The 57105-nt window shown below is 69.8% G+C and carries 55 protein-coding genes, 2 tRNA genes and 1 pseudogene (2 of these 58 only partly in view); 36 read left to right on the top strand and 22 right to left on the bottom strand.

The genetic code is table 11. The features are described 5' to 3' along the window. Positions 1-892, bottom strand: the 5' portion of a protein-coding gene (dnaB, locus tag IF02_RS0101870) for a replicative DNA helicase (protein WP_030153218.1). The gene continues 572 nt to the left of window position 1, outside the view; the window shows 892 of its 1464 coding nt (coding positions 1-892); its start codon is at positions 890-892; its stop codon lies off the left edge, out of view. Between the two features lie 453 nt (positions 893-1345). On the opposite strand from dnaB, the gene IF02_RS0101865 reads away from it, so the two are divergent. Further along, positions 1346-2683, top strand: coding sequence for an MATE family efflux transporter (locus tag IF02_RS0101865; protein WP_030153216.1), 1338 nt, complete (start codon positions 1346-1348; stop codon positions 2681-2683). A gap of 122 nt (positions 2684-2805) precedes the next feature. On the opposite strand, the gene rplI is transcribed toward IF02_RS0101865, so the two are convergent. The 4 genes from rplI to rpsF form a co-directional block, all read right to left on the bottom strand. Continuing rightward, complete coding sequence (gene rplI, locus IF02_RS0101860) at positions 2806-3252, bottom strand: 50S ribosomal protein L9 (RefSeq protein WP_030153214.1); 447 nt, start codon at positions 3250-3252, stop codon at positions 2806-2808. A gap of 18 nt (positions 3253-3270) precedes the next feature. After that, positions 3271-3507 (bottom strand): 30S ribosomal protein S18, encoded by a 237-nt coding sequence (gene rpsR / locus IF02_RS0101855; protein ID WP_005315025.1) that lies wholly within the window; start codon positions 3505-3507, stop codon positions 3271-3273. 43 nt (positions 3508-3550) lie between these two features. Beyond that, entirely contained in the window at positions 3551-4147 is a 597-nt protein-coding gene (locus IF02_RS0101850; RefSeq protein WP_030153211.1) for a single-stranded DNA-binding protein, read from the bottom strand. A 72-nt stretch (positions 4148-4219) separates the two neighbouring features. Beyond that, positions 4220-4510 (bottom strand): 30S ribosomal protein S6, encoded by a 291-nt coding sequence (gene rpsF, locus IF02_RS0101845; RefSeq protein ID WP_004950685.1) that lies wholly within the window; start codon positions 4508-4510, stop codon positions 4220-4222. A gap of 247 nt (positions 4511-4757) precedes the next feature. On the opposite strand from rpsF, the gene IF02_RS0101840 reads away from it, so the two are divergent. The 3 genes from IF02_RS0101840 to IF02_RS0101830 all read left to right on the top strand — a co-directional run bounded on the left by IF02_RS0101840 (position 4758) and on the right by IF02_RS0101830 (position 7422). Next, entirely contained in the window at positions 4758-5072 is a 315-nt protein-coding gene (locus tag IF02_RS0101840) for a hypothetical protein (protein ID WP_030153201.1), read from the top strand. Between the two features lie 129 nt (positions 5073-5201). Continuing rightward, positions 5202-6320 (top strand): lipid II:glycine glycyltransferase FemX, encoded by a 1119-nt coding sequence (locus IF02_RS0101835; protein WP_030153200.1) that lies wholly within the window; start codon positions 5202-5204, stop codon positions 6318-6320. Positions 6321-6390: 70 nt separating this feature from the next. Continuing rightward, entirely contained in the window at positions 6391-7422 is a 1032-nt protein-coding gene (locus IF02_RS0101830; protein ID WP_030153198.1) for an alanine racemase, read from the top strand. 4 nt (positions 7423-7426) lie between these two features. Here IF02_RS0101830 and IF02_RS0101825 read toward each other — a convergent pair whose 3' ends face one another. Both IF02_RS0101825 and IF02_RS0101820 read right to left on the bottom strand, forming a co-directional pair. Beyond that, positions 7427-8887 carry a glycosyltransferase family 87 protein gene (locus IF02_RS0101825; RefSeq protein WP_030153197.1) on the bottom strand — a complete coding sequence of 487 codons (1461 nt, stop codon included), beginning with the start codon at positions 8885-8887 and terminating at the stop codon, positions 7427-7429. Positions 8888-8973: 86 nt separating this feature from the next. Then, a complete protein-coding gene (locus IF02_RS0101820; protein ID WP_030153195.1) occupies positions 8974-11556 on the bottom strand; it encodes a transglycosylase domain-containing protein in 2583 nt (860 codons plus the stop codon). A 273-nt stretch (positions 11557-11829) separates the two neighbouring features. Here IF02_RS0101820 and IF02_RS0101815 point away from each other — a divergent pair, with 273 nt between their 5' ends. The 3 genes from IF02_RS0101815 (at position 11830) to IF02_RS0101805 (ending at position 14933) form a co-directional block, all read left to right on the top strand. Continuing rightward, a complete protein-coding gene (locus IF02_RS0101815; RefSeq protein ID WP_030153193.1) occupies positions 11830-12432 on the top strand; it encodes a PadR family transcriptional regulator in 603 nt (200 codons plus the stop codon). Between the two features lie 49 nt (positions 12433-12481). Next, entirely contained in the window at positions 12482-13564 is a 1083-nt protein-coding gene (locus IF02_RS0101810; RefSeq protein WP_030153192.1) for an inositol-3-phosphate synthase, read from the top strand. A 103-nt stretch (positions 13565-13667) separates the two neighbouring features. Next, positions 13668-14933 carry an MFS transporter gene (locus tag IF02_RS0101805; RefSeq protein WP_030153190.1) on the top strand — a complete coding sequence of 422 codons (1266 nt, stop codon included), beginning with the start codon at positions 13668-13670 and terminating at the stop codon, positions 14931-14933. An 84-nt stretch (positions 14934-15017) separates the two neighbouring features. Here the strand turns inward: IF02_RS0101805 and IF02_RS0101800 are convergent, their stop codons facing one another. Continuing rightward, positions 15018-16460, bottom strand: coding sequence for a CCA tRNA nucleotidyltransferase (locus IF02_RS0101800; RefSeq protein WP_030153188.1), 1443 nt, complete (start codon positions 16458-16460; stop codon positions 15018-15020). Between the two features lie 185 nt (positions 16461-16645). Between IF02_RS0101800 and IF02_RS0101795 the strand changes: the two genes are divergently transcribed. The 7 genes from IF02_RS0101795 to trxA all read left to right on the top strand — a co-directional run bounded on the left by IF02_RS0101795 (position 16646) and on the right by trxA (position 26193). Continuing rightward, positions 16646-18913: a DUF6049 family protein gene (locus tag IF02_RS0101795; protein ID WP_030153186.1), complete on the top strand. Its 2268-nt coding sequence runs from the start codon at positions 16646-16648 to the stop codon at positions 18911-18913. A 46-nt stretch (positions 18914-18959) separates the two neighbouring features. Next, positions 18960-21134, top strand: a complete 2175-nt coding sequence (murJ, locus tag IF02_RS0101790) for a murein biosynthesis integral membrane protein MurJ (RefSeq protein WP_030153185.1) — start codon at positions 18960-18962, stop codon at positions 21132-21134. 117 nt (positions 21135-21251) lie between these two features. Continuing rightward, positions 21252-22979, top strand: a complete 1728-nt coding sequence (locus IF02_RS0101785; protein WP_030153183.1) for a protein kinase family protein — start codon at positions 21252-21254, stop codon at positions 22977-22979. Between the two features lie 103 nt (positions 22980-23082). Beyond that, positions 23083-23784, top strand: a complete 702-nt coding sequence (sigM, locus tag IF02_RS0101780) for an RNA polymerase sigma factor SigM (protein ID WP_030153182.1) — start codon at positions 23083-23085, stop codon at positions 23782-23784. Continuing rightward, positions 23781-24710 (top strand): anti-sigma factor family protein, encoded by a 930-nt coding sequence (locus IF02_RS0101775; protein ID WP_030153180.1) that lies wholly within the window; start codon positions 23781-23783, stop codon positions 24708-24710. Before sigM ends, IF02_RS0101775 begins: the two co-directional genes overlap by 4 nt. 125 nt (positions 24711-24835) lie before the next feature. Continuing rightward, complete coding sequence (gene trxB, locus IF02_RS0101770) at positions 24836-25795, top strand: thioredoxin-disulfide reductase (protein WP_030153178.1); 960 nt, start codon at positions 24836-24838, stop codon at positions 25793-25795. A gap of 53 nt (positions 25796-25848) precedes the next feature. Beyond that, on the top strand, positions 25849-26193 hold the full coding sequence (trxA, locus tag IF02_RS0101765) for a thioredoxin (RefSeq protein ID WP_030153176.1): 345 nt from the start codon (positions 25849-25851) through the stop codon (positions 26191-26193). An 83-nt stretch (positions 26194-26276) separates the two neighbouring features. Here trxA and IF02_RS0101760 read toward each other — a convergent pair whose 3' ends face one another. The 9 genes from IF02_RS0101760 to rpmH form a co-directional block, all read right to left on the bottom strand. Further along, positions 26277-26894, bottom strand: a complete 618-nt coding sequence (locus IF02_RS0101760; RefSeq protein WP_030153175.1) for a GNAT family N-acetyltransferase — start codon at positions 26892-26894, stop codon at positions 26277-26279. 105 nt (positions 26895-26999) lie between these two features. Beyond that, a complete protein-coding gene (locus tag IF02_RS0101755) occupies positions 27000-28103 on the bottom strand; it encodes a ParB/RepB/Spo0J family partition protein (protein WP_030153174.1) in 1104 nt (367 codons plus the stop codon). After that, entirely contained in the window at positions 28100-29185 is a 1086-nt protein-coding gene (locus IF02_RS0101750; protein WP_078621800.1) for an AAA family ATPase, read from the bottom strand. Before IF02_RS0101750 ends, IF02_RS0101755 begins: the two co-directional genes overlap by 4 nt. 246 nt (positions 29186-29431) lie before the next feature. Continuing rightward, positions 29432-30172, bottom strand: a complete 741-nt coding sequence (gene rsmG / locus IF02_RS0101745) for a 16S rRNA (guanine(527)-N(7))-methyltransferase RsmG (RefSeq protein ID WP_037835282.1) — start codon at positions 30170-30172, stop codon at positions 29432-29434. Positions 30173-30284: 112 nt separating this feature from the next. Continuing rightward, entirely contained in the window at positions 30285-30797 is a 513-nt protein-coding gene (locus IF02_RS0101740) for a protein jag (protein ID WP_030153171.1), read from the bottom strand. Between the two features lie 15 nt (positions 30798-30812). Further along, positions 30813-31919: a membrane protein insertase YidC gene (gene yidC, locus IF02_RS0101735; protein WP_030153170.1), complete on the bottom strand. Its 1107-nt coding sequence runs from the start codon at positions 31917-31919 to the stop codon at positions 30813-30815. A gap of 3 nt (positions 31920-31922) precedes the next feature. Next, positions 31923-32204: a membrane protein insertion efficiency factor YidD gene (yidD, locus tag IF02_RS33420; protein ID WP_078613072.1), complete on the bottom strand. Its 282-nt coding sequence runs from the start codon at positions 32202-32204 to the stop codon at positions 31923-31925. Beyond that, a complete protein-coding gene (gene rnpA, locus IF02_RS33415; RefSeq protein ID WP_078621799.1) occupies positions 32201-32575 on the bottom strand; it encodes a ribonuclease P protein component in 375 nt (124 codons plus the stop codon). Before rnpA ends, yidD begins: the two co-directional genes overlap by 4 nt. Positions 32576-32596: 21 nt before the next feature. Further along, a complete protein-coding gene (gene rpmH, locus IF02_RS0101725) occupies positions 32597-32734 on the bottom strand; it encodes a 50S ribosomal protein L34 (protein ID WP_018547628.1) in 138 nt (45 codons plus the stop codon). Between the two features lie 355 nt (positions 32735-33089). Between rpmH and dnaA (IF02_RS36165) the strand changes: the two are divergent. The 12 genes and pseudogenes from dnaA (IF02_RS36165) to IF02_RS0101670 form a co-directional block, all read left to right on the top strand. After that, a pseudogene (gene dnaA, locus IF02_RS36165) lies at positions 33090-33387 on the top strand (chromosomal replication initiator protein DnaA); the annotation flags it as partial. Then, entirely contained in the window at positions 33378-34883 is a 1506-nt protein-coding gene (dnaA, locus tag IF02_RS0101720; RefSeq protein WP_420708071.1) for a chromosomal replication initiator protein DnaA, read from the top strand. The pseudogene dnaA (IF02_RS36165) and the gene dnaA (IF02_RS0101720), both read left to right, overlap by 10 nt. 895 nt (positions 34884-35778) lie before the next feature. Further along, positions 35779-36909: a DNA polymerase III subunit beta gene (gene dnaN, locus IF02_RS0101715; protein ID WP_030153167.1), complete on the top strand. Its 1131-nt coding sequence runs from the start codon at positions 35779-35781 to the stop codon at positions 36907-36909. Between the two features lie 268 nt (positions 36910-37177). After that, positions 37178-38053, top strand: a complete 876-nt coding sequence (gene gnd / locus IF02_RS0101710) for a phosphogluconate dehydrogenase (NAD(+)-dependent, decarboxylating) (protein WP_030153166.1) — start codon at positions 37178-37180, stop codon at positions 38051-38053. Between the two features lie 100 nt (positions 38054-38153). Then, the gene (gene recF / locus IF02_RS0101705; RefSeq protein WP_030153165.1) at positions 38154-39314 is read left to right on the top strand and encodes a DNA replication/repair protein RecF; all 1161 of its coding nucleotides are present in this window, start codon (positions 38154-38156) and stop codon (positions 39312-39314) included. Between the two features lie 104 nt (positions 39315-39418). Next, positions 39419-39895 (top strand): DUF721 domain-containing protein, encoded by a 477-nt coding sequence (locus tag IF02_RS0101700; protein WP_106977192.1) that lies wholly within the window; start codon positions 39419-39421, stop codon positions 39893-39895. Positions 39896-40180: 285 nt separating this feature from the next. Further along, complete coding sequence (gene gyrB, locus IF02_RS0101695; protein ID WP_030153161.1) at positions 40181-42238, top strand: DNA topoisomerase (ATP-hydrolyzing) subunit B; 2058 nt, start codon at positions 40181-40183, stop codon at positions 42236-42238. Positions 42239-42279: 41 nt separating this feature from the next. Continuing rightward, positions 42280-44874: a DNA gyrase subunit A gene (gyrA, locus tag IF02_RS0101690; RefSeq protein ID WP_030153159.1), complete on the top strand. Its 2595-nt coding sequence runs from the start codon at positions 42280-42282 to the stop codon at positions 44872-44874. 3 nt (positions 44875-44877) lie between these two features. Then, positions 44878-45579 carry a DUF3566 domain-containing protein gene (locus tag IF02_RS0101685; RefSeq protein ID WP_030153158.1) on the top strand — a complete coding sequence of 234 codons (702 nt, stop codon included), beginning with the start codon at positions 44878-44880 and terminating at the stop codon, positions 45577-45579. Between the two features lie 94 nt (positions 45580-45673). Further along, positions 45674-45747, top strand: a tRNA-Ile gene (locus tag IF02_RS0101680). Between the two features lie 145 nt (positions 45748-45892). Further along, positions 45893-46027, top strand: a complete 135-nt coding sequence (locus IF02_RS35340; RefSeq protein ID WP_208809277.1) for a DLW-39 family protein — start codon at positions 45893-45895, stop codon at positions 46025-46027. A 121-nt stretch (positions 46028-46148) separates the two neighbouring features. Beyond that, positions 46149-47456 carry a hypothetical protein gene (locus tag IF02_RS0101670; RefSeq protein ID WP_030153156.1) on the top strand — a complete coding sequence of 436 codons (1308 nt, stop codon included), beginning with the start codon at positions 46149-46151 and terminating at the stop codon, positions 47454-47456. 25 nt (positions 47457-47481) lie between these two features. Here IF02_RS0101670 and IF02_RS0101665 read toward each other — a convergent pair whose 3' ends face one another. Both IF02_RS0101665 and IF02_RS0101660 read right to left on the bottom strand, forming a co-directional pair. Then, positions 47482-48741 carry a serine/threonine-protein kinase gene (locus IF02_RS0101665; protein ID WP_030153154.1) on the bottom strand — a complete coding sequence of 420 codons (1260 nt, stop codon included), beginning with the start codon at positions 48739-48741 and terminating at the stop codon, positions 47482-47484. A gap of 39 nt (positions 48742-48780) precedes the next feature. Then, positions 48781-49329, bottom strand: a complete 549-nt coding sequence (locus IF02_RS0101660) for a helix-turn-helix domain-containing protein (protein ID WP_030153152.1) — start codon at positions 49327-49329, stop codon at positions 48781-48783. A gap of 164 nt (positions 49330-49493) precedes the next feature. Here IF02_RS0101660 and IF02_RS0101655 point away from each other — a divergent pair. After that, a tRNA-Ala gene (locus IF02_RS0101655) sits at positions 49494-49566 on the top strand. Between the two features lie 93 nt (positions 49567-49659). Here the strand turns inward: IF02_RS0101655 and IF02_RS0101650 are convergent. After that, positions 49660-50184 (bottom strand): GNAT family N-acetyltransferase, encoded by a 525-nt coding sequence (locus tag IF02_RS0101650; protein WP_030153151.1) that lies wholly within the window; start codon positions 50182-50184, stop codon positions 49660-49662. 141 nt (positions 50185-50325) lie between these two features. Between IF02_RS0101650 and IF02_RS32935 the strand changes: the two genes are divergently transcribed. Further along, complete coding sequence (locus IF02_RS32935) at positions 50326-50736, top strand: LysM peptidoglycan-binding domain-containing protein (protein ID WP_051695443.1); 411 nt, start codon at positions 50326-50328, stop codon at positions 50734-50736. Positions 50737-50802: 66 nt separating this feature from the next. Here the strand turns inward: IF02_RS32935 and IF02_RS0101640 are convergent, their stop codons facing one another. Then, positions 50803-51486 carry a DUF5324 family protein gene (locus IF02_RS0101640; RefSeq protein ID WP_037835355.1) on the bottom strand — a complete coding sequence of 228 codons (684 nt, stop codon included), beginning with the start codon at positions 51484-51486 and terminating at the stop codon, positions 50803-50805. 174 nt (positions 51487-51660) lie between these two features. Between IF02_RS0101640 and IF02_RS0101635 the strand changes: the two genes are divergently transcribed. After that, entirely contained in the window at positions 51661-52188 is a 528-nt protein-coding gene (locus tag IF02_RS0101635) for a peptidylprolyl isomerase (protein WP_030153146.1), read from the top strand. A gap of 127 nt (positions 52189-52315) precedes the next feature. Then, positions 52316-53191: a rhomboid family intramembrane serine protease gene (locus IF02_RS0101630; RefSeq protein ID WP_030153144.1), complete on the top strand. Its 876-nt coding sequence runs from the start codon at positions 52316-52318 to the stop codon at positions 53189-53191. A 142-nt stretch (positions 53192-53333) separates the two neighbouring features. On the opposite strand, the gene crgA is transcribed toward IF02_RS0101630, so the two are convergent. Further along, a complete protein-coding gene (gene crgA, locus IF02_RS0101625) occupies positions 53334-53588 on the bottom strand; it encodes a cell division protein CrgA (RefSeq protein WP_030153143.1) in 255 nt (84 codons plus the stop codon). Between the two features lie 91 nt (positions 53589-53679). On the opposite strand from crgA, the gene IF02_RS0101620 reads away from it, so the two are divergent. The 6 genes from IF02_RS0101620 to IF02_RS0101595 all read left to right on the top strand — a co-directional run. Then, positions 53680-54468, top strand: coding sequence for a DUF881 domain-containing protein (locus tag IF02_RS0101620; RefSeq protein WP_030153141.1), 789 nt, complete (start codon positions 53680-53682; stop codon positions 54466-54468). Then, positions 54425-55213: a class E sortase gene (locus tag IF02_RS0101615; RefSeq protein ID WP_051695439.1), complete on the top strand. Its 789-nt coding sequence runs from the start codon at positions 54425-54427 to the stop codon at positions 55211-55213. The genes IF02_RS0101620 and IF02_RS0101615 overlap by 44 nt, the downstream gene beginning before the upstream one ends. Before the next feature lie 89 nt (positions 55214-55302). Next, on the top strand, positions 55303-55479 hold the full coding sequence (locus IF02_RS35055; RefSeq protein ID WP_030153138.1) for a hypothetical protein: 177 nt from the start codon (positions 55303-55305) through the stop codon (positions 55477-55479). Further along, positions 55476-56114 carry an aminodeoxychorismate/anthranilate synthase component II gene (locus IF02_RS0101605; protein WP_030153136.1) on the top strand — a complete coding sequence of 213 codons (639 nt, stop codon included), beginning with the start codon at positions 55476-55478 and terminating at the stop codon, positions 56112-56114. Before IF02_RS35055 ends, IF02_RS0101605 begins: the two co-directional genes overlap by 4 nt. Next, positions 56111-56926 (top strand): class E sortase, encoded by an 816-nt coding sequence (locus IF02_RS0101600; RefSeq protein WP_420708068.1) that lies wholly within the window; start codon positions 56111-56113, stop codon positions 56924-56926. Before IF02_RS0101605 ends, IF02_RS0101600 begins: the two co-directional genes overlap by 4 nt. A 13-nt stretch (positions 56927-56939) precedes the next feature. Further along, a protein-coding gene (locus tag IF02_RS0101595; protein WP_030153133.1) for a class E sortase crosses the window boundary here: on the top strand, positions 56940-57105 show its 5' portion. It continues 551 nt past the right edge of the window; only the first 166 of its 717 coding nucleotides appear in the window; the start codon lies at positions 56940-56942; its stop codon lies off the right edge, out of view.

The raw sequence follows: 57105 nt of genomic DNA, 5'->3' as shown, positions 1-57105 counted from the left end.
CCTCCGCCGACAGGAGGCGCATCGCGATCTCGTTGCGCCCCATTTCGAGGGAGAAGATCACGCTGGGCAGGTTGCTCTTGATGGAGCAGGCCCGGGCGAAGTCGAGCGCGAGGGTGGACTTACCCATGGCGGGGCGGGCCGCGATGACGATCATCTGGCCGGGGTGCAGGCCGTTGGTCAGCGAGTCGAGGTCCGTGAAACCGGTCGGGACGCCCGACATCTGGCCGCTGCGCGAGCCGATGGCCTCGATCTCATCGAGCGCGCCCTCCATGATGTCGCCCAGCGGCAGGTAGTCCTCGGAGGTCCGCTGCTCGGTGACGGCGTAGATCTCGGCCTGGGCGCTGTTGACGATCTCGTCGACGTCGCCGTCCGCCGCGTATCCCATCTGCGTGATCTTCGTACCGGCGGCGACCAGGCGGCGCAGGACGGCCCGCTCGTGGACGATCTCCGCGTAGTACTCGGCGTTCGCCGCGGTCGGTACCGACTGCACGAGCGTGTGCAGGTAGGAGGCACCGCCGACCTTGCTGATCTCGCCTCGGCGGGTCAGCTCGGCGCCGACGGTGATCGGGTCGGCCGGCTCGCCCTTGGCGTACAGGTCGAGGATCGCCTGGTAGATCGTCTCGTGTGAAGGCCGGTAGAAGTCGTGGCCCTTGATGACCTCGACGACGTCCGCGATCGCGTCCTTGGAGAGCAGCATGCCGCCGAGCACCGACTGCTCGGCGTCGAGGTCCTGCGGCGGGACACGCTCGAAGCCGCCGCCACCGCCGTCCCAGGAGCCGCCCTCGCGGCCCCGCTCGTGCTGGTCGTCCCCGCGGCCCCGGCTGTCGCTGTTACGGCGCGGACGGGCGGGCAGACGGTCACCCGGACCGCTGTCGGCCCAGGGGTCGTCCATGGGCTCGGGCATACTCACCGGGCCGCCTCCTCCCGTCCGCAACGCGGACCTCGCCGTGCCACTCTTTCTTACGGCACGGCTCTGACATGTGGGGCACCCGAATCCGCCGTCGGCGAGTCGGGCAACGCACAACGGTAGGGCCGACAGCGACGTCAGCCAATCTTGTTATCCACAGGCTGTGTGGATGAGATGTGGATGACCGACCCAATGCTGTGGGTAAGTCGCCGGAAGCTGTGCACGGACCGGGGGACGGCGCTGTGGACAAAATCACCTGCCCTACCCAACCACCCACCCTGACCTGCAATTTCTTCCTCCACGGGCTGTGGGGGAGAAATTTCTTGGCCCCAGTTCCGAGATCGCCTCCAACGGGGTGCCGAGAACGTGTGAACCAACCCACCGGTAAGGCTCCAAAGACCATTGCATCCATTACCTGTGGAAGATTAGATTGAGCGCATGACACAGGCCCTCGCCCCGCTGAAGGCTGCCCCGAGACGGCACGACCGCGAGATACTCGCGCTCGCCGTCCCGGCTTTCGGCGCGCTCGTCGCCGAACCCCTGTTCGTGATGGCCGACAGCGCCATCGTGGGGCACCTCGGCACTCCCCAGCTGGCCGGCCTCGGCATCGCCGCGGCCCTGCTCACCACCGCCGTCAGCGTCTTCGTCTTCCTGGCCTACGCCACCACCGCGGCCGTCTCCCGACGGGTCGGCGCGGGAGACCTCCGGGCAGCCATCCGGCAGGGCACGGACGGGATCTGGCTCGCCCTCCTGATCGGCGCCGTCGTCGTCGCCGTCCTGCTGCCGACGGCGCCCTGGCTGGTCTCCCTCTTCGGGGCCTCCGACACCGTCGCCCCGTACGCGGTCACCTATCTGCGGATCTCCGCCCTGGGCATCCCGGCCATGCTGATGGTGCTCGCCGCCACCGGCGTCATCCGCGGCCTCCAGGACACCCGTACACCGCTCTACGTCGCCATCGGAGGCTTCGCCCTCAACGCGGGCCTGAACGGCGCCCTCGTGTACGGGGCCGGCTTCGGCATCGCCGGTTCCGCCTGGGGCACGGTGATCGCCCAGTGCGCCATGGCCGGCGCCTACCTCTTCGTGGTCGTCCGCGGAGCCCGTACGCACGGTGCCTCCCTGCGACCCGACCTCGCGGGCATCCGGGCCTGCGCCCAGGCCGGCGCACCGCTGCTGGTGCGCACGCTGTCCCTGCGCGCCGTCCTGATGATCGCGACCGCCGTGGCAGCGCGACTCGGCGACGCGGACATCGCGGCCCACCAGATACTGCTCTCCCTGTGGAGCCTGCTCGCCTTCGCCCTCGACGCGATCGCCATCGCCGGGCAGGCCATCATCGGCCGCTACCTGGGCGCCGGCGACACCGAAGGGGCCAAGGCCGTCTGCCGCCGCATGGTGCAGTGGGGGATCGCCTCCGGCATCGTCCTCGGAGCACTGGTGGTCGCGGCCCGCCCGCTGTTCATCCCGCTCTTCACCGGCGACCCCGTGGTCGAGGACGCTCTGCTGCCGGCCCTGCTGGTCGTGGCCCTCTCCCAGCCCGTGTGCGGCATCGTCTTCGTGCTCGACGGGGTCCTGATGGGCGCGGGCGACGGCCGCTACCTGGCCTGGGCCATGCTCCTGACGCTCGCCGTGTTCACCCCGGCCGCCCTGCTCGTCCCGGCCCTCGGCGGCGGTCTCACCGCGCTCTGGTGGGCCATGACCCTGATGATGCTGGTCCGGATGGCCACCCTCCAGCTGCGTGCCCGCTCCGGCCGCTGGCTGGTCGCGGGCGCGACCCGCTGACCTCGGCCCGATGTTTCACGTGAAACGTCGGGCCGATGTTTCACGTGAAACATCGAGCGGCGATCCCCGGGAACGACGAAGGGCCGCACCCCCACAGGGGTGCGGCCCTTCGCTCGCAGCACTTAGGCGGCGACGACCTCGACGCCCACGTTCGCGGCGACCTCGGCGTGCAGACGCACGGAGACCTGGTACGAACCGAGGGTCTTGATCGGGGCAGCCAGCTCGACGCGGCGCTTGTCGACCTTCGGACCACCGGAAGCCTCGATCGCCGTGGCGATGTCGGCCGGGGTCACGGAGCCGAAGAGACGGCCGGCGTCACCCGAACGGGTGGCCAGACGGACCTTCGTGCCCTCGAGCTTGGCCTTGACCTCGTTGGCCTGCTCGATGGTCGCGATCTCGTGGATCTTGCGGGCGCGGCGGATCTGCGCCACGTCCTTCTCGCCACCCTTGGTCCAGCGGATCGCGAAACCACGCGGGACCAGGTAGTTGCGAGCGTAACCGTCCTTGACGTCGACGACATCGCCGGCGGTGCCGAGGCCAGAGACCTCGTGGGTCAGGATGATCTTCATTAGTCGGTCACCCTTTCCTTATCGCGCGGTGGACGTGTAGGGCAGCAGCGCCATCTCACGGCTGTTCTTCACGGCCGTGGCGACGTCACGCTGGTGCTGCGTGCAGTTGCCGGTGACGCGGCGGGCACGGATCTTGCCGCGGTCGGAAATGAACTTCCGCAGCATGTTCGTGTCCTTGTAGTCCACGTACGCGGTCTTGTCCTTGCAGAATGCGCAGACCTTCTTCTTAGGCTTGCGCACAGGCGGCTTCGCCATTATGTCTCTCCTGTGTGATCAAGAAGTGGGGATGCGAGCTTCCCTAGAAGGGAGGCTCGTCCGAGTAGCCGCCGTTGGAGCCGCCGGAGCTTCCGCCCCAGCCGCCCCCGCCGCCCTGCTGCTGCTGGCCGCCGGCCGGCGCGCTGGACGCCCACGGGTCGTCGGAGGGAGCTCCGCCGCCCTGCGGGGCGCCGCCGCTGGGGGCTCCGCCCCAGCCACCGCCGCCGCCCTGCTGCTGCTGGCCGCCACCGCCGTATCCACCCTGGCCACCGCGACCGGTGGTCTTGGCGACCTTGGCCGTGGCGTTCTTCAGGCTGGGGCCGACTTCCTCGACGTCCAGCTCGTAGACCGTGCGCTTGACACCCTCACGGTCCTCGTACGACCGCTGCCTCAGCCGGCCCTGCACGATGACGCGCATGCCTCGCTGAAGGGACTCGGCGACGTTCTCGGCCGCCTGCCGCCACACCGAGCAGGTCAGGAACAGGCTCTCGCCGTCCTTCCACTCATTGGTCTGACGGTCGAAGGTGCGGGGGGTGGACGCGACACGGAACTTCGCGACCGCCGCACCCGAGGGGGTGAAGCGCAGCTCGGGGTCGTCGACGAGATTGCCGACGACCGTGATGACGGTCTCGCCTGCCATGGATGAACCTCTCGGCGGGGATTGCTGCTGGGCTGCTGTGCTACTCGGTCCCGATTACCGCTGAACCGAAGTTCAGTGGGTCTCGGGGCGAAGGACCTTGGTCCGGAGAACCGACTCGTTCAGGTTCATCTGTCGGTCAAGCTCCTTGACGACCGCAGGCTCGGCCTGAAGGTCGATGACCGAGTAGATGCCCTCGGGCTTCTTCTTGATCTCGTAAGCGAGACGACGACGGCCCCAGGTGTCGACCTTCTCGACCTTTCCGTTGCCCTCACGGACGACGGAGAGGAAGTTCTCGATCAGCGGGGAGACAGCGCGCTCCTCGAGATCGGGGTCGAGGATGACCATCACTTCGTAGTGACGCATGTGGAACCCACCTCCTTTGGACTCAGCGGCCACGGTCGTTCCGTGGCAGGAGGGTCGTGATGCGTGCGCACGGCGTCTGTGAGCAGACACCGCGCAGCTGTACAGACTACCTGCTCGACTCCTTCCGGTTGAAATCCGACGGGAGGAGGCCACACTCTGTATTCATCGGGTGTGCTCGGTGCTATGCCCCCGGCCCCTGCCGGAGGCGCCCGTGCACCGCTCTGCTTCAGCCAGGAGGTGCCTTCCGATGGCACAGGCAATGCGGTCCCAGTCCTCCATCTCGCTCTTCGCAACCGATGGCAAGCCCCACCCGCTGCAGGACACCCTCATGGTGGCCACGGTGGTGCTCGGCGCCGTGGCGTTCGTCACGGGGTTCTTCGACAATCTGCACCTGCTCAGCTCGTGGACCGGGCTCGTCGGCATCCTGACCGGCGCGTACGGACAGTTCATCTCGGAGACGACACGCGAGCGCTTCGCACTGATCATCGGGCTTGGCGCCTCGGCCGTGGGCTTCTACCTCGGCATGGCGCACGGCGGTCTCTTCGGCGGCTGGGCGGGCTGACGGGGCACCTCGGCGACAGGGCGCCGGCCACACACCGGCACGGGTCCGGCCCGTCCCCCAGATGGGTGGCGCCCTTGTCGCAGTAGGCTTCGCGCCATAGCCAGCGAAGCCGCCGAGGAGACGCCCCGCATGAGCCTGTCCCTGAGGACCATCAGCCGAGAGCAGCATCTGGGATACCTCCAGAGCCTGCCCTCGGCTAGCCACTGCCAGGTCCCGGCGTGGGCCGACGTGAAGAACGAGTGGCGCTCCGAGAACCTCGGTTGGTTCGACCAGAACGACGAACTGGTCGGTGCCGCCCTCGTGTTGTACCGGCAGCTGCCCAAGGTGAAGCGGTACCTCGCGTACCTCCCCGAGGGCCCTGTCATCAACTGGTACGCCCCGAACCTGGAGGAGTGGCTCCAGCCGATGCTGGCCCACCTCAAGCGCCAGGGCGCCTTCACCGTGAAGATGGGTCCGCCCGTCGTCATCCGCCGATGGAACTCCGCCGCCATCAAGGCCGGAATCCAGGACCCGGAGGTCAAGCGCCTGCGGGACGTGGAGGCCTCGCACATCGAGCCCCGCGCCTTCGAGGTGTCCGACAAGCTGCGCCGCATGGGCTGGCAGCAGGGCGAGGACGGAGGCGCCGGCTTCGGCGACGTGCAGCCCCGCTACGTCTTCCAGGTGCCGCTCGCCAACCGCTCGCTGGACGACGTCCTCAAGGGCTTCAACCAGCTGTGGCGCCGCAACATCAAGAAGGCCGAGAAGGCCGGCGTCGAGGTCGTCCAGGGCGGCTACGAGGACCTGCCGGTCTGGCAGGAGCTGTACGAGATCACGGCCGAGCGCGACAAGTTCCGCCCGCGCCCGCTCAGCTACTTCCAGCGCCAGTGGACGGCCCTCAACTCCGAGGACCCGAACCGGATGCGCCTGTACATCGCGAAGCACGAGGGGGAGCCGCTGGCCGCCGCCACGATGCTCACCGTCGGCCAGCACGTCTGGTACTCGTACGGCGCCTCCGCCAACCACAAGCGCGAGGTGCGGCCCTCGAACGCGATGCAGTGGCGCATGCTGCGCGATTCGTACGCGCTCGGTGCGAGCGTCTACGACCTGCGCGGCATCAGCGACACGCTGGACGAGAACGACCACCTGTTCGGCCTGATCCAGTTCAAGGTCGGCACCGGCGGCGAAGCCGTCGAGTACGTCGGCGAGTGGGACTTCCCGCTCAACAAGATGCTGCACAAGGCGCTCGACATCTACATGTCGCGCCGCTGACCCCCTGCCGCATCCCCCACACACCGCACCGCTGCACAGGCAGCGTTTTCGAGAGAGGCTCCGGACGGGCATGGCGCTCACGCTCTACGTCGACACCGCGCGCTGGCGTGCGCACCAGAAGCAGATCCAGGACCAGTTCCCCGGGATGATCCCGGTCTGCAAGGGCAACGGCTACGGCTTCGGCCACGAGCGGCTGTGCGAGGAGGCGACCCGGCTGGGCGCCGACGTCCTGGCCGTCGGGACCACGTACGAGGCCGCCAGCATCAAGGACTTCTTCGGCGGTGACCTGCTCGTCCTCACCCCGTTCCGGCGGGGCGAGGAGCCGGTGCCGCTGCCGGACCGGGTGATCCGCTCGGTGTCCTCGCTGGACGGGGTCCGCGGCCTGGTCGGCGCCCGCGTGGTCATCGAGTGCATGAGCTCGATGCGCCGCCACGGCATCTCCGAGCAGGACCTGGGCCAGCTGCACGCGGCGATCGAGGACGTGCGTCTGGAGGGCTTCGCCCTGCACCTGCCGCTGGACCGCCCGGACGGCTCGGACGCCGTCGAGGAGGTCATCGGCTGGATGGACCGGCTGCGCGCCGCCCGGCTGCCGTTGCACACCATGTTCGTCAGCCACCTGCGGGCCGAGGAGCTGGCCAGGCTCCAGCAGCAGTTCCCGCAGACCCGGTTCCGGGCGCGGATCGGCACCCGGCTGTGGCTGGGCGACCACGAGGCGACCGAGTACCGCGGCGCCGTCCTGGACGTCACGCGCGTCGCCAAGGGCGACCGGTTCGGCTACCGCCAGCAGAAGGCCGCCTCCGACGGCTGGCTGGTCGTGGTCGCGGGCGGCACCTCGCACGGGGTGGGCCTGGAAGCCCCCAAGGCCCTGCACGGGGTGATGCCGCGCGCCAAGGGCGTGGCCCGGGCCGGTCTGGCGACCGTGAACCGGAACCTGTCGCCGTTCGTGTGGGCGGGCAAGCAGCGCTGGTTCGCGGAGCCGCCGCACATGCAGGTGTCGATCCTGTTCGTGCCGTCGGACGCCCCCGAGCCGACGGTCGGCGCCGAGCTGGTGGCGCACCTGCGCCACACCACCACGCAGTTCGACCGGGTGCTCGACGCCTGACCGGTCAGTCCTTGTGGGCCATGCCCCACTCCACCCGCTGTCCCTCCGAGGGCGCCGCGTCCTGCGGCGCCCTCGCTGCGTCCGAGAGCACGAACACGTCCTCGGCCCCGTCGAGGACGCCGCCGGACGGGTCGTCCGACCCGTCGCGGCGTACGACGTCCCGCTCGGGCAGCAGGATGTCGCGGACGACGACCGCGCAGAGGTAGAGGGTCGCGAGCAGGTGGGCGGCGATCGCCAGCTGGTAGCCCTCCACGGGCAGGCCCTGGTGCTTGTCCCCGCTGGTCGTGTAGGCGAGGTACAGCCAGATCCCGAGGAAGTACACGACCTCGCCGGCCTGCCAGATCAGGAAGTCCCGCCAGCGCGGGCGGGCCAGCGCCGCGAGCGGGATGAGCCACAGCACGTACTGCGGCGAGTAGACCTTGTTGGCCAGGATGAAGGCCGCCACGACCAGGAAGGCCAGCTGCGCGAAGCGGGGGCGGCGGGGGGCGGTCAGCGTCAGCACGCCGATGCCCGCGCACAGCAGCAGCGTCAGGCCCGTCGCGTACGTGTTGGCGTCGTGCAGGGGGTTCCCGGAGCGCTGGGAGATCAGCAGCCACACGGAGCCGAAGTCGATCGGGCGCTCCTGGCTGAACGTGTAGAACTTCTTCCAGCCGTCCCAGGCGTAGATCATGACGGGCAGGTTCACCACGAGCCAGGAGACGGCCGCGCCGAGGGCGGCGGAGCCGAACGCCCGCCACTTCCCGGCCCGCCAGCACAGCACGAACAGCACGCCGAGCAGCAGGACGGGATAGAGCTTGGCGGCGGTGGCCAGGCCGATGAGGACGCCGAAGAGCAGGGTGCGGCCGCGGGACCACATGAGCATCCCCGCGGCGGTCAGGGCGATGGCCAGCAGGTCCCAGTTGATCGTCGCGGTGAGCGCGAAGGCGGGCGCGAGGGCGAAGAGCAGCGCGTCCCAGGGCCGGCGGCGGTGGGTGCGCACGACGCAGACGGCGATGACCGCGGTGCAGGCCATCAGCATCCCGGCGTTGACCATCCAGTACATCTGTTCGCGGTGCTGCATGGAGCCGCTGCCCGGGGTCAGCCAGGAGGCGACCTGCATGAAGAGGCCGGTGAGGACCGGGTACTCCAGGTACTCCATGTCACCGGGGAGGCGGTCGAAGTAGGGCGTGAGCCCGTCGGCGAAGCCGCGTACGGAGAACAGGTGCGGGATGTCGGAGTAGCAGGCGTGCGTGTACTGGGAGCCGGCTCCCCGGAACCACGCCCAGTCGTAGCAGGGCAGCTTCTGCACCATGCCGAGCGCGAACATCCCGAGGGCCACGAGGACCACGACGCGGACCGGGGTCAGCCAGTGGCCGCCCAGCCGGGCGTAGCGGCCCATCGGGCCGCCGAGGAACTCACTGCCGGCCGCGGCGACCTCGTCCTGCTGGGTGGGCAGTACGGGCCGGTCCTCGTGCACCTTCGTCATGCGCTCATCCTGCCGTACGGGGCCGGACATGCGGGAGGGCCGCCGCACGGTGTGCGACGGCCCTCCTCTGAGCGGGGGGAGGCGGGTCAGCCCGAGGTTCCCATCGAGGTCCCCCAGCTGGTACCGCCGGGGCGGCCCGGTTTGCCCGTCGGGGTCCCCGAGGGTGATCCGCTGGGTCCGCCGGTTCCGCCGGGGCCCCCGTTGGTGTTGCCGCTGTTGGTGCCGCCGCTGGTGTCCGGGATGCAGTACAGCTCCCACGGCTTGCAGGTCGGCTTGCCGCCCTTCGACGGGGAGGGGGAGACCGGCGGAGAGGAGCTCGCCGAGGGCGAGGGCATCGACGCGGAGGGCGACGGCGAGAAGGACGGAGACGGCGTGGGGGCACCGGATGCGTCCGCGGTGACGCCGATCTTCTCGGCCTCCGGGAAGTCCTTGACCGGGGCGCCCTTGAGGGCTTCCTTCATGTACTCGGTCCAGATCGCGGCCGGGATGTCGCCACCGTGGATGGAGTCGACGCCGCCGACGCCGTTCATGGAGATCAGCTTCTTGTCCGCCGAGTTCGGGTCGGTACGGAACAGGGCGACCGAGGTGGACAGCTCCGGGGTGTAGCCGACGAACCAGGCCGACTTGTTCTGGTCGGTGGTTCCGGTCTTGCCGGCGGCGGGCCGGGTGAAGCCGAGCTTCCTGACCTTGGTGCCGGTGCCGTTGTCGACGACGTTCTCCAGCACCTTGGTGACGTTGTCGGCGATGGCGTCGTCCATCGCCCGCTGGTCCTTGGGGGCCCCGAAGCCGGGCAGCTCCTTGCCGTCCTTCTCGACGCTGGTCACGGAGAACGGGTCGTGGTGGGTGCCGGAGGCGGCGAAGGTGGCGTACGAGTCGGCCATGCGGATGGCGCTCGGGGTGGAGGTGCCGAGGGCGAACGAGGCGTCGTTGTTCGGGTTCATCGAGTCCTTGAGGATGCCCGTGGCCTCGGCCACCTCCCGGACCTTGTTGTGGCCGACGTCGAAGACGAGCTGCGCGAACGGCACGTTGATGGACTTCTCCATCGCCTCGTTGAGGGTCACGTAGCCGTAGGGGTAGGTGCTCTCGTTCTTCTGCTTGAACGGCTTGCCCGAGGCGTCCCGCAGCGGCTTGCCGTCGCGGTTGTTGATGACGGTCAGGTCGTTCGCGTTGTACTTGCTGTCGGCCGAGATGCCCTGGCTGTGCGAGTTCTGGGTGCCGTACTGCATCGCGGCCGCCAAGACGTACGGCTTCCAGGTCGAGCCGACCGGGACGCCGAGCGTGTCGGCGTTGTTGCTGAAGTACTTCTTGTCCATGCCCGGGCCGCCGTACAGGGCCACGATCGCCCCGCTCTTCACGTCCACCGAGGCCGCCCCGAACTGGACGAAGGTGTCGTACTCGGGCCGGGCCTTCTCGTCCAGGAAGTTGTTGCGGGTGTCCTCGACGGCCTTGACCAGGGCGTCCACCTTGGGCTTCTGGAAGGTGGTCTTGATCTGGTAGCCGCCACGGGCCATCTCCTCGGCCGTGAGGCCGGTGACCTTCATCACGTACTTCTTGGCCGTGTCGACGAGGTAGCCGGTCTGTCCGGACAGGCTGCGGGCCTGTTCGGAGTCGACGATCTTCGGGAACTCCGTGAACTGGTCCCGCTCGGCCTTCTGCATCCGGCCGACCACGACCTCGCGGTCCAGGACCCAGGCCCAGCGCTCCTTGGCCCGCTCGGTGTTCTTCTCGGGGGTGGCCGCGGTACCGACGCCGCCGTCCGGGTTGTAGAGGTTGGGCCCCTTGAGCACGGAGGCCAGGAAGGCGCTCTCGGACGGTGTGAGGTCCTTGCAGTCCTTGCCGAAGTAGGCCCGCGCGGCCGCCTGGATGCCGTAGGCGTCACGGCCGTAGTAGGCGGTGTTGAGGTAGCCGGCGAGGATCGTGTCCTTCTCCTCGGACACACCCAGCTTTATCGAGATGAAGAGCTCGGTGACCTTGCGCTTCAGCGTCTGGCCGGAGTCCAGGTACGTGTTCTTCACGTACTGCTGGGTGATGGTCGAGCCACCCTGGGTGGAGCCGCCCTTGGCCATGTTCCACACGGCGCGGGCGACGCCCATCGGGTCGACGCCCTTGTCCGTCTCGAACGACTCGTTCTCCGCGGCGATCACGGCGTTCTGCATCGACTTGGGGATCTTGTCGATGGGCACGATCTGGCGGTTCATCGAGCCGCCGGTGGCCACCATCTCGGTGCCGTCCGCCCAGTAGAAGACGTTGTTCTGGGCCTGGGCCGCCTTGTTCGGGTCGGGGGTGTTCACCGAGGCGATGCCGATGCCGGCGCCCGCCGTGACGACGGCGAAGAAGCCGAGGGCCGTGCCGCAGACCAGCTTCCAGGACGGCACGAACCGCTGCCAGCCGTCCTTGTCGGAGCGCGGGTAGTTGATCAGCCGCTTGTCCGGGCGGCCCGCGCCGGCGGCGGCGCCGCGTCCGCGCCCCCCGGAACCGCGGGTGGCGGCCCGGCGCGCGTCGGCACGGCCGCCGTGGCCGGGCGGCTCTGCGTACGGTCCGCTGGGCGACGCGGTGGGGACGTCGCGTGCGGGCCCGGCGCCCCGGCCGGGGCGCTGCTGGGCGGCCCGACGGGCCGCGGCACGTCCGGCCCCCTCGGGCTGCGGCGGTTTGCGGCGGTGCTCGCTCATCGAACGACTACTCCTCGGGCAGGCGAGTGGCCTGGAAGCGGCAGGTGAATTCCGGTTCCCCCGTTGTCATGGCCCACAGACTACGCAGGCTCAAAACCCGAACAGTGCCGAAGTTCACCCCAAATCAGGCAACTCGCCTGGTACGAATTGGTGATGTGACGCCGGTCACCACGCCACCCCTTGTCGCCGAAGACGGCCCGTTCTATCGTCTGGATGTATCGAGCCGATACATCAGCTCGGTATAAAACTCAGGAGCGAGGGAGAGGCAGGCGGATGAGCAGGCGCTCAGGCATCCTCGAGTTCGCCGTCCTCGGCCTGCTCCGTGAATCCCCCATGCACGGGTACGAGCTCCGCAAGCGGCTCAACACCTCGCTTGGGGTGTTCCGGGCGTTCAGCTACGGAACGCTCTATCCCTGCCTGAAGACGTTGGTCGCCAACGGCTGGTTGATCGAAGAACCGGACAATGCTCCGGAAGACGCTCTCGCCACTTCACTCGCAGGGCGCCGCGCCAAGATCGTCTACCGGTTGACGGCTGCGGGTAAGGAGCACTTCGAAGAGCTCCTGTCCCACACGGGCCCCGACGCCTGGGAGGACGAGTCCTTCGCCGCGCGCTTCGCCTTCTTCGGTCAGACCGAGCGGGAAGTGCGCATGCGGGTCCTTGAGGGCCGCCGCAGCCGGCTGGAGGAGCGCCTGGAGAAGATGCGCGCCTCACTCGCCCGTACGCGGGAGCGCCTCGACGACTACACGCTGGAGCTGCAGCGGCACGGCATGGAGTCCGTGGAGCGCGAAGTGCGCTGGCTGAACGAGCTCATCGAGAGTGAGCGGGCGGGACGGGATCAGAGACGACCCGGTCCGCCCGACGAAACTGCAAAGTGAGGCCTGCATCTCGCAGGCCTCGTCCGAGAACAAACAGGGAGCAACCGGAATGGGTTCGGTTCGCGTAGCCATCGTCGGCGTGGGCAACTGCGCCGCCTCGCTGGTGCAGGGCGTCGAGTACTACAAGGACGCCGACCCGGCGGCCAAGGTCCCCGGTCTGATGCACGTCCAGTTCGGCGACTACCACGTGGGCGACGTCGAGTTCGTCGCCGCGTTCGACGTCGACGCGAAGAAGGTCGGCCTCGACCTTTCGGACGCCATCGGCGCCAGCGAGAACAACACCATCAAGATCTGCGACGTCCCCAACGCGGGCGTGACCGTGCAGCGCGGCCACACCCTGGACGGCCTGGGCAAGTACTACCGCATGACGATCGAGGAGTCCGCCGAGGCTCCGGTCGACGTGGTCCAGATCCTCAAGGACCGCGAGGTCGACGTTCTGGTCTGCTATCTGCCCGTCGGCTCCGAGCAGGCGGCGAAGTTCTACGCCCAGTGCGCCATCGACGCCAAGGTCGCCTTCGTCAACGCCCTCCCGGTCTTCATCGCCGGCACCAAGGAGTGGGCCGACAAGTTCACCGAGGCCGGTGTCCCGATCGTCGGCGACGACATCAAGTCGCAGGTCGGCGCCACCATCACGCACCGCGTGATGGCGAAGCTGTTCGAGGACCGCGGTGTCCGTCTTGAGCGCACCATGCAGCTCAACGTCGGCGGCAACATGGACTTCAAGAACATGCTGGAGCGCGACCGCCTGGAGTCGAAGAAGATCTCCAAGACGCAGGCCGTCACCTCGCAGATCCCCGACCGTGAGCTCGGCGAGAAGAACGTCCACATCGGCCCGTCCGACTACGTGGCGTGGCTCGACGACCGCAAGTGGGCCTACGTCCGCCTCGAAGGCCGCGCCTTCGGCGACGTCCCGCTGAACCTCGAGTACAAGCTCGAGGTGTGGGACTCCCCGAACTCCGCCGGTGTCATCATCGACGCCCTGCGCGCCGCGAAGATCGCCAAGGACCGCGGCATCGGTGGCCCGATCCTGTCGGCTTCGAGCTACTTCATGAAGTCCCCGCCGGTGCAGTACTTCGACGACGAGGCCCTGGCCAACGTCGAGAAGTTCATCAAGGGCGAGGTCGAGCGCTAAGTCGGACCACGGGTCTTCGGACACCTGGTCTTCGGCTGTTCTTCCGCGGAGGGTCCCCGGGCAATGTGCCCGGGGACCCTCCGCGTATGTGACCCTTGCCCTCATGCCTGTCGTACGTGATCTGCGCGTACTCCTGCGCCTGAGGGACTTCCGCAACCTGCTCGCCGTACGGCTGCTCTCCCAGGCCGCCGACGGCGTGTACCAGGTGGCGCTCGCCACGTACGTGGTGTTCTCCCCCGAGAAGCAGACCTCGCCCGCGGCCATCGCCTCGGCCATGGCGGTCCTGCTGCTGCCCTACTCGGTGATCGGCCCCTTCGCCGGGGTGCTGCTCGACCGCTGGCGGCGCCGCCAGGTCTTCCTCTACGGCAACCTCCTGCGGGCGCTCCTGGCCTGCGTCACCGGCGTGCTGATCGTCGCGCACGTGCCCGACTGGCTCTTCTACGCCTCGGCCCTGTCGGTCACCGCCGTCAACCGCTTCGTCCTGGCCGGGCTCGCAGCCTCCCTGCCCCGCGTCGTCGCCCCCGCCCTGCTGGTCACCGCCAACTCGCTCTCCCCCACGGCCGGGACGCTCGCGGCCGTCGCGGGCGGGGGGCTCGCCTTCCTCGTCCGGCTGCTGGCCTCCGACTCCAACGCCCTGGTCGTGCTGCTCGGCGCCGGGCTCTACCTGTGCGCGGCCCTGGTCTCGCTGCGCCTGGCCGTGGGTCTGCTCGGCCCGGACCACCCCGCCGGACGGGCCCACCCCTCGGTCGCCCAGGGGATAGCCCTGACCGTCCGGGGCATGGTCGAAGGGCTGCGGCACCTGGCTTCCCGGCGCGAGGCGGCCCAGACGCTCACCGCCATGACCCTGATGCGCTTCTGCTACGGGGCCCTGTTCGTGACGCTGCTCATGCTCTGCCGGTACTCCTGGTCGGACAGCGAATCCGCCGGCCTCGCCCTGCTGGGCATCGCGGTCGGCGTCTCCGGGGCCGGTTTCTTCGCGGCCGCCGTCATCAGCCCCTGGATGGTGGCCCGGCTGGGCACCCGCGGCTGGATCACGGCCTGCTCCGCCGGCGCGGCGGTCCTGGTGCCCCCGCTCGGCCTGTTCTTCACGCCCGGTCCGATGCTGGTCGCGGCTTTCGTGCTGGGCCTCGCCACCCAGGGCGCCAAGATCTCCACCGACACGGCCATCCAGTCCCATGTGGACGACGACTTCCGCGGCCGGGTGTTCTCCGTCTACGACGTGCTCTTCAACGTCGCGTTCGTGGGTGCGGCCGCCGCGGCCGCCCTGATGCTCCCCCCGGACGGGCGCTCCGTCACGCTGATCGTGAGCGTGGCCGTCCTCTACGCGGTGACCGCGCTCTACCTGATGCGGCGGAGCGCGACATCGTGAGGCGTCGGACACATCGGCTACGGTCGGCCGGGGCGATGTTTCACGTGAAACATCGACCCGGCCCATGGACCCGGTCGACCGCGATCAGGCCTGAGCGGCCCACCATTCCTTGAGGGCGGCGACCGCGGCGTCGCGCTCCATCGGGCCGTTCTCCAGCCTCAGCTCCAGCAGGAATCCGTAGGCCTTGCCGATCACCGGCCCGGGACCGACGCCCAGGACCTGCATGATCTCGTTGCCGTCCAGGTCGGGCCGGATGGCGTCGAGCTCCTCCTGCTCCTGAAGCTGCGCGATGCGCTCCTCCAGGCCGTCGTAGGTGCGGGAGAGGGCATTGGCCTTGCGCTTGTTGCGGGTCGTGCAGTCGGACCGGGTGAGCTTGTGCAGGCGGTCCAGGAGCGGGCCGGCGTCGCGGACGTAGCGCCGCACCGCGGAGTCGGTCCACTCGCCGTCCCCGTAGCCGTGGAAGCGCAGGTGCAGCTCCACCAGCCGGGACACGTCCTTGACCATGTCGTTGGAGTACTTCAGCGCGGTCATGCGCTTCTTGGTCATCTTCGCGCCCACCACCTCGTGGTGGTGGAAGGAGACCCGGCCGTCGCTCTCGAACCGGCGGGTGCGCGGCTTGCCGATGTCGTGGAGCAGGGCCGCCAGCCGCAGGACCAGGTCCGGGCCGTCGTGCTCCAGCGCGATGGCCTGCTCCAGCACGATCAGCGAGTGGTCGTAGACGTCCTTGTGCCGGTGGTGCTCGTCGCTCTCCAGCCGCAGGGCGGGCAGCTCGGGCAGCACGTGGTCGGCCAGCCCGGTGTCCACGAGCAGGCCCAGCCCCTTGCGGGGGTGCGCGGACAGCAGCAGCTTGTTCAGCTCGCCCTGCACCCGCTCCGCCGAGACGATCTCGATCCGGTCCGACATCGCCTTCATCGCGGCCACGACCTCGGGGGCGACCTCGAAGTCGAGCTGTGCGGCGAAGCGCGCCGCACGCAGCATCCGCAGCGGGTCGTCGGAGAAGGAGTCCTCCGGGGTGCCGGGAGTGCGCAGAACGCCCGCCTGGAGGTCCTCCAGGCCCCCGTGCGGGTCCACGAACTCCTTCTCCGGGAGCGCGACCGCCATCGCGTTCACCGTGAAGTCACGGCGGACCAGGTCCTCCTCGATCGAGTCGCCGTAAGAGACCTCCGGCTTGCGCGAGGTGCGGTCGTACGACTCCGAGCGGTACGTGGTCACCTCGATCTGGAAGCCGTTCTTCTGGGCTCCGACGGTGCCGAAGGCGATGCCGACGTCCCACACCGAGTCGGCCCACGGCCGGACGATCTTCAGGACGTCCTCGGGGCGGGCGTCGGTGGTGAAGTCGAGGTCGTTGCCGAGACGCCCGAGCAGCGCATCGCGTACGGACCCGCCGACCAGGGCAAGGCGGAAGCCGGCCTCCTGGAACCGGCGGCCGAGCTCGTCGGCGACAGGAGCGACCCGCAGCAGTTCACTGACCGCGCGGAGCTGCACCTGACTCAGGGCACTGGGGTTGTCTTCGTTGGCGTTCGGCACAACAGAAAAGGGTACGTGCCCCGCCCGGCGAGGGCTCCCGCGTTTACGGCCGCCCCGGCATGCGGGGGCCCCGGGGCGGCCCCGATCATGTGGAGCAAGGCGCGGCACTCGCGCACAGCGGGTCTCGTTACCATTCGTGGACGCACGAACGACGACCACTGACACTTCGAGGGACGGGCTAGCGCGTGGCCGAGGCGGCAGACATCCAGGGGGCACCCCCCGCACCTGCCCGGCGTCGCTGGCTGCGGCGGGCAGTCGTTCTGCTCGCCGGGACCCCCGTGCTCGCCGCTCTGGTCTACTCGCCCGCCCCGCAGGCCGCCCAGGCCGCCGATGCGGGCACCGTCGACGTACAGCTGGACGGGATGGCCCCCGCGGCCCCGGTCAAGGGCGACACGCTCACCATCTCCGGCAGCGTGGTCAACAACGGCCGCGAGACGATCACCGGCGCACACGTGGGTCTGCGGGTCGGGCCCGCCCTGGGCGACCGGGCCTCCATCGACGAGGCGGCGGAACGGGCCGGGTTCCGGCCCGGCACGGATCCCGGTGAGATCGACCCGGCCTATGCCGTGAAGATCCCCTCGCTGCCGTCCAAGGTCAAGCAGGACTTCACCCTCACCATCCCGGTGAACAAGCTGGAGCTCGACAAGGACGGCGTCTACCAGATCGGCGTCTCGCTGTCCGGGGAGACCGAGAGCCGCCAGTACGAGCAGGTGCTCGGCATCAAGCGGACCTTCCTGCCCTGGCAGCCGGAGGCCGCCGCCAAGCGCTCCCAGCTCACGTACCTGTGGCCGCTGATCTCCACCACGCGCCTGACCGCGGAGACCGGCTCGGACGAGCTGCAGACCCCCGTCTTCCTCGACGACTCCCTCGCCGAGGAGCTCAAGTCCGGCGGGCGCCTCCAGCAGATGGTCGCCCTCGGCAAGGACCTGCCCGTCACCTGGGTCATCGACCCCGACCTGCTCTACACGGTCGACGCCATGACCAAGGGCTACCGGTACCGCATGCCGGACGGCCGGATCGTCCAGGGCAAGAACAAGGCCGTCGCCGAGCAGTGGCTGAGCTCCCTGGAAACCGCGGTCCAGGGCAAGAAGATCGTCGCGCTGCCGTTCGCCGACCCCGACATCGCCTCCCTCGCCCACCAGGGCAAGGACGTCTCGGGCACCCTGGGCCAGCTGCGTCCGGCCACCGACAAGGCGAAGCAGGCCGTGGAGACCGTCCTGCACGTCACCCCGTCGACCGACTTCTCCTGGCCCCTGGACGGCGCCATCGACCCGTCGATCGTCAACGTGGCGACCTCGGCGGGCGCCCACAACGTCCTGACGCGCAGCGACAGCCTCCAGGAGACCGGCGCCCTCGGCTACACGCCCTCCGCCGCCCGTCCCATCGGCGCGGGCGCCACCGCCGTCGTCGCCGACGCCGACCTGTCCACCGCCTTCGAGGGCGACATGCTGAACGCCGGGAACGCCACGCTGGCCGTGCAGCGCTTCCTCGCCCAGAGCCTCGCCCTGAACCTGCAGAAGACCGACAACCAGCGCAGCTTCGTCGTCACCCCGCAGCGGATGCCGTCCACCAGCCAGGTGCAGACGATGGCGGCCGCCGTACGGGGCCTGCAGGCGGGCCGCTGGACCCAGCCGGCCGACCTCGACACCGCGGCCGCGGCCAAGCCCGACGCGGGCGTCAACACCCAGGTCCCGGGCGCCGGCCAGTACCCCGAGGCATTGCGCAAGACGGAGCTCCCGGTCTCCGCCTTCGAGAAGATCCGCACCACCCAGAACACCCTGGACCACTTCAAGGTGATCCTCAGCGCGCCCGACCGCGTGGAGATCCCCTTCGGCAACACCACCAACCGCGAGATGTCCACGTCCTGGCGCGGCCGGCCCGAGGAGGCACGGCTCTACCGGGACCAGGTGCAGGAGTACCTGATCGGGCTCACCGAGAAGGTCAAGGTCGTCCCCAAGTCCGACGCCACCCTGTCCGGACACAGCGCGACCATCCCGGTCAGCGTCCAGAACAGCCTCGTCCAGGACGTGCACAACCTCGTCCTGCGAGTGAAGTCCGCGAACCCCACCCGCCTGATGTTCGGCGACAGCGGCCAGGCCGAGCAGGAGGTGACCGTCACCGGCGGACACAGCCAGACGGTCAAGTTCACCGCCAACGCCACCGCGAGCGGCCCCGTCGAGGTCACCGCACAGCTCTTCACCACGGACGGCGTGCCCTACGGCAAGGCGCGCAAGTTCACCGTGGAGGCCACCGAGATCACCCCGACCGTCATGCTCGTCATCGCCGGCGGCGTGCTCCTCCTCGTCCTGGCGGGCATCAAGATGTACGCCAGCCGCAAGCGCGTCGCGGCCCGTGCGGCCGCCGAGGAGAGCACGCAGCCGAGTGACGAGACCCCGGACACCGGACCGCAAAGCACCGGGCCGTCCGGCACGGGTGAGACAGTGGACCGTTGAGCGATGCCGTGGCCGGTCGGCCTGGGGACGATGAGGTGGGGTTTCGATGAACGCGCCGTACGACGGTGACCGCGCGCAGGGCACTGGTGGGCCCGCGCCCTACCAGGGCGCTGCCCCGGGCACCCCGGTGGCCGGGCAGGTCCCCGTGCCTGCGCCCGCGCCGGACCGTGACCCGTACGTCCAGGACGCCTACGACTACGACCCGTACCGGTCCCAGGACCTGTCGGCCCAGGACCCGGTCGCCGAGGTCCTCTACGACCGGGCCTCTCACCCTCCGCCGCCGCCGGGGACCTACCAGGAGCCCGGACCGCTCTACGCGGCCCCGCAGGCCCCCGTGCACGCCCCCGACCCGCAGGTCTGGGCCCAGACCCCGCCGCCCGAGCCGGACGGGCCCTCCCGGCACCTGCCCTACGGCGACCACGCGACGACCACCCAGTTCGTCGGCGTGGACTCCCTGGTCACCAAGGCGGCGGACGAGAAGCCCGAGCCCGACGCCTTCGCGCACCTCTACCGGGACCAGCAGGGGAATCCCGGCACCCCCGCGGAGGACGCCCCCGTCGCCGCCCCGGCGCCGAGCAAGCCCGCCGGCCGCGCCTCGGGCCTCCTCAAGTCCAGCGCCGTCATGGCCGCCGGCACGATCGTCTCCCGCATCACCGGCTTCCTGAAGACCTTGGCGATCGCCGGCGCCATCGGCGTCGGAACCTTCAACGACACGTACCAGATCGCCAACACCCTGCCGACGATGATCTACGTGCTGGTCGGCGGCGGCGCGCTCAACGCCGTCTTCATCCCGCAGCTGGTACGGGCCATGAAGCAGGACGACGACGGGGGCGAGGCCTACGCCAACCGCCTCCTGACGCTCGTGGTCGTACTGCTGGCCGCGGTCACCACGATCTGCGTCCTCGCGGCACCGGTGTTCATCACGATGATGTCGCCGAAGATCGCCTCCGACCCCGAGCAGATGGACGTGGCGGTCGCCTTCGCCCGTTACTGCCTGCCGACCATGTTCTTCATGGGCGTGCACGTGGTCCTCGGTCAGATCCTCAACGCACGCGGCCGGTTCGGCGCGATGATGTGGACCCCCGTCCTCAACAACATCGTCGTCATCGCCACGTTCGGCGCCTTCATCTGGGCCTTCGGCGGCTTCACCACCTCCGGTGTCAGCGCGACCACCGTCACCCCCGAGGGCGTCCGCCTGCTCGGCCTCGGCACCCTCCTGGGCCTCACCGTCCAGGCCCTCGCGATGCTGCCCTACCTGCGCGACGCCGGCTTCAGGCCGCGCCTGCGCTTCGACTGGCGGGGCCACGGCCTCGGCAAGGCAGCCCGCCTGGCCAAGTGGACGTTCTTCTTCGTCCTGGCCAACCAGATCGGCCTCGTCGTCGTGACGCAGCTGGCCACCTGGGCCGGATCCGTCGCGGAGAAGCAGGGCCACCCCGGCACCGGCATCACCGCCTACAACTACGCGCTGCTGCTGTGGCAGATGCCGCAGGCCATCATCACCGTCTCCGTCATGACGGCCGTGCTGCCGCGCATCTCCCGCTCCGCCCACGACGGGGACGCCGCCGCCGTCCGCGACGACATCTCCTACGGCCTGCGCACCTCGGCCGTCGCGATCGTGCCCTGCGCCTTCGCGTTCCTCGCCCTCGGCGTCCCCATGGCCACGCTGCTGTACGCCGGTTCCGGATCCGGAGCCCAGAACATCGGCTACGTCCTGATGGCCTTCGGCCTCGGACTCATCCCGTACTCCGTCCAGTACGTCGTCCTGCGCGGGTTCTACGCCTACGAGGACACCCGGACGCCCTTCTACAACACGGTCATCGTCGCCGGCGTCAACGCGGCCGTCTCCACCGCCGCGTTCTTCGTGCTCCCCGCGCGCTGGGCCGTCGTGGGCATGGCCGCCGCCTACGGGCTCGGCTTCACCGTCGGCGTCGGCGTCGCCTGGCGGCGCCTGCGCACCCGGCTGGGCGGCGACCTCGACGGCGCCCACGTGATGCGCACCTATGCCCGCCTCGCCGGTGCCTGCGTCCCCGCGGCCGCCGTGGCGGGCGCGGCCGCCTACGCCATCACCCAGTGGCTCGGCAGCGGAGTCACCGGCTCCCTCGCCGCGTTGACCGCGGGCGGTATCGCACTGGCCGCCGTATTCCTCGTGGCGGCCAAGCGGATGCGCATCGAAGAGCTCAACGCCATGGTCGGAATGGTTCGCGGACGCATGGGTCGCTGATGCGCACAACCGTCGGACCCCTTCGCGTGTCGTGCATAGCGCCGGACTGTGGGCACAATTGGCATGGCTTCGCAGACTGGCCGACAGCGCGTAACGGATGGGGAGGCAGGAACGACGGTGGCGGAACGTAGCACGGCTGCCGTCGACGTGGCCGACAACGGCGGCGACAAGCCGCCGGCCGCAGATGCGGCAAAGGCCACGGCCGACGGGGTGGACACCCAGAACGGACGAGCCGCGGACGGACCCATGCCCGAAAAGGACGGCGAACGCAGGAAAGCGGCCCCTGCTGCCGCCCCCGAACTCCACAGCGGCCACAAGCTCGCCAGGCGCTACCGCCTCGAAGAGTGCGTCACCCGTCTGGACGGATTCAGCAGCTGGCGCGCCATGGACGAGAAGCTGCGCCGTGCCGTGGGCGTCCACCTGCTGCCCGCCGACCACCCCCGGGCCCGCTCCGTCCTGGCCGCCGCCCGCTCCTCCGCGCTGCTAGGCGACCCTCGGTTCGTCCACGTGCTCGACGCCGTGGAGGAGAACGACCTCGTCTACGTCGTCCACGAGTGGCTGCCCGACGCCACCGAGCTGACCGCGATCCTCGCCGCGGGCCCCCTGGAGCCCCACGAGGCCTACCAGCTCGTCACGCAGGTCTCCCAGGCCATGGCCGCCGCACACCGCGAGGGCCTGGCCCACCTGCGGCTGACGCCCAGCGCCATACTGCGGACCTCCACGGGCCAGTACCGCATCCGCGGGCTCGCCGTGAACGCCGCCCTGCGCGGCATCACCAGCGACACCCCGCAGCGCGCGGACACCGAGGCCATCGGCGCACTGCTGTACGCCGCCCTGACCCAGCGCTGGCCGTACGAGAACGACGCGTACGGGCTGACCGGCCTGCCCAAGGGCGTCGGCCTGATCGCGCCCGACCAGGTCCGTGCCGGAGTGCACCGGGGGCTGGGGGAGCTCGCCATGCGCGCCCTCGCCAACGACGGGGCCACCGCCTCCCGGCAGGAACCGCCCTGCACCACCCCGGAGGAACTGGCGAAGGCCGTCGCCGCGATGCCCCGCATCCGGCCGCCGGAGCCCGCTTTCACCGCTCCGCCGGAGTACCAGCACACCACCTACCAGCAGGGCAGCTACGGCCGTCCGCCGGCTCACCCCGGCGCGTCGGCCACCCGCCCCATCGTCGTCCCGCCGCCCCCGCTCCAGAGCCGCACCGGTCGCGTCCTCAAGTGGGGTGTGGCCGCCCTGCTCATCGCCGCCCTGGGCCTGGGCAGCTGGCAGCTCGCCGACACCCTCCTGGACCGCGTCAAGGGCGACAGCGGCGGCACCAGCAATTCGCAGTCCACCAAGACCAAAGAGGACGAGAAGAAGCCGAAGGAGAGCAAGCCGCTGCACATCGCCGGCGCCTCCGTCTTCGGCAAGGAACCGATCAAGGCCGAGGACGCCGACAAGGCCGTCGACGGCAACCACGACACCGGGTGGGTCACCAAGATCTTCTTCGGCTACGAAGGAAAGTTCGGCAACCTGGACGACTACGACGACGGCAGCGGCATCGTCGTCGACCTCGGCAGTGTCCAGGAGGTGACGGGCATCGACGTGGACATGCGCAGTGCGGGGCACAAGGTCGAGGTCCGCGCCGCAGCCCCCGAGGCCACCTCGCCGCACGGCATCTCCGGCTTCCCCCAAGAGCTCGTGAAACTGGGCACCGCGGGGAAGAACCTGCAGGCCACGCGGGACACCCCGATCAAGACCCGCTTCGTTCTGGTCCACATCACCGCACTGCCCTCCGATGGCGGCGGGGACGGATACCGGGGCGGCATCAACGAGATCAAGGTGCTCGGCACGGCCGAATAAGACCGGGCCGCCACAGAGAGGAGGGACCGCTGCGCCGACTGCGCAGCGGTCCCTCGTATTCAGCCCGCACGACCCGTACGCTCCCTTCCGGAGGGGAGGTGTGATGCACTCAGCCACGGGAGACGGCCGGAGCGACCAGGAGCTGCTGGCGCTGCATGCCGCCGGTGATCCCGATGCCTTCGGGGAGCTCGTACGTCGGCACCGCGATCGGCTGTGGGCCGTTGCCCTGCGCACCCTCGGCGACCGCGAGGAAGCCGCCGACGCGGTGCAGGACGCCCTCGTCTCCGCCTACCGGGCCGCCCACACGTTCCGCGGCGAATCGGCCGTCACCACCTGGCTGCACCGCATCACCGTCAACGCCTGCCTCGACCGGGCCCGCAAGGCCGCCTCCCGCAGGACCTCGCCCCTCGACGACACGGAGCGCCTGGAGCGCCTCCTGGAGCCCCATGAGTCCGCCGAGGCGCCGGCGGAGCGCCAGGACCTCCACCGGCAGCTCCTGGCCGCCCTCGGCACGCTCCCGGCCGAGCAGCGGGCCGCCCTGGTCCTCGTCGACATGCAGGGATACCCCGTCGCCGAGGCCGCCCGTATCCTCGACGTCCCCACCGGCACCGTGAAGAGCCGGTGTGCGCGCGGCCGGGCGAAACTCCTTCCGATGCTCACTCATCTGCGCTCGAATGCCGGGGATAACACCGCCGCCGAGCGGGGAAGGAACCGGACGCCGGGGACAGCCGTCCCACCAGCGGCAGACCCCAGTCAGCCAGCCCCAGACGCAGACACGGTGAAGGGCGGAGGTGGACGAACGTGACTCCCACAACCGGCACGATCCGGCACCCTGACGTCTCGGAGATCTCCGACCTGACCGAAGGGCTCCTCTCCCCGGTCCGGACCGCCGAGGTACGCCGCCATCTGGGCGACTGCCCGCTGTGCGCCGACGTCCACGCCTCCCTGGAGGAGATCCGCGGGCTCCTCGGCACCCTGCCGGGACCGCCCCGGATGCCCTCAGACATCGCCGGGCGCATCGACGCGGCCCTCGCCGCCGAAGCCCTGCTCGACTCCACCGCGCCCAGGGCCGAGCCCGTCCCGGCCCCCGATGTTTCACGTGAAACATCGCCTGCCGCGCCCTCGGGTCCGGGTGCCGGGCGGCCCGCCGGTCACCCGACCGGAGCAACCGGTCCCGGGCGCCGTCGCGCCCGCCGCCGGATCGCCGTCATCGCCGGCCTGGCCGGAGCGGCCGCCTGCGCTCTTGGGATCTTCCTCGCGGGCAACCTGCTCGGGACCGGCTCCCCGGACACCGCCGCCCGCAGATCCGCGACGAGCACGGCAGCCGCGGCCCCGGCCGACGGCACGTACACCGCGCAGGGCCTCCAGGACAACGTGCGCCGACTCCTGGCCTCCGGCCCCGGCGCCAAGACCCTCCCACAGGAGGAACAGCCGAACAACACGTACGGATTGGAGAACACCACTCCCTCGCCGGGCCTGGCCCCCGGTGACGGCAACCGCACGAACGCCTCCTCCGTGCCGGCCTGTGTCCAGGACGCCACCGGTCGCCCCGACACCCCGCTCGCGGCCGAACGGGGCAGCTACCAGGGCACCGAGGTCTACCTCCTCGTCCTGCCGCACCCCGGCGACTCTGCCCGGGTGGACGCCTACCTCGTGGGCGCCGCGTGCACGGACACCCCGTCGACCGTCCCCGACAAACCATTGCTGACCAGGACATATCCTCGAAGCTGACACCTTCGGGACCGCGAGGGAGCGGGCCGGGAATGCATGCGCCGTAGGATCCGTTGGGTGGGGTGAGACAACACACGGCCCCTTCGGCAAGCAGCGTGCAGTCCACAGAGACGAGGAAGAAACCCGTGAGCGACGTACGAAACGTGATCATCATCGGTTCCGGGCCGGCCGGCTACACCGCCGCCCTGTACACCGCACGCGCTTCGCTCAAGCCGCTGGTCTTCGAAGGCGCGGTCACCGCCGGTGGCGCGCTGATGAACACCACCGAGGTCGAGAACTTCCCCGGCTTCCAGGACGGCATCATGGGTCCGGACCTCATGGACAACATGCGCGGCCAGGCCGAGCGCTTCGGCGCCGAGCTCGTCCCCGACGACATCGTGTCCGTGGACCTCACCGGTGACATCAAGACCGTCACCGACACCGCCGGCACCGTGCACCGCGCCAAGGCCGTGATCGTCACCACCGGTTCCCAGCACCGCAAGCTCGGGCTCCCCAACGAGGACGCCCTGTCCGGCCGCGGTGTCTCCTGGTGCGCCACCTGTGACGGGTTCTTCTTCAAGGACCAGGACATCGCCGTCGTCGGCGGTGGCGACACCGCGATCGAGGAGGCCACCTTCCTCTCGCGCTTCGCCAAGTCCGTCACCATCGTGCACCGCCGTGACACCCTGCGTGCCTCCAAGGCCATGCAGGACCGCGCCTTCGCCGACCCGAAGATCAAGTTCGCCTGGGACAGCGAGGTCGCCGAGATCCACGGCGAGCAGAAGCTCTCCGGTCTCACCCTGCGCAACACCAAGACCGGTGAGACCTCCGCGCTCCCCGTGACGGGCCTCTTCATCGCCGTTGGCCACGACCCGCGCACCGAGCTCTTCAAGGACCAGCTGGAGCTCGACGAGGAGGGCTACCTCAAGGTCGACGCCCCCTCGACGCGCACCAACCTCACCGGCGTGTTCGGCGCAGGCGACGTCGTAGACCACACGTACCGTCAGGCCATCACCGCCGCCGGCACCGGCTGCTCCGCGGCCCTGGACGCCGAGCGCTTCCTCTCCGCCCTCGCGGACGCCGAGAAGGCGCACGCCACGGTCTGACCCCTCGCCCATCCCCACACCCCACACCCCGCAGCAAGAATTAGGAGGCCGCAGTGGCCGGCACCCTCAAGAACGTGACCGATGCCGACTTCGACGCCGAGGTCCTGAACAGCGACAAGCCTGTCCTGGTGGACTTCTGGGCCGAATGGTGCGGCCCGTGCCGCCAGATCGCCCCGTCCCTGGAGGCCATCGCGGCCGAGTACGGCGACGAGATCGAGATCGTCAAGCTCAACATCGACCAGAACCCGGACACGGCCGCCAAGTACGGCGTCATGTCCATCCCGACCCTGAACGTCTACCAGGGCGGCGAGGTCGTCAAGACCATCGTGGGTGCCAAGCCGAAGGCCGCCATTCTGCGCGACCTCAACGACTTCGTGACCATCAAGCCGGCCGTCTGACGGTTGGCAGCAGCACCCGGCTGCCGCCGGGAATGTTTCACGTGAAACGGGGCCGCCCCTCAAGGGGCGGCCCCGTTCGCACATCACAGCGGGCGCAGCGCGGGTTCCTTGCGTGCCGCACCGAGCAACCGGTCCAGCGCGAGCTCCACGTCTTCCTTCCACGAGAGCGTCGAACGCATCTCCAGCCGCAGTCGCGGGTGGACGGGATGAGGCCGCACCGTCTTGAAGCCCACGGCCAGCAGGTGGTCCGCCGGCAGCAGGCAGGCCGGGCCCTCCCAGCGCGCGTCCCCGAACGCCTCGATCGCCCGGAACCCGCGCCTCAACAGGTCCTTGGCCACCGTCTGGACCATCACCCGTCCCAGGCCCTGACCCTGATAGCCCGGCATGATCCACGCCGTGATCAGCTGGACCGCATCCGGGGACACCGGACTCGTCGGGAAGGCCGTGGCCCGCGGTACGTACGCCGGCGGCGCGTACAACACGAATCCCACCGGGATCTCGTCCACGTAGACCACGCGGCCACACGAACCCCACTCCAGCAGAACGGCGGAGATCCACGCCTCCTTCTCCAGCGCCGGAGTCCCCGCCTTCACGGCGGCCTCACCGCTGACGGGATCCAGCTCCCAGAACACACAGGACCGGCAACGCCGAGGCAGGTCCTGGAGGTTGTCCAGCGTGAGTGGTACCAACCGACGCCCCATGAGCGCATCGTATCCACAGCCCGAATCGGGCGAAACCGCAACAAGGCAAAGGGGCGGACCGCGCCGGTTCGCACCGGCACGATCCGCCCCTCGGCGGCCGGGGGATCACTCCCCGGACAGACCCTGCTCCAGCACCCGGCCCTCGCCCGGCGCCAACGTCCCCAGAATCCGCTCCAGATCCTCCATCGAGGCGAACTCGACGGTGATCTTGCCCTTCTTCTGACCCAGATCCACCTTCACGCGCGTCTCGAACCGGTCCGACAGCCGCGTCGCCAGTTCGCTGAGCGCGGGAGCCACCCGGGCGCCGGCCCGCGGACCCTTCGGCTTCACGGGTCCCTCAGGCTCCGAGCCCATCAGCGAGACGATCTCCTCGACCGCACGCACCGACAGGCCCTCGGCCACGATCCGGTGCGCCAGCTTGTCCTGGGCCTCGGAGTGCTCCACCGACAGCAGGGCCCGCGCATGTCCGGCGGACAGCACACCCGCGGCCACCCGGCGCTGAACCGGCGGCGAGAGCTTCAGCAGACGCAGCGTGTTGGACACCTGCGGACGCGAACGCCCGATCCGGTCCGCCAGCTGGTCGTGCGTGCAATTGAAGTCCTGGAGCAGCTGGTCGTACGCGGCCGCCTCCTCCAGGGGGTTCAGCTGCGCCCGGTGCAGGTTCTCCAGCAGCGCGTCCAGCAGCAGCTTCTCGTCGTCCGTCGCCCGGATGATCGCCGGAATGCGATCCAGCCCGGCCTCCCGGCAGGCCCGCCAGCGACGCTCACCCATGATGAGCTCGTAGCGGCCCGGAGCCGACTGCCGCACCACCACCGGCTGGAGCAGACCCACCTCCTGGATGGAGGTGACCAGCTCCGCCAGCGCGTCCTCGTCGAACACCTCACGGGGCTGCCGCGGGTTCGGTGTGATCGAGTCCATCGGGAGCTCGGCGAATGTCGCCCCGGCCACCACATTGGCCTCGGGCTCCACCGACTCCGGCTCATCCGCCACCGCAACGGCAGTCGTCGCCGCGAGCGATGTTTCACGTGAAACATCGGCCTGCGCCAGCGAAGCCAGCTTCGCCGCCGCGACCCCACGCTCCGAAGGCAATGTCGGCACCGCCGACGGGGACGTCGAGCCGGCACCGATCACCGGCGGCGTCTTCTCCTGGGGAGCGGCGGGGATCAGCGCGCCGAGCCCCCGCCCCAGACCCCTACGTCGCTCACTCACTGGATCCCCTCCGCCACACTCTGCGTGCTGTTCATGCCCGCGCCCAGATGGGCGTGCTGGGCGTCGTAAGAAATTCCGGCCCCCCGCAGCGCGATCTCACGCGCAGCTTCCAGATAGGAAAGAGAACCACTCGAACCCGGATCGTAGGTGAGCACCGTCTGGCCGTAACTCGGCGCCTCGGAAATGCGCACCGAACGCGGGATGCTCGTGCGCAGCACCTCCTTGCCGAAGTGGGTGCGCACCTCCTCCGCCACCTGCGAGGCCAGCCGGGTCCTGCCGTCGTACATCGTCAGCAGGATCGTCGACACGTGCAGCGCCGGGTTCAGGTGGGCCCGTACCAGGTCCACGTTGCGCAGCAGCTGCCCCAGGCCCTCCAGGGCGTAGTACTCGCACTGGATCGGGATCAGCACCTCGGCGCCGGCCACCAGCGCGTTCACCGTCAGCAGCCCCAGCGAGGGCGGGCAGTCGATCAGGATGTAGTCCAGCGGCTGCTCGTACGCCTGGATGGCCCGCTGGAGCCGGCTCTCGCGAGCCACCAGGGACACCAGCTCGATCTCCGCACCCGCCAGATCGATCGTGGCCGGAGCACAGAAGAGCCCCTCCACGTCCACCACCGGCTGGACGACCTCCAGCAGCGGCCGGCTGTCCACGAGCACGTCGTAGATCGAGGGCACATCCGCGTGGTGGTCGATCCCGAGCGCCGTGGAGGCGTTGCCCTGCGGGTCGAGGTCGACCACCAGGACCCGAGCACCGTGCAGGGCCAGTGAGGCCGCCAGGTTCACGGTCGTCGTGGTCTTGCCCACGCCGCCCTTCTGGTTGGCGACCACGATGACCCGTGTCTGCGCCGGGCGGGGCAGCCCCTCGCCGGCGCGCCCCAGCGCCTCGACCGCCAGCTGGGCGGCACGGCCGATGGGCGTGTCGTTGTCTACAAGGGGCGACGATGTTTCACGTGAAACATCGTCGCTCGCTGATTCAGAGCGGGGACCGGGGACCGGGTCGGCCATCGGCCCCGCGAGGTTGGCGTCGGACCGCACGGTGTCACTCTCCTCGACATCAGGCTCGCGATGAACAGAGCCTGCCATGACACCCGGGTCGCGAACCAGCGGGGCCCGTACTCCTGTGGATGAATCCACCGTTGTGGACAACTCCGTCCCCCCTTCACCCTTGCGGTGACGAGGGGACGCAGCCGCACGGCCGCGGCTGATGATTCCGTGCAGCAGAGAGCGACGTTTCACGTGAAACACGATGCCCGGACAGTGCCCGGACAGGGTCTTCGGGCCGCTACGACACTCCGAAATCCATACCTATAGGGCTCAATGCCCCCGAAATCAGCGGCGCCGACGGGTCCGGCTGGTACGAGCGGCCTTAGCCCGCTTGGCCGCGAACCTCACCCCGCCGGGGCTTTCTCCGACCTCGACCCGGACGACGGTGGACAGGGGATCCACCACACCCTCGCCCACCTGCAGCACCGAGGTCTTCACCACACCCAGCTTCGCCAGTGCGGTCTTCGCCGCCACCAGCTCCTCCTCGGCGGTGTCACCCTTGAGCGCCAGCATCTCCCCGTACGGACGCAGCAGGGGCACGCCCCAGCCCGCCAGCCGGTCCAGCGGAGCCACGGCCCGCGCCGTCACCACGTGCACCGGCTGTACCTTGCCGAGCATCTCCTCGGCCCGGCCGCGCACCACCGTGACGTGGTCCAGGCCCAGCAGCTCCACGGCCTCCTGCAAGAAGGTCGTCCGCCGCAGCAGCGGTTCCAGCAGCGTGATCTTCAGATCACGCCGCACCAGAGCGAGCGGGATGCCGGGCAGGCCGGCACCCGAACCCACATCGCAGACGGTGACGCCCTCGGGCACCACCTCCGAGAGCACCGCACAGTTCAGCAGGTGCCGCTCCCACAGTCGCGGCACCTCACGCGGGCCGATCAGGCCGCGCTTGACCCCCGCGTCCGCCAGCAGCTCCGCATACCGCACAGCTTCCGGGAAAAACTCGCCGAACACCGCGCGCGCCTCTTCAGGCGCCGGGGGAAGCTCCGCTGCCTCCGTCACGGGGACCGTCCTTCCGTACCGCATGGATCGTTGAAAACGCACTGCTCGAACTGGCACCGCCGAGACCGGCACTGCCAGGCTGACAAACTTCGGCCCCGTCTGCGACACAGACGGGGCCGAACACTCAGGCTTGCGGTCAGGCCGGGAGCACGACGACGAAGCGCTGCGGCTCCTCGCCCTCCGACTCGCTCTTCAGACCGGCAGCCGCCACGGCGTCGTGGACGACCTTGCGCTCGAAGGGCGTCATCGGCGCCAGCTTCAGCGGCTCACCGGACGCCTTCACGTCCGCCGCCGCCTGGGCACCGAGCGCCGCCAGCTCCTCGCGCTTCTTCGCACGGAAGCCCGCGATGTCCAGCATCAGCCGGCTACGGTCCCCGGTCTCGCGGTGCACAGCGAGGCGGGTCAGCTCCTGCAGAGCCTCCAGGACCTCACCGTCGCGCCCCACGAGCTTCTGGAGATCACGGCTGGCAGAGTCACTGACGATCGACACCGCGGCCCGGTCGGCCTCGACGTCCATGTCGATGTCCCCGTCCAGGTCAGCGATGTCCAGCAGACCCTCGAGGTAGTCGGCCGCGATCTCACCCTCCTGCTCAAGGCGGGTCAGGGTGTCGCCACTCTCAGCGGCGGCGGTGGTGGTGCCTTCCGTCACGGGAGGGACTCCTTCTTACTTCTTGGAAGAGGGCTTGGGGGGCGGCGTCTGGCGCTGCGACTTCGTCTGCCGCTTCGGCTGCTGCCGCTTGGCGGCACCGCCGCTCGCCGCGTCCGCGTCGGCCGTGGCCTCGGCACTCTTGATCACAGACCCGTCCGCCTGCGCAGCCAGACCCTGCTTCGTGAGAGCCGTGATGAACTTGCGCTCGTTGTCGTTGCGGTCCGGGCCCTTGGCCACGATCGCCGCGACGATCTTCTTCTTGCCCCGGCCCTTGACGTCCCCGTGCGTGGTGACGTGCTTCAGCAGACGGGTCAGGTACTGGTCCTGCGCCTTGCTGCCCGGGGTCGGGTTCTGGTTGATCACGTACATCTGCTGGCCCATGGTCCACACGTTCGTGGTCAGCCAGTAGACGAGAACACCCACGGGGAAGTTGATGCCCATGACCGCGAAGATCAGCGGGAAGATGTACATCAGCATCTTCTGCTGCTGCATGAACGGCGTCTTGACCGAGAGGTCGACGTTCTTCTGCATCAGCTGGCGCTGGGTGTAGAACTGCGACAGCGACATCATGACGATCATGACCGCGGTGACGATGCGGACATCCGTGATCGAGGCGCCCAGGGAGGCGGCCTTCTCGGCGCTGTCCGTGAACTTGGCCGCCAGCGGGGCGCCGAAGATGTGCGCCTGACGCGCGCTCTCCAGCAGCGACTGGTTGATGACGCCGATGGTCTGACCATTGGCGATGGCCGAGAGCACGTGGTACAGCGCGAAGAAGAACGGGGACTGCGCCAGGATGGGAAGGCACGAGGAGAGCGGGTTGGTACCCGTCTCCTTGTACAGCTTCATCATCTCTTCGGACTGGCGCTGCTTGTCGTTCTTGTAGCGCTCCTGGATCGCCTTCATCTTCGGCTGGAGCGCCTGCATGCCACGCGTCGCCTTGATCTGCTTCACGAAGAGCGGGATCAGGCAGATGCGGATCAAGACCACCAGGGACACGATGGACAGGCCCCAGGCCCAGCCGCTGTCCGGTCCGAAGATCGCGCCGTACAGGCTGTGGAACTGGACGATGACCCACGAGACGGGCGTGGTGATAAAGCTGAACAGACTGGCAATCGTGTCCACTAATCAGGCTCCTTGAGCATTGCGAGATCTACGCAACGCACTGCGCAGCTGCTCGTGCCAACGCGGGCGTTTACGGGGTGGGACGTGATCGACACCACCGGCGGACCACGGATTGCACCGCAGGATCCGCCAGCCGGTCAGAACCGTCCCCTTCACCGCACCATGCCGGTCGATGGCCGTGAACCCGTAGTGCGAGCACGAGGGGTAATAGCGGCACACCGGCCCGAGCAGCGGACTGATCGTCCACTGGTACAGCTTGATCAATGCGAGCAGCGGGTACTTCATCGAGCCACGCCTCCCAGGAGCCGCGTCAGAGCGGCATCCAGGTCCCGGGCCAGTTCGTCGGCACCGGCGTCACCCGCTCCGGGCAGCGCCCGCACCACCACCAGGCTACCGGCGGGCAGCTGGGAGAGCCGCTCGCGGACAAGATGGCGCAAACGGCGCTTCACCCGGTTACGGACGACGGCGCCACCCACGGCCTTGCTGACGACGAAACCCGCACGCGTCGAGGGATCGATCTCCCCCGGCTCGTGCGGGTCCGTTGCACCGCTTGTACGTAGGTGGACGACGAGGAGCGGGCGACCTGCCCGCCTGCCTCGACGTACCGCGCTCGCGAAGTCCTCACGCCGCCTCAGCCGATTTTCGGGAGACAGCACGACGTCACGACCTGCGCGTTGTTACGCGGAGAGGGCGGCGCGGCCCTTGCTGCGGCGGTTCGCCAGGATCGCGCGACCGGCACGGGTACGCATCCGGAGACGGAAGCCGTGGGTCTTGGCACGACGGCGGTTGTTCGGCTGGAAGGTGCGCTTGCTCACTCGGGGGCTCCAGAGAATGAATCGTTGTGGCGGGACATCGCCTGGCTGTCACCGTGCGCCCACGAGGAAACTCGCGTGTTCGCCCGAGTGGCACCGCTAAACGATCACAAAAGGTGATCTTCGCCCATCGGTAGGCAGGCGGCAGCAGCCATCGACAACTCGACCTCGTTACGGTACGCGCGGCTACGCCATCCGGTCAAACCGAGGCGACGTGCCCCCACACTGTGCACAGGCTGTGGACAACGACTTGAACCGTACCCGTCGGCCTGACTACCGTTGTCTGATCCCGGATTTTTTGTCCCGACCGTCCCAAAGAACCACACATTCGTGGGACCCCTGTGAGAGAGCGTGCTCTGTGGCTGACGTACCTGCCGATCTTGCCGCAGTGTGGCCAAGGGTGCTCGAAAAGCTCCTCGGGGAGGGACAGCAGGCGATCGAGCCCAAGGACAAGCAGTGGGTCGAGCGCTGCCAGCCCCTGGCCCTCGTCGCCGACACCGCGCTGCTCGCCGTCCCCAACGAATACGGCAAGCGCGTCCTCGAGGGCCGGCTCGCCCCGCTGATCAGCGATGCGCTCAGCCGCGAGTGCGGCCGCCCCATCCGCATCGCCATCACCGTGGACGACTCCGCCGGCGAGCCCGCGCCCCTGCCCGCATCCACCCAGCAGCGCCCCGAGTCGTACGAGCCGTACGGCGGCCAGCGCGGCGGCGGCCACAACGGTGCCGGCGGGTCCTCCGACGACCAGCTCCCCACCGCCCGCCCCGCCTACCCGGACTACCAGCAGTCGCGCCCCGAGCCCGGCTCCTGGCCCCGCGGCGGCCAGCAGGACGACTACGGCTGGCAGCAGCCCCGCCTCGGCGGCTTCCCCGAGCGCGATCCGTACGCCTCCCCGCAGCCCGGCTACCTCCAGCAGTCCGACTCCGGCGGGTACGAGCAGGGCTCCTTCGACCAGCAGCAGTACGAGCAGCAGCAGTACGAGCCCCGCCAGCCCCAGCAGTCCCACCAGTCCCATCAGTACGAGCAGCAGCAGTACGAGCAGCCGGCCCCGCGCCCGGCGCCCGGACGGCCCGCACCGCCCCCGTCCCCGTCGGGCGGCTCGACCTCGGGCCCGCTGGAGCCGACCGCCCGGCTCAACCCCAAGTACCTGTTCGACACGTTCGTCATCGGCGCGTCCAACCGCTTCGCGCACGCCGCCGCGGTGGCCGTCGCCGAGGCGCCCGCCAAGGCGTACAACCCCCTCTTCATCTACGGGGAATCGGGCCTTGGCAAAACGCATCTTCTGCACGCCATCGGGCACTACGCGCGGAGTCTGTACCCCGGCACCCGGGTGCGGTACGTGAGCTCCGAGGAGTTCACCAACGAGTTCATCAACTCGATCCGCGACGGCAAGGGCGACGCGTTCCGCAAGCGCTACCGCGAGATGGACATCCTGCTCGTCGACGACATCCAGTTCCTCGCGAGCAAGGAGTCGACGCAGGAGGAGTTCTTCCACACCTTCAATACGCTCCACAACGCCAACAAGCAGATCGTGCTGTCCTCCGACCGGCCGCCCAAGCAGCTCGTCACCCTGGAGGACCGGCTCCGCAACCGCTTCGAGTGGGGCCTGATCACCGACGTCCAGCCGCCCGAGCTGGAGACCCGTATCGCGATCCTGCGCAAGAAGGCCGTACAGGAGCAGCTCAACGCCCCGCCGGAGGTACTGGAGTTCATCGCCTCCCGCATCTCGCGCAACATCCGCGAGCTGGAGGGGGCGCTGATCCGGGTCACGGCCTTCGCGAGCCTGAACCGGCAGCCGGTCGACCTGGGCCTGACCGAGGACGTCCTCAAGAACCTGATCCCCGGCGGCGAGGACTCCGCCCCCGAGATCACGGCCACGGACATCATGGCGGCCACTGCGGACTACTTCGGCCTCACCGTGGACGACCTGTGCGGCTCCTCGCGCAGCCGCGTCCTGGTCACCGCCCGGCAGATCGCCATGTACCTGTGCCGGGAGCTCACGGACCTCTCCCTGCCCAAGATCGGGGCGCAGTTCGGCGGCCGCGACCACACCACGGTCATGCACGCGGACCGCAAGATCCGGGCCCTGATGGCGGAGCGGCGGTCCATCTACAACCAGGTCACCGAGCTCACCAACCGCATCAAGAACGGCTGAGCCAGGGGCCTCTTCAGCTCAGCCGGCGGGGCCGGCTGAGCCTCTTCAAACGCTTCCAGAGGGCGCTCCCGGGGTACTTCGGGGGCGCCCTTCTTCGTCCGCGCGCCCCTGGTCTGTTCGAATACGCCCCCTGTGGAGCAACTCATCCACAGATTCCCCGACTTTCTTCCGTCCACAGGCTGGGGACTGCTTCCGTCACCCACAATCTGTCCACAGGGCTGCGGGATGAGGCACCATCAGCACTGGTCAGAACCCTGTGGATTTGTGCGCAAGCGTCATCCACAGCCTGTGGACAGAACTTTCATCCACAGGGTCATCCACTCCTCTGTCCACCGCTGACCCACAGGTTCCCGCACTCTGTGCACAGGATCCGACGAGTTACCCACACCGCTGTCCACTGTTCGGCAACATTCCACCCCCCGTCACCGCCCGGAGTGAAAGCCGTCACACGGAAGTCGACGTTTGGGCTGTGGAGTACTGGGGGAAACCTGGGGACACACCTGTGGAGTAGTCGGGGTCACCTGGGGATGGCCTGTGCAGAAGTTTTTGTTCTCCACAGACACACGGTGTTGTCCACCGGTGTCACCCACAGGGTCGGTGGATAAAAAACGCGGGCTGACCTGCGACAACGGGCTTATCCACCGTTTCCACAGGCCCTACTACTACCCCCATAGAGAGTTAGCCCGGTTTCGGTTTTCAAGCGGGTCCTGTGCACAACTCGGTGGGGACGCCTCCCCGACACCTCGCTCCCGACTTGACCTCCGGCAGCACCGACTGTCGGCGCCGTACGTCAGACTGGTGCCCGGCACCGAGGCTCCGAGCCATCGAGGCATCGAGGCATCGGGCCGAGAACGAAGGCCGGCAGACGAGCGAGCAACAGCAGGAGGCGGTTCCGGTGAAGATCCGGGTGGAGCGCGACGTACTCGCGGAGGCGGTGGCCTGGGCTGCCCGTAGCCTCCCGGCCCGGCCGCCGGTGCCCGTTCTCGCGGGCCTGCTGCTGAAGGCCGAGGAGGGCACGCTGTCCCTCTCCGGCTTCGACTACGAGGTCTCGGCCCGCGTCTCCGTCGAGGCGGACGTCGAGGAGGACGGCACCGTCCTCGTCTCCGGCCGGCTGCTCGCCGACATCTGCCGCGCCCTCCCCAACCGCCCGGTGGAGATTTCCACAGACGGTGTACGGGCGACCGTGGTCTGCGGCTCCTCGCGATTCACACTCCACACCCTGCCTGTGGAGGAGTACCCGGCACTGCCGCAGATGCCGACCGCGACCGGCACCGTGCCCGGCGAGGTCTTCGCCTCCGCCGCCGCCCAGGTCGCCATCGCCGCCGGCCGCGACGACACGCTGCCCGTGCTGACCGGTGTCCGCATCGAGATCGAGGGCGACCGCGTCACCCTGGCCTCCACCGACCGCTACCGCTTCGCGGTCCGCGAGTTCCTGTGGAAGCCGGAGAACCCGGACGCCTCCGCCGTGGCCCTGGTGCCCGCGAAGACGCTCCTGGACACCGCGAAGTCCCTGACCAGCGGTGACACCGTCACCCTGGCGCTGTCCGGCTCCGGCGCGGGCGAGGGCCTCATCGGCTTCGAGGGCGCCGGCCGCCGCACCACCACCCGCCTGCTCGAAGGCGACCTGCCGAAGTACCGCACGCTGTTCCCGACGGAGTTCAACTCCATCGCCGTCATCGAGACCGCCCCGTTCGTCGAGGCCGTCAAGCGCGTGGCCCTGGTCGCCGAGCGCAACACCCCGGTCCGCCTCAGCTTCGAGCAGGGCGTGCTGATCCTGGAGGCCGGCTCCTCCGACGATGCACAGGCTGTGGAACGTGTGGACGCCAAGCTCGAGGGCGACGACATCTCGATCGCCTTCAACCCGACCTTCCTGCTGGACGGCCTGAGCGCGATCGACTCGCCGGCCGCGCAGCTGAGCTTCACCACGTCCACCAAGCCGGCGCTGCTGAGCGGCCGTCCGGCCGTCGACGCCGAGGCGGACGAGGCGTACAAGTACCTGATCATGCCGGTGCGCCTGTCCGGCTGACGCGCGCGTACGTCGGGCCCGGTCTCGCAGGCGCGGGGCCGGGCCCGACGGCATTCCGCCCCCTACGGCAAGCCAGCCCGTACCAGGGCCGGGCCCGTACCAGGGCCGGCTGCAAAGCCCGTACGGCCCCTCGTAAGCCCCCGTACGGCCGTCCCTGGAGCGCCCGTGGCGCCCCGCGGCAGCGCCCGGCGTAGGCTCGGAGCCTGGGTTGCCCCGGTGATTGCGGGGAACCCGGCACAGACGGCCACAACGCTTAAGGAACCACCTGATGGAGCTTGGTCTCGTCGGTCTCGGCAAGATGGGCGGCAACATGCGCGAGCGCATCCGCCGCGCAGGCCACACCGTCATCGGATACGACCGCAACCCGGACCTTGCCGATGTCCACAGCCTGCGGGAACTTGTGGACAGCCTGCAGGCCCCCCGCGTGGTGTGGGTGATGGTCCCGGCAGGTGCGGCGACGCAGTCCACCGTCGACGAGCTCGCCGAGCTGCTCTCGATCGGCGACGTCGTCGTCGACGGCGGCAACTCGCGCTGGACCGACGACGAGAAGCACGCCGCCGAGCTGGCCACCAAGGGCATCGGCTTCGTCGACTGCGGTGTCTCCGGCGGCGTGTGGGGCCTGGAGAACGGCTACGCGCTCATGTACGGCGGCGAGAAGGACCACGTCGCACGCGTCCAGCCGATCTTCGACGCCCTCAAGCCCGAGGGCGAGTTCGGCTCCGTGCACGCCGGCAAGGTCGGCGCGGGCCACTTCGCGAAGATGGTCCACAACGGCATCGAGTACGCCATGATGCAGGCTTACGCCGAGGGCTGGGAGCTCCTGGAGAAGGTGGACTCGGTCACCGACGTCCGCGAGGTCTTCCGCTCCTGGCAGGAGGGCACGGTCATCCGCTCCTGGCTGCTGGACCTGGCCGTGAACGCCCTCGACCAGGACGAGCACCTGGAGCAGCTGCGCGGTTTCGCGCAGGACTCGGGCGAGGGCCGGTGGACGGTGGAGGCGGCGATCGACAACGCCGTGCCGCTGCCCGCGATCACCGCCTCGCTCTTCGCGCGGTTCGCGTCCCGCCAGGACGACTCGCCGCAGATGAAGATGATCGCCGCGCTGCGCAACCAGTTCGGCGGCCACGCGGTCGAGAAGGTCTAGTCCACAACCGCTCCACAGCCGCTCCGCAGGAGCACACGGCATCAGCAACACACAGCAGCACAGAGCAGAGCAGCAGGAAGCCGGGGGAGGTCGGCGCCGTATGCATGTTTCGCATCTCTCACTGGCCGACTTCCGCTCGTACGCCCGGGCCGAGGTTCCCCTCGACCCGGGCGTCACGGCTTTCGTGGGCCCCAACGGCCAGGGCAAGACGAACCTGGTCGAGGCCATCGGCTACCTGGCCACGCTCGGCAGCCACCGCGTCTCCTCGGACGCCCCGCTGGTCCGGATGGGCGCCGACCGCGCCGTCATCCGCGCGGCCGTCACGCACGGCGCGCGCCAGCAGCTGGTCGAGCTGGAGCTGAACCCCGGGCGCGCCAACCGCGCCCGCATCAACCGGTCCTCGCAGGTCAGGCCCCGGGACGTGCTGGGGATCGTACGCACGGTGCTGTTCGCGCCGGAGGACCTGGCGCTGGTGAAGGGGGACCCCGGGGAGCGCCGGCGGTTCCTCGACGAGCTCGTCACGGCCCGCTCGCCGCGGATGGCGGGAGTCCGGTCGGACTACGAGCGGGTGCTCAAGCAGCGCAACACCCTGCTGAAGTCCGCGGCGATGGCCCGGCGGCACGGCGGCCGCTCCATGGACCTCTCCACCCTCGACGTCTGGGACCAGCACCTCGCGCGCGCGGGCGCGGAGCTGCTGGCGCAGCGCCTCGACCTGATCGCGACGCTGCTTCCGCTCGCGGACAAGGCGTACGAGCAGCTCGCGCCCGGCGGCGGCCCGCTGGGGCTCGCGTACAAGTCCTCGGCCGCCGGCGAGGCCGGGGACGCCGTGGACGACGCCGTGGACAACGGCGGGGCCCGCACCCGCGAAGCCCTGTACGAGGTGCTGCTCGCGGCCCTGGCCGACGTGCGCAAGCAGGAGATCGAGCGCGGCGTGACCCTGGTGGGCCCGCACCGGGACGACGTGCTGCTGCGCCTGGGCGACCTCCCGGCGAAGGGGTACGCGAGCCACGGCGAGTCCTGGTCGTACGCGCTGGCACTGCGGCTGGCCTCGTACGAGCTGCTGCGCTCGGAGGGCGCCGAGCCGGTGCTGATCCTGGACGACGTGTTCGCCGAGCTGGACGCGCGGCGCCGGGAGCGGCTCGCGGAGCTGGTGGCCCCGGGCGAGCAGGTGCTGGTGACGGCGGCGGTGGACGACGACGTTCCGGGGGTGCTGGCGGGGACCCGGTTCGGGGTGTCCGGCGGTGAGGTGACCCGGCTGTGAGCGGCGACGGGCAGGAGCCCCGCAAGACGGAGCCCCGCACGGCAGAGCCCGGCAAGACGGAGCCCCGCACGGCGGAACCCCGCAAGGTTCCCGAGCCCTCGGGCGTGGACCTCGCCCGGCAGGCACTGGCGGCGGCCCGCGAGCAGGCGCGGGCCCGGGGCAACGCGGCCGGCGGGAAGAACAAGCACCGCCCCGGCCTGCGCTCGGGCGCCCGCGCGGACGGCCGCGACCCGATGCCGCTGATGGCGGCGCTGGACCGGCTGCGCACCGAGCGCGGCTGGGAGATGCCGATGGCGGTCGCGGGCGTGATGGAGCGCTGGCCGGAGATCGTCGGGCCGGAGATCGCGGCGCACTGTGAACCGGACCGGTACGAAGACCGTGAACTGGTCGTGCGCTGTGATTCCTCGGCCTGGGCGGCGCAGCTGAAGCTGCTGGCCCCGCAGCTGGTGGCGCGGCTCAACGCGGACCTGGGCCAGGGCACCGTCCGGATGATCAAGGTCCAGGGCCCGGGCGGGCGCCCGAAGCGGTACGGGCCGCTGCGCGCGCCGGGCAGTACGGGGCCGGGGGACACGTACGGATAGCCCCGGATCGCGTGGCGTCCCTCACGGTAGCGAGAGGTTGACAGGCCGAAGCGCTGGACGCCCGCGTGAGCCTCTTTGAGCCCCTTCCCGGATATGGGGAGTCGGAGAGAGGAGGTTCAGGGCGGCACATGCGGACTGAGGTACCGGCAAACCCCCATTCATGTCCGTGGTACCGGTAGACTGAAGCGAATCCCGCCCTGTGGCGGGATCCCGCTGACAAACGCTGACAACGCAGATCGACGCAGCCGCTCCTGCTTGCATGCCTGCTGGCCCGGAGTACGGCCTGTGCTGTGCCAGAAAGGGCGCTTCGTGGCCGATTCCGGCAACCCCAACGACAACCAGTCCACAGCCGGCGAGAACGGCGAGGTCACCGCCTCGTACGACGCCAGCGCGATCCAGGTCCTCGAGGGCCTGGACGCGGTCCGCAAGCGGCCAGGCATGTACATCGGCTCGACCGGTGAGCGCGGGCTGCACCACCTCGTGTACGAGGTGGTGGACAACTCGGTCGACGAGGCCCTGGCCGGGCACGCGGACACCATCGACGTGACGATCCTGGCCGACGGCGGTGTGCGGGTCATCGACAACGGCCGTGGCATCCCGGTCGGCATCGTGCCGTCCGAGGGCAAGCCGGCCGTCGAGGTCGTGCTGACGGTCCTGCACGCGGGCGGCAAGTTCGGCGGTGGCGGCTACGCCGTCTCCGGCGGTCTGCACGGTGTGGGTGTGTCCGTCGTGAACGCCCTGTCGACGAAGGTCGCGGTCGAGGTCAAGACCGACGGCTACCGCTGGACCCAGGACTACAAGCTCGGCGTCCCGACGGCGGCCCTCGCGAAGAACGAGGAGACCGACGAGCACGGCACGTCCGTGACGTTCTGGGCCGACGGCGACATCTTCGAGACGACCGAGTACTCCTTCGAGACGCTCTCGCGCCGTTTCCAGGAGATGGCCTTCCTCAACAAGGGCCTGACCCTGTCGCTGACCGACGAGCGCGAGTCGGCGAAGGCGACGGTGGGCGCGGACTCGGCCGAGGAGGCCGACGAGCAGCAGGCGCGCACGGTCAAGTACCACTACGAGGGCGGCATCGTCGACTTCGTGAAGTACCTGAACTCGCGCAAGGGCGAGCTCATCCACCCGACCGTCATCGACGTCGAGGCCGAGGACAAGGAGCGCATGCTCTCGGTCGAGATCGCGATGCAGTGGAACTCGCAGTACACGGAGGGCGTCTACTCCTTCGCGAACACGATCCACACGCACGAGGGCGGTACGCACGAGGAGGGCTTCCGGGCGGCGCTGACGGGTCTGGTGAACCGTTACGCGCGTGACAAGAAGCTGCTGCGCGAGAAGGACGACAACCTCGCCGGCGAGGACATCCGCGAGGGTCTGACGGCGATCATCTCGGTCAAGCTGGGCGAGCCGCAGTTCGAGGGCCAGACGAAGACCAAGCTGGGCAACACCGAGGCCAAGACCTTCGTGCAGAAGGTCGTCCACGAGCACCTCAACGACTGGTTCGACCGCAACCCGGTCGAGGCCGCGGACATCATCCGCAAGTCGATCCAGGCGGCCACGGCCCGCGTCGCGGCCCGCAAGGCCCGTGACCTGACCCGTCGCAAGGGCCTGCTGGAGAGCGCCTCGCTGCCGGGCAAGCTGTCGGACTGCCAGTCGAACGACCCGACCAAGTGCGAGATCTTCATCGTCGAGGGCGACTCGGCCGGCGGCTCCGCGAAGTCCGGCCGCAACCCGATGTACCAGGCCATCCTGCCGATCCGCGGCAAGATCCTGAACGTCGAGAAGGCCCGTATCGACAAGATCCTCCAGAACACCGAGGTCCAGGCGCTGATCAGTGCCTTCGGTACCGGTGTGCACGAGGACTTCGACATCGCGAAGCTCCGCTATCACAAGATCATCCTGATGGCGGACGCCGACGTCGACGGCCAGCACATCAACACCCTGCTGCTGACCTTCTTGTTCCGCTTCATGCGGCCGCTGGTCGAGGCCGGTCACGTGTACCTGTCGCGCCCGCCGCTCTACAAGATCAAGTGGGGCCGGGACGACTTCGAGTACGCGTACTCGGACCGCGAGCGCGACGCCCTCGTCGAGCTCGGCAAGCAGAACGGCAAGCGGATCAGGGAAGACTCGATCCAGCGCTTCAAGGGTCTGGGCGAGATGAACGCCGAGGAGCTGCGCGTCACCACCATGGACGTGGACCACCGCGTGCTCGGCCAGGTCACCCTGGACGACGCGGCCCAGGCCGACGACCTGTTCTCCGTGCTCATGGGCGAGGACGTCGAAGCACGGCGCTCCTTCATCCAGCGCAACGCCAAGGACGTTCGGTTCCTCGACATCTGAGTCGGCCTCCGCTGACCGCCTGAAAGGACTTCTGACCAGCAATGGCCGACGAAACCACCCCCACCGCCGAGAATCCCGCGGAGGAGCAGCCCGTGCTGCGCATCGAGCCCGTCGGGCTCGAGACGGAGATGCAGCGCTCCTACCTCGACTACGCGATGTCCGTCATCGTCTCGCGCGCGCTGCCCGACGTACGGGACGGCCTCAAGCCGGTCCACCGCCGCGTGCTGTACGCGATGTACGACGGCGGCTACCGGCCCGAGAAGGGCTTCTACAAGTGCGCCCGCGTCGTCGGTGACGTCATGGGTACGTACCACCCGCACGGCGACAGCTCCATCTACGACGCCCTGGTCCGCCTGGCCCAGCCGTGGTCGATGCGCATGCCGCTGGTGGACAGCAACGGCAACTTCGGCTCCCCGGGCAACGACCCGGCGGCCGCGATGCGCTACACCGAGTGCAAGCTGATGCCGCTGGCCATGGAGATGCTCCGGGACATCGACGAGGAGACCGTCGACTTCACGGACAACTACGACGGCCGCAACCAGGAGCCGACCGTCCTGCCGGCCCGCTTCCCGAACCTGCTGGTCAACGGCAGCGCCGGTATCGCGGTCGGCATGGCCACCAACATCCCGCCGCACAACCTGCGCGAGGTCGCGGCCGGCGCCCAGTGGGCGCTGGAGCACCCGGACGCCTCGCACGAGGAGCTGCTCGACGCGCTCCTGGAGCGGATCAAGGGCCCCGACTTCCCGTCGGGCGCGCTGGTCGTGGGCCGCAAGGGCATCGAGGAGGCGTACCGGACCGGGCGCGGCTCGATCACGATGCGCGCGGTGGTCGAGGTCGAGGAGATCCAGAACCGCCAGTGCCTGGTGGTCACGGAGCTTCCGTACCAGACGAACCCGGACAACCTGGCGCAGAAGATCGCCGACCTGGTGAAGGACGGCAAGATCGGCGGCATCGCCGACGTGCGCGACGAGACCTCGTCGCGCACGGGCCAGCGCCTGGTGATCGTGCTCAAGCGCGACGCCGTCGCCAAGGTCGTGCTGAACAACCTGTACAAGCACACCGACCTCCAGACGAACTTCGGCGCGAACATGCTGGCGCTCGTGGACGGCGTGCCGCGCACGCTGTCGATCGACGCGTTCATCCGCCACTGGGTGCAGCACCAGATCGAGGTCATCGTCCGGCGTACGAAGTTCCGCCTGCGCAAGGCGGAGGAGCGGGCGCACATCCTGCGCGGCCTGCTCAAGGCGCTGGACGCGATCGACGAGGTCATCGCGCTGATCCGGCGCAGCAACACCGTCGAGATCGCGCGCGAGGGCCTGATGGGCCTGCTGGAGATCGACGAGATCCAGGCCAACGCGATCCTCGAGATGCAGCTGCGGCGCCTGGCGGCCCTGGAGCGGCAGAAGATCGTCGCCGAGCACGACGAGCTCCAGGCGAAGATCAACGAGTACAACGCGATCCTGGCCTCGCCGGAGAAGCAGCGCTCGATCGTCAGCGAGGAGCTGGCGGCCCTCGTCGAGAAGTTCGGCGACGACCGGCGATCCAAGCTGGTCCCCTTCGACGGCGACATGTCCATGGAGGACCTGATCGCCGAAGAGGACATCGTCGTCACGATCACCCACGGCGGCTACGTCAAGCGCACCAAGACCGAGGACTACCGCTCGCAGAAGCGCGGCGGCAAGGGCGTGCGCGGCACGAAGCTGAAGCAGGACGACCTGGTCGACCACTTCTTCGTGTCCACCACGCACCACTGGCTGCTGTTCTTCACGAACAAGGGCCGGGTCTACCGCTCCAAGGCGTACGAGCTGCCGGACGCCGGCCGTGACGCCCGCGGGCAGCACGTGGCGAACCTGCTGGCCTTCCAGCCGGACGAGAAGATCGCCCAGATCCTCGCGATCCGCGACTACGAGGCCGCCCCGTACCTGATCCTGGCCACCAAGGGCGGCCTGGTGAAGAAGACGGCGCTCAAGGACTACGACTCGCCCCGTTCGGGTGGCGTCATCGCGATCAACCTCCGGGAGACCGAGGACGGCGGCGATGACGAGCTGATCGGCGCCGAGCTGGTGTCCGCCGAGGACGACCTGCTGCTCATCAGCAAGAAGGCGCAGTCGATCCGCTTCACGGCGACCGACGACGCGCTGCGGCCGATGGGCCGTGCCACCTCGGGCGTGAAGGGCATGAGTTTCCGCGAAGGTGACGAACTGCTCTCCATGAGCGTGGTGAGGCCGGGTACGTTCGTCTTCACCGCGACCGACGGCGGCTACGCCAAGCGGACGCCGGTCGACGAGTACCGCGTCCAGGGCCGTGGTGGTCTGGGCATCAAGGCCGCCAAGATCGTGGAGGACCGCGGATCGCTCGTCGGGGCGCTCGTCGTGGACGAGACGGACGAGATTCTCGCCATCACGCTCGGCGGCGGTGTGATTCGTACGCGAGTCAACGAAGTCAGGGAGACCGGCCGTGACACCATGGGCGTCCAGCTGATCAACCTGGGCAAGCGCGATGCCGTGGTCGGTATCGCTCGTAACGCCGAGGCCGGTCAGGATGCTGACGAGGTCGAGGAGACCGAGGCAGCCGAAGGACAGGCCGCCGAGGCCGCCGAGGGCACGCAGCCCTCGGCCGGGGAGCACGAGGAGTAAGTCGTGAGTGGAGCCACGGGCGCCGGACCGGCCAAGACTGGGGAGGACGGTACCCGTGGCCCCGCCGCGGACTCCCCGGAAGGGGCCGTCGAGGCCGCCGAGTCCGCCAAGGGCAAGGGGAGGACCGTGACGGACACCCGCAAGCCGAAGCAGGAGAAGGCCGCCCCGGCGGCCGTACCGGCGGCCGCACCGGCCGCCGCGGCCGGCCGGCCGACGGAGCAGCCGTACCACCCGCCGCAGGCGTACGCGGCGCCCACGGCCCCCGGCGCGCCGCGGGCCGCCGGGGACGCCGCGGCGCAGCGCAAGCCGCGTACGGGGGCCCGTACGGCGCCCAGGACGCGCAAGGCGCGGCTGCGGGTGGCCAAGGCCGACCCGTGGTCGGTGATGAAGGTCAGCTTCCTGCTGTCGATCGCGCTGGGCGTGTGCACGATCGTGGCGGCGGCGGTGCTGTGGATGGTCATGGACGCCATGGGCGTCTTCTCGACCGTCGGCGGCACCATCAGCGAGGCGACCGGGTCGAACGAGAGCAACGGCTTCGACCTCCAGTCGTTCCTGTCGCTGCCGCGCGTTCTGATCTTCACGTCGGTGATCGCGGTCATCGACGTGGTGCTGGCGACGGCGCTGGCGACGCTGGGCGCGTTCATCTACAACTTGTCGGCGGGCTTCGTCGGCGGTGTGGAGCTCACGCTCGCCGAGGACGAATGACCGCTGATTGACCTGCGGGGACTGCCCCGGGGAACGGATTTTGGCGGGACCGTGTCTGTGCGCTAATCTTCAGGAGTCAGCGCGCAGCGCGGATGGGGCTATAGCTCAGTTGGTTAGAGCGCATCCCTGATAAGGATGAGGCCACAGGTTCAAATCCTGTTAGCCCCACAGTGAAGAAGACCCCCAGGCCCCCGGCCTGGGGGTCTTCTTCGTAGGGTCAGTTGAGGGCTTCCCAGGTCACCGAACGGTATCGGTGCGTGTGTATTGTTGGCCGTCAGAAGTCCCCAACGTCAATGAAAGACGAGGTCGCGCGGTGAAGAAGCTGCTCCTGGTCGCACTGGCCGCCATCGGCGGGCTCCTCGTGTACCGCCAGATCCAGGCGGACCGCGCCGAGCAGGACCTGTGGACGGAGGCAACTGACTCCGTGCCCTCTGGTTCCGGTGTGTGAGACCGAAAGCTGATCTCATGAAGCCCCGGCTGCCGCTGCGGCCGGGGCTTTGTGCTGTTCTGTGACGAAAAATTACGTTCTGCAAAGATTTGGCTTGCGCTAGCAAAATCGGGGTGGCGTGATGGGGCGGGTACGAACGACGGTGCTGGTGGGGGCGGCGGCCCTGGGGCTGGCCGGGGGCCTTCCGGGGGCGGTGCAGGCCGCCACGGCGTCCCCGCAGCCGGTGCCGGCGTATCAGGGCGCCGAGGGCGCCAAGCGGATCGAGGGCAGGCCCAGCAGCGCGGACGCCCCGCTCGTGGCGGCCGGGCAGGCCTACGCGGACACCATCGGCCCGGGCGAGCGCGTCTACCGGCTGAATCTCGACGACGCCTCCAGCGTGTACTTCTCCGCCGTCCTCCAGCCCCCGCGCGGCGCCAAGGTCGGCTACGGCGACGGCCTCGAGGTCGAGATCATGACCAAGGAGGGCGGGCGCTGCCCGAACAACCCCGGCCGGGCCGGCTTCGGTTACGACCCGGTCCCCCTCGGCGCGGTCGCGGTCCGGCGGCTGGAGGAGGACGCCGAATGCCAGGGCGCCGGCGTCTACTTCGCGAAGGTCACCCGCACCGCCGCCAAGGACTCCGACCCGGGCGCGTGGCCGGTGGAACTGCTGCTTCAGCGCGAGCCCGGCCTCGCCGCCGGCAGCGCCCCCACCACCGCGCCCAGCGTCTGGCCCTCGGCCTCGCCGACGCTGCCCGGCAGCGAGCCGGTGGCGCGCAGCGGCGGCACCGGCTTCAACGACGCCCGGGCGCTGGGCAGCGGGGTCTGGCGGGACGACCTGCGGCCCGGCCAGACCCGCTTCTACCGGGTCCCGCTCGACTGGGGACAGCAGCTGGGGCTCAGCGCCGAGCTCGCCGGCGCCAGGATGACCAAGTCGTACGGGTCTGCCTCGGGCGGGCTCAGCGTCGCGCTGTACAGCCCGTACCGGGGCCTGGTCGAGGACAAGGACGTCTCGTACGCCGGCAAGCAGGCGGGCGTCACCCTGCCGAAGACGGCGCCGGTGGCCTACGAGAACCGCTTCTCGAACAGCGGAGAGGTACGGGGGGCCGGGCTGGCGGGCTGGTACTACATCGCGGTCACCCTGGGCGGGAAGGTCGCCGAGTTCACCGAGGACGCCAGCCCGGTGCCGCTGACGCTGCGCATGGACGTGAGCGGCGCCCCGGCCAAGGGGCCCGCGTACAAGGAGAGCCTGACCGCCGCCGGGTTCGGGGTCGGCGCGGACGAACGGGCGGCCGCCAAGGACGGGCTCACCGCCCCCGAGGCCGCGGAGGCGGCCGACGGGCGCTCGGTGATGCGGGTGGTGGCCGGCGCGGGCTTCGGCACCGGGACCGTGCTGCTGCTCGTGCTCGGCGGATGGTTCCTGCTGGGCCGACGGCACGGGCCGACCGCGTAAGGCGGACCAGAGGGCGTTGCGCGGCTCAGATCCGGGTCAGCGCCCAGACGCCCACGGCGAAGCACAGCAGCGCCGCGGTGAGGATCCCGGCGGTGGCCCTCGCCGACGGCGGGGCGATCCCGCCGGACCGCGGGGGCGCCGCGTACGGGGCGGCGACGGCGGTGGCGGCGGTCGTGCCGGGTGTCGTGCCGGGCGTCGGGCCGGGCGTCGGGCCGGAGGCGCCCGGGGCATCGGAGCGCACCGGCGGCGGGAGGTGGAAGCTCCCCGTCTCCGAGGGCCCGAACACCCCGGCCGGCGGCGGCCCGAACCCCGCCGGGGCGGCCGGTACGGGGGCGGGCGCGGCCGCGTGCGCCTGCGCGGGGACCCCCGCCGCGGTGGGCGACTCGGGGGTCACCGCGGCCGTGCTCTGCGGCCCTTGGGGCCCGAAACCGGCGGGGAGCGGTCCGAGTTGGTCGAACACCTCCACCGGGTCCTCGCCCGCCGCGGGCCGCGGGAGCAGCTCCACGGCCTCGACAAGGGCCTTGCGGGCCCCTGTGGCGGTCTTGAACCGGCTCTGGGGGTCCGGCTGGAGGAGGTTCGCGATGACGTCCCAGAGCGGCGCCGGAACGCCCTCGGGGGCGGCGGGGGTGCCATGGGCGAAGAAGTGCTCGACCAGGGCCCGGGAATCGGGCTTGCTGCCGCGCAGGAGGTAGAGGGCGACGAGCCCGACGGCGAAGAGGTCGGCGGGGAAGTCGGGTTCGGAGCCGAGCAGTTGTTCCGGGGCGAAGTAGCCGGGGGTGCCGACCACGTAGTCGGTCTCGGTGAGGCGGGGCTCGCCCTTGCGCATCGAGATGCCGAAGTCGGACAGCCGCAGGTGCGGCCGTCCGGATCCGGTCGCCTCCATCAGGATGTTGGCGGGCTTGATGTCGCGGTGCACGACGCCTTCCGCGTGCACCGCCGCCAGCCCCGACAGGAGCTGGTCGAGCAGCGTGCACACGAAACGGGGCGGCAGCGGGCCGTAGTCCCCGATCACGTGGGCGAGGGAGCCGCCGGCGACGAGGTCCATCGTGAACAGGACCTTGTCGTCGTCCGCCGCCCAGCTGGCGGGCGCCAGCACGTGCGGGTGGTCGATGCGCAGGGCCTGCTCCCGGACGAACCGCAGCAGGGTGTGGGCGTCGCTCTGCCGCAGCACCTTGGCGGCGACGTACCGGCGGCGCCGGTGGTCCCAGGCCCGCCACACGGCGCCCGCGCCACCGCGCCCGATCGGATCGATCAGCTCGTACCGACCGGCGAAGATCTCACCCATCGCTGCGCCCGTCCCCCGTCTCGTGCGTGCGTTCCCGCGTCAGTTCTGGTGGGCCTCGTAGTGGGCGACCGCGTCGGCGGTGCGGCCCGCGCCGTAGACCCGGAGGAACTCTGCCAGTTCGGGATGGCTGGGGGCGAGGGAGTCGGCCGCATCGATGATGTCGCCGGCCGCGGAGACCGACCGCAGCAGCGACTGGATCTCGCGGACGACGCGCTTGACGGTCGGCGCGCCCGAACCGGTGGTGGTCTGCCCGCTGTTGCTGAGGACGGAGCCTCCCTGGGTCTTCTTGATCTCGTCCATCCGGTCGGTGGCCTCGGCCGCGCTGACGCTTCCGTCCGCCACCTGGCCCGCGAGATCCTGGAGGGCCTGGACGCGCTGCACCACGGCCGGGTTCCCGATCTTGGCCCGCTGGCCGCTCATCAGCTGGGACAGCATGGGCGCCGACAGTCCGAGGACGGCAGCGAGGCGGGCCTGGTTCAAGCCGAGGTCATCTATGAGCCGGCGGAAGAGAGCGCCCAGCGGCTCCCCGTACCAACTGCGCTGAAGCTCTCTGGCTCTGGCCGTGGCCTCTTGCTGAACAGCGTCCACTCTTACTACTCCCCTACTTCGCTGGTGCGAACCTCGCGAGCATCTTACGGAGCGTGGTCGCATGGCGGGAGCCCCCATAATTTTGCGAGATGCGGGGGTACACCCGGTACTCTGTTCTGCGGAACGGCCACACCTTCACGGGAGGCGGTCGCGTCCATCTTTTCGGGGCTTTAGCTCAGTTGGTAGAGCGCTGCCTTTGCAAGGCAGATGTCAGGAGTTCGAATCTCCTAAGCTCCACAGCACCAGAGGCCACCTGACCAGCGGAAACGCAGGTCAGGTGGCCTCTTTGCGTGGTGTGGTGCGCGCGGCGGCGCCCCGGCCAGAGGTCGCTTAGAGGTCGATCCAGTACCGGCGCTTGGGGCCGACGAGGGTGTCGCGCACGTCCTCCAGGACGCCGCCGCCCCGCTCGATCGTGCGTACCGACCCGGTGTTACCGGGGTCGCACGTCAGGAGTACCCGGTCCATCCCCAGGAGCCGGGCCTCGTACAGGACCGCGCCGAGGGCCCAGCCGGCCAGCCCGCGCCGGCGGGCGGAGGGCCGTATGCCGTATCCGATGTGGCCGCCGGCGTCGAGGAGGAAGCCGTTCAGGTAGTGGCGCAGGTCGATGGCACCCAGATAGGTGTCGTCCTCGGTGATCCACCAGTACGTGGCGTGCACGCGACCCTGCTCGACGGGGCGGGTCCGGTCCCCGTACCCGCGCAGCCGCTCCGTCCAGGCGGCGAAGCCCCCGGGGCTGTCGACGTCGTCCTCCGAGCCGAGTCCGGCGCCGTCCATGTGGGCGTCGGTGCCCCACTCCTCGCGGGCGGCGAGCCAGGAGGCGTGCAGACGGGGGGAGGGGAAGACGAGCTCGGGCATCCGTGGACAGTAACAGCAGGGCGGGCGCCCGCCCGGGTCCCCCGGTTGGCCCTGTCACAGGGCCGGGCGGCCCCGGCTGTCCGACAGTGGGGGGAAGGCACCGAGCCAGGGGGCGACACCACGCCGGAGGCGTACAGACCAATGGGACTCTTCGACTTCCTCAAGTCCGACAAGAAGAAGCACGAGGCCGCGGAGAAGGCCGCGGCGGCCGCGTCCGCCGACTACGCGGCGAAGTACACCGACGCCGTCTCGGCCACCAAGGCCGCCGCCGAGCGGATGGCCGCCGCGGCCCCGCCGAAGCCCGCGCCGCACACCCCGACGCCCACGTCCGCGGCGCACAAGGCGGTGCCGGCGGCTCCGGCGCCCAAGCCGGTGCCGGCCGCCAAGAAGCGTACGTACACCGTGCGGGCGGGCGACTCGCTCTCCGCGATCGCCCGCCGGGAGCTGGGCAACGAGGCCCGCTGGCGCGAGCTCTACGCCATGAACAGGGGCGTCATCGGCTCGAACCCCGACCTCGTCCACCCCGGCCAGGTGCTCACCCTCCCCCACTGACCACAGACGGCGAGAGGGCCCGGATCCCACGGATCCGGGCCCTCTCCCCATGCGGTCAGAGCCGGCTCACTCGTCGGGCGAGCCGTTGGAGACCTCGCGCTCCTTCGCCGCCAGCTCGTCGTCGAAGCTGGCCTGATCGCGCTCGCGCGACAGCTCCGTGGCGGCCGGCGGCTCGACGAGCCAGTCCGGGTTCGACTGCTGGTCCCACCACCGCCACGCCAGGTACGCGGCACCGGCCACTACGCCGACCACGGCCGCGAACTTGAACGCCCGGCCGGCCCGGCACCGCCGCTCGTGACGCTTGATCAGCTTCTGGACCTCCTTGGCCGACACCTGGCCGCGCAGCGCCGCCAGGGCCGCCGTCGACCGGGACGCGGCCTCCTCGGCCACCGGCTGGGCCGCCGCCAGCGCGCTCTCCAGCCTCGGCTGCGTGTAGTCGGCCGCCTGCCGCGCCGCGCGGCGCGTGTGGTGCACGGCCATCGTCGCCGCCCGGTCCACGTTCGGGGGCACGTGCGTGCGGGCCGCCCTCATCCTCGGGTGCAGATGGGCGTCGTACGCCGTGCGCGCCTGCCGGGCCGCCTCGGCGGTCGCGTACGAGACCTTCGGTGCCAGCCGCTCGTTCGCCTCGGCCGCGTAGTGCGCAGCGGCTTCCCTGGCGGCCGTCGCGTACGGCGCCACCGCTTCCGCTGCGTGCCTCGCCGATTCCCTGGCGCTTTCGGCGGCCAGGTGCACGCTGTCCTTGCGGGTCACAGGATCCTCCTCCTCGGTGGCGGACACAGTTCACCTTTCCACCCTTTGTCGGATCATGCCTGCCATACCGTCGGGCGGCATGCGTGACAGGGCATACGGGTGGAGGATTTCTGTGCCGTGCAGCGCTCCGTGGGAGGATCTGGACCGACAGTGATGACTATGGAAGGCAGATCCGTGGCCGAGAAGCTCTACGCCACCCTGAAGACCAACCACGGCGACATCGAGATCGAGCTCCTGGAGAACTTCGCTCCGAAGACGGTCAAGAACTTCGTGGAGCTGGCCACGGGCGCCCGCGAATGGACCCGTCCCACCGACGGCCAGAAGACCACCGATGCGCTGTACGACGGCACCGTCTTCCACCGCGTCATCAGCGGCTTCATGATCCAGGGCGGCGACCCGCTCGGCAACGGCACCGGCGGCCCCGGCTACCAGTTCGCCGACGAGTTCCACCCCGACCTGGCCTTCACCAAGCCGTACCTGCTCGCCATGGCCAACGCCGGCCCGGGCACCAACGGGTCCCAGTTCTTCATCACCGTCGCGCCCACCGCCTGGCTGACCCGCAAGCACACCATCTTCGGCGAGGTCACCGACAAGGCCAGCCAGAAGATCGTGGACGACATCGCCGGCCTGCGGACGAACCCGCGCACCGAGCGCCCCCTGGACGACGTGATCATCCAGTCCGTCGTCGTCGAGAAGCGCTGACCCCCGAGCCGTCGCCCCGGGAACCTTTCCGCCCCGCCCGTCCGTCCAGCATGCGTGGCAACCGATGGGGCCACAGCCGGACGACCGGCGGGCGCACCGCCTGTCCCGCCGCTGACCGAGGGGACCGATGGACACCGACCGTCTGCCGGGCTGCTACCGCCACCCGGACCGCGACACGGGGATCCGCTGCACGCGCTGCGAGCGCCCCATCTGCCCCGAGTGCATGATCAGCGCCTCGGTCGGCTTCCAGTGCCCCGAATGCGTCCGTGACGGCTCCGGTACGGGGCACGGCCCGGCCGCGAACGCGCCGCGCACCGTCGCGGGCGGGGTGGCCGCCGCCGATCCGCACCTGGTCACCAAGGTCCTCATCGGGATCAACGCCGCGGTGTTCCTGGTGGGTCTGCTCGCGCCGGCGCTCGTCGTCCAGCTGGAGCTGCTCGGGCGGTACGTCGAATACTTCGGCGGCCCCGTCGAAGGGGTCTCCACCGGCCAGTACTACCGGCTGATGAGCTCGGTGTTCCTGCATGTGGAGTGGTGGCACATCGGGGGCAACATGCTGGCCCTGTGGGTGATCGGCGGCCCGCTGGAGGCGGCTCTGGGCCGGGTCCGGTACCTCGCCGTGTTCCTGCTGTCGGGGCTGGGCGGGAGCGCCCTCGTCTATCTGCTGACCGCGCCGAACACCCCGACCCTCGGAGCCTCCGGCGCGATCTTCGGCCTGCTCGGCGCGACGGTCGTGCTGGTGCGCCGCCTGCGCTACGAGATGCGGCCGGTCATCACCATGGTCGTGCTCATGCTGGTGCTGACCTTCGTGCCCTTCGGCGGCAGCCTGTCCGTGTCCTGGCAGGCCCACATCGGAGGCCTGGTGACCGGCCTGCTGGTCGGTCTGGGCATGGTGGGACCGGCCGCCGGCAGGACGCGCACGCTGGTCCAGTGGGGGACCTGCGGAGCGGCATTCCTGCTGGCAGCGGCGGTGGTCCTGGTGCGTACGGCCGAACTCACCTGATCACACCGGCGTCAACACTCCACAGAGTTATCCACAGATCTTCTGTCTTTTCCTCAGGTGTGGATGACGCTGTGGATAACTCATGGGGAGAGCTTGTCGGACCCGGTGCGCCTGTGCTTGCCGGCGCGTGATCAGGGGCCGGTTACTTCCACTGCGTGGACACGCCGAATCCCGCCGCGATGAAGCCGAATCCGACCACGATGTTCCAGTTGCCCAGTGCCTCGATCGGCAGCTGGGTCTCGGTCACGTAGAAGACGACGATCCACGCGAGACCGATCAGGAAGAACGCCAGCATGACCGGGGCGACCCAGCTGCGGTTGGTCAGCCTGATGGTCTGCGCCTGCTTCGCCGGCGGCGGCGTGTAGTCGTCCTTCTTGCGGATACGTGACTTCGGCACGAGGGGCTCTCCTGTCGATGCGCTGGGGACCTTGCCTGCCCCGGGCGTCCGTTAGCGTAGTGGACCTGTGGCGTTGAAGGAGAAGGGTACGTTGAGCAATTCCGACGACTCCTCCGCGGGTCCCCGTCGCCGGGCCAGACCGGTCCGGCTGCTGACGGCCGCCGTTTTCGCCCTGGCCGGTCTCATCTTCGTCACCAGTTTCAACACCTCCAAGGGTACGAACATCCGGACGGACGCTTCACTCCTGAAGCTCTCGGACCTCATCCACGAGCGCAGCCAGAACAACGCGCTGCTCGAACAGAGCACCGCGGCCGTCCGCGGCCGGGTGGACACCCTCGCCGACCGCGACGACGGCAGCACCAAGGCCGAGGACGCGAAACTGGCCGCCCTGCGGGTCGCCTCGGGCACCGAACCGCTGTCCGGCAAGGGGCTCACGGTCACCCTGAACGACGCCCCGCCGAACGCCACCGCCCGCATCCCCAACGTGCCCGAGCCGCAGCCCAACGACCTGGTGATCCACCAGCAGGACCTCCAGGCCGTGGTGAACGCTCTGTGGCAGGGCGGCGCCGAGGGCATCCAGGTCATGGACCAGCGGCTGATCTCCACCAGTGCGGTGCGCTGCGTCGGCAACACGCTGATCCTCCAGGGCCGCGTCTACTCGCCGCCGTACAAGGTGAGCGCCGTCGGGGACCCGGCCGCGCTGCGCAAGGCGCTCGCCGCCTCCCCGGCCCTGCAGAACTACCAGATGTACGTGTCGGCGTACGGGCTGGGCTGGAAAGTGGACGAGCACAGGGAGCTGACACTCCCCGGCTACTCCGGCACAGTGGACCTCCACTATGCGAAGCCGCTGGACGCCACCTCCGCGAGCAGTACGCCGTGACGCCGTGCTGCGCCTGGTGGTGCGGACGTTCAGCGAGGTGTGCCTGACGGCAGGCACGCTGATCGTGCTGTTCGTGGCGTACGTCCTGCTGTGGACCGGGGTCAAGGCCGACCGGGCCATGGACGGGGAGATGGCCCGGATGCGCGACGGCTGGGCCTCGGCCGGGGCCCCGGCCGCCGCGCCCGCCGCCACCCCGCAGGAGCAGACGCCGGCGCCCGCCGCCACCCCGCGGCCCGCGCCGCCGGAGCAGGAGCAGCCGGAGCAGCCCGGATATCCGGCGGGCCGGGCCTTCGCCGAGATGTACGTCCCGCGCTTCGGCCCGGACTGGAACAAACCGGTCCTGGAGGGCACCGGCACCGAGCTGCTCAAGAAGGGCCTCGGCCACTACGCGGGCACCGCCCGCCTCGGCGGCATCGGGAACTTCTCCGTCGCGGGCCACCGCCGGACGTACGGCGACCCCTTCAAGGACTTCCCCGAGCTGCGCCCCGGGGACGCCGTGATCCTCAAGGACGCGACCACCTGGTACACGTACACGGTCCGCGGCGGGCCGCTGCGGACCGTGCCCACCGACATCGGGGTGGTCGACCCGGTGCCGCGCCGGTCGCCCTTCACCGGGCCCGGGCGGTACCTGACGCTCACGACCTGCGATCCGGAGTGGGGCCACAGCCACAGGCTGGTCGTCTGGGCGGAGCTGACCCAGACCCGCACGGTCGCCCAGGGCCGGCCGGAGGGTTTGCCGAGCTGACCCACCCGGCCGGGCCGGTGCCTTTAGTCTGTTGGCGTACCGCCCCCGCGGTGCGGTGGTCGATCGTGGACGGATAGGAAACAGACGGCATGTACGGCTGGATCTGGCGGCATCTGCCGGGCAACGCGTGGGTTCGCGCGCTGATCTCTCTCGTACTGGTCCTCGGAGTGGTCTTCGTGCTCTTCCAGTACGTCTTCCCGTGGGCCGAGCCGCTCCTCCCGTTCAACGACGTAACGGTGGACGAGGGATCGGGAGCCACTCCGTGAGCGCGCGCATTCTGGTTGTCGACAACTACGACAGCTTTGTCTTCAACCTGGTCCAGTACCTGTACCAGCTCGGCGCGGAGTGCGAGGTGCTGCGCAACGACGAGGTCGAACTCGCCCACGCGCAGGACGGCTTCGACGGCGTGCTGCTGTCCCCCGGACCGGGCACGCCGGAGCAGGCGGGCGTCTGCGTCGACATGGTCCGCCACTGCGCCGACACCGGTGTCCCGGTCTTCGGCGTGTGCCTCGGCATGCAGTCCATGGCCGTGGCGTACGGCGGCGTCGTGGACCGCGCTCCCGAGCTGCTGCACGGGAAGACCTCGCCGGTGGTGCACGACGGGCTCGGCGTCTTCGCGGGGCTGCCGTCGCCGTTCACCGCGACCCGCTACCACTCGCTCGCGGCCGAGCCGGGGTCCCTGCCGGACGTGCTGGAGGTCACCGCGCGCACCGAGGACGGGATCATCATGGGGCTGCGGCACCGGGAGCACGACGTCGAGGGCGTGCAGTTCCACCCCGAGTCGGTGCTGACCGAGTGGGGCCACCGGATGCTCGCGAACTGGCTGGTGCGCTGCGGGGACGCGGGGGCCGTCGAGCGCTCGGTGGGGCTGGCCCCGGTGGTGGGCAAGGCCGTCGCGTGACCGCGGTCGCGCCGTCCGCGCCCACGGAGGGCCGGGCCGCGCGGCGCAGGGCAGCTCAGGAGGCCGCGAAGCGCACGCGCAGGCGCAGCAGCGGGGGCCGTCGGCGCAGGCGGCCCGCGTCGGGCGGCCCGGTGGTCGTCGCGAGCCGCCTCGCCGGGGAGCTGTTCATCACGCTGGGCGTGGTGATGCTGCTGTTCGTCGCCTACCAGCTCTGGTACACGAACGTGCTGGCGGAGCGGACGGCGAACGGGGCCGCCGGCTCGCTGCAGAAGAACTGGGAACGCGACCCCGGCGGGGCCGCCGCGCCGCAGGTCTCGGCGTTCGAGCCGGGGGAGGGCTTCGCGATCCTCCACATCCCGAAACTGGACGTGAAGGTGCCGGTGGCGGAGGGGGTCAGCAAGCCGAAGGTGCTCGACAAGGGGATGGTCGGGCACTACGGGGACGGCGCGCTCAAGACGGCGATGCCGGCCGACAAGCAGGGCAATTTCGCGCTGGCGGGCCACCGCAACACCCATGGCGAACCGTTCCGCTTCATCAACCGGCTGGTGCCGGGGGACCCGGTCGTGGTCGAGACGCGGGACGCGTACTACACGTACGAGATCACCTCGTCGCTGGCGCAGACCCCGCCGACGAACGTCTCGGTGATCAAACCGGTGCCGGAGGGCTCGGGCTTCACCGCCCCGGGCCGGTACATCACGCTGACGACCTGCACCCCCGAGTTCACGAGCACCTACCGGATGATCGTATGGGGCAGGATGACCGACGAACGCCCCCGCAGCCAGGGTGCTCCGCCCGCGCTGGCCAGCCCGTAAGGACGAACAAGCAGTGTCACGTGCCGCGTCGCCGCCCCCGAGCCGCAGTGTGCTCGCCGGGTTCCTGAGCCTGCTGGGCGAGTTCCTGATCACCGTCGGCCTCGTCCTCGGCCTGTTCGTCGCGTACTCGCTGTGGTGGACGAACGTGCTCGCGGACCGGCAGGCGTCGGCGCGCGGCA

Origin of the sequence: Streptomyces sp. NRRL S-244 (assembly GCF_000717915.1) — a bacterium.
In the GTDB taxonomy this organism is placed as follows: domain Bacteria; phylum Actinomycetota; class Actinomycetes; order Streptomycetales; family Streptomycetaceae; genus Streptomyces.
Note: the sequence above shows the minus strand (reverse complement) of the source record. Positions and strands in the feature narration are given on the sequence as shown.

Excerpts from the sequence above, each read along its gene's own strand:
- IF02_RS0101865 (WP_030153216.1), top strand. The coding sequence starts at position 1,346 with ATGACACAGGCCCTCGCCCCGCTGAAGGCTGCCCCGAGACGGCACGAC.
- rplI (WP_030153214.1), bottom strand. The coding sequence starts at position 3,252 with ATGAAGATCATCCTGACCCACGAGGTCTCTGGCCTCGGCACCGCCGGC.
- rpsR (WP_005315025.1), bottom strand. The coding sequence starts at position 3,507 with ATGGCGAAGCCGCCTGTGCGCAAGCCTAAGAAGAAGGTCTGCGCATTC.
- IF02_RS0101850 (WP_030153211.1), bottom strand. The coding sequence starts at position 4,147 with ATGGCAGGCGAGACCGTCATCACGGTCGTCGGCAATCTCGTCGACGAC.
- rpsF (WP_004950685.1), bottom strand. The coding sequence starts at position 4,510 with ATGCGTCACTACGAAGTGATGGTCATCCTCGACCCCGATCTCGAGGAG.
- IF02_RS0101840 (WP_030153201.1), top strand. The coding sequence starts at position 4,758 with ATGGCACAGGCAATGCGGTCCCAGTCCTCCATCTCGCTCTTCGCAACC.
- IF02_RS0101835 (WP_030153200.1), top strand. The coding sequence starts at position 5,202 with ATGAGCCTGTCCCTGAGGACCATCAGCCGAGAGCAGCATCTGGGATAC.
- IF02_RS0101830 (WP_030153198.1), top strand. The coding sequence starts at position 6,391 with ATGGCGCTCACGCTCTACGTCGACACCGCGCGCTGGCGTGCGCACCAG.
- IF02_RS0101825 (WP_030153197.1), bottom strand. The coding sequence starts at position 8,887 with ATGACGAAGGTGCACGAGGACCGGCCCGTACTGCCCACCCAGCAGGAC.
- IF02_RS0101820 (WP_030153195.1), bottom strand. The coding sequence starts at position 11,556 with ATGAGCGAGCACCGCCGCAAACCGCCGCAGCCCGAGGGGGCCGGACGT.
- IF02_RS0101815 (WP_030153193.1), top strand. The coding sequence starts at position 11,830 with ATGAGCAGGCGCTCAGGCATCCTCGAGTTCGCCGTCCTCGGCCTGCTC.
- IF02_RS0101810 (WP_030153192.1), top strand. The coding sequence starts at position 12,482 with ATGGGTTCGGTTCGCGTAGCCATCGTCGGCGTGGGCAACTGCGCCGCC.
- IF02_RS0101805 (WP_030153190.1), top strand. The coding sequence starts at position 13,668 with ATGCCTGTCGTACGTGATCTGCGCGTACTCCTGCGCCTGAGGGACTTC.
- murJ (WP_030153185.1), top strand. The coding sequence starts at position 18,960 with ATGAACGCGCCGTACGACGGTGACCGCGCGCAGGGCACTGGTGGGCCC.
- sigM (WP_030153182.1), top strand. The coding sequence starts at position 23,083 with ATGCACTCAGCCACGGGAGACGGCCGGAGCGACCAGGAGCTGCTGGCG.
- IF02_RS0101760 (WP_030153175.1), bottom strand. The coding sequence starts at position 26,894 with ATGGGGCGTCGGTTGGTACCACTCACGCTGGACAACCTCCAGGACCTG.
- IF02_RS0101750 (WP_078621800.1), bottom strand. The coding sequence starts at position 29,185 with ATGGCAGGCTCTGTTCATCGCGAGCCTGATGTCGAGGAGAGTGACACC.
- rsmG (WP_037835282.1), bottom strand. The coding sequence starts at position 30,172 with ATGCGGTACGGAAGGACGGTCCCCGTGACGGAGGCAGCGGAGCTTCCC.
- yidD (WP_078613072.1), bottom strand. The coding sequence starts at position 32,204 with ATGAAGTACCCGCTGCTCGCATTGATCAAGCTGTACCAGTGGACGATC.
- gnd (WP_030153166.1), top strand. The coding sequence starts at position 37,178 with ATGGAGCTTGGTCTCGTCGGTCTCGGCAAGATGGGCGGCAACATGCGC.
- recF (WP_030153165.1), top strand. The coding sequence starts at position 38,154 with ATGCATGTTTCGCATCTCTCACTGGCCGACTTCCGCTCGTACGCCCGG.
- gyrA (WP_030153159.1), top strand. The coding sequence starts at position 42,280 with ATGGCCGACGAAACCACCCCCACCGCCGAGAATCCCGCGGAGGAGCAG.
- IF02_RS0101670 (WP_030153156.1), top strand. The coding sequence starts at position 46,149 with ATGGGGCGGGTACGAACGACGGTGCTGGTGGGGGCGGCGGCCCTGGGG.
- IF02_RS0101665 (WP_030153154.1), bottom strand. The coding sequence starts at position 48,741 with ATGGGTGAGATCTTCGCCGGTCGGTACGAGCTGATCGATCCGATCGGG.
- IF02_RS0101650 (WP_030153151.1), bottom strand. The coding sequence starts at position 50,184 with ATGCCCGAGCTCGTCTTCCCCTCCCCCCGTCTGCACGCCTCCTGGCTC.
- IF02_RS32935 (WP_051695443.1), top strand. The coding sequence starts at position 50,326 with ATGGGACTCTTCGACTTCCTCAAGTCCGACAAGAAGAAGCACGAGGCC.
- IF02_RS0101630 (WP_030153144.1), top strand. The coding sequence starts at position 52,316 with ATGGACACCGACCGTCTGCCGGGCTGCTACCGCCACCCGGACCGCGAC.
- IF02_RS0101615 (WP_051695439.1), top strand. The coding sequence starts at position 54,425 with ATGCGAAGCCGCTGGACGCCACCTCCGCGAGCAGTACGCCGTGACGCC.
- IF02_RS35055 (WP_030153138.1), top strand. The coding sequence starts at position 55,303 with ATGTACGGCTGGATCTGGCGGCATCTGCCGGGCAACGCGTGGGTTCGC.